This is a genomic window from Vibrio sp. TBV020, assembly GCF_046056895.1.
Classification (GTDB): Bacteria; Pseudomonadota; Gammaproteobacteria; order Enterobacterales; family Vibrionaceae; genus Vibrio.
In genome coordinates this window covers 1497062-1554732 of record NZ_JBEEAQ010000001.1, presented here as the reverse complement: position 1 = coordinate 1554732, position 57671 = coordinate 1497062, and the positions used below count along the sequence as shown (strand labels likewise).

Sequence of the window (57671 nt, the reverse complement as noted above, 5' to 3'; positions counted from 1 at the left end):
ACTGACCAACAACAAAGTTCGCTTCCCTGCAAAAGCAATGAAAGATAGCTTGCTTTACTGTATTCCAGAGGTTGTTTTCCAAGAGCTTTACGAAAACCATGAAGCTTTCGCCGACTTTGTCGAGGTAGAAGATAACGCTCGTTTGCGTCAAACCGTATCGAACAGTAATGAACAGAACGACCTAACCACATCTAAAGTTCGCACTCTGTTAACCACAGAAGCGCCGTCGATACCAAAAACAGAATCCATTCAAAATGCCGCAATCAAGATGGCGGAAGAGAACGTCTCCTCTTTGTTGATTATTGACCCTGAAGTGGCAGAAGACGATGAAGATGATAACAACCCGCTCGTAGGGATCATTACCGACCGCGATTTATGTACACGAGTTCTAGCTCAAGGGCTCGATCCTAATGATGACGTTTCAAGTGTCATGACCACTGAAGTTATCTCGCTCGATCATAACGCTTACGTTTATGAAGCAATGCTGACTATGCTGCGTTACAACGTGCATCACCTGCCTGTTTTAAAAGATAAACAGCCTATTGGAATTATCGAAGCGACAGATATCGTCCGCTACGAATCACAGAACTCTCTTCTTCTTGTGAGCAGTATATTCCAGCAGCAATCGGTTGAAGAACTCGCCGCGTTATCTGAGCAAGTAAAAGACAGCTTTGTACGCTTAGTAAACGAAGATGCCAATTCACACATGGTTGGCAGCGCGATGTCTGTAATTGGTCGCAGTTTCAAACAACGTATTATAGAACTCGCTGAAGAGGAACTCGGGGAGCCACCCGTTCCGTACTGCTTTGTAGCACTTGGTTCTATGGGACGTGACGAACAATTGCTTGTTACAGACCAGGATAATGCGATTATCTTAGACAACACTTTTGTTAAAGAGGAACACGACGCTTACTTTGTCGAGCTCTCTAAACGAGTCTGCGATGGCTTAGATAAGTGTGGTTACAGCTATTGTACCGGCGATATCATGGCAACTAACCCTGAGTGGCGAATGACACGCACCGAATGGGAAGAGTGTTTCGCCGACTGGATTGATAATCCAAATCCAAAAGCACTACTGAATGCTTCCATCTTCTTTGATTTAGATGGTGTTTTCGGCCGCTTAAAATGGGCTGAGCAACTCAACGGCTTTATTGTCCGCCGCGCACGTAAAAACAACCGTTTCTTAGCGTGTTTAGCTCGAAACGCAATGAACCGAACTCCTCCACTTGGTTTCTTTAAAGACTTTGTGATGGAAAAAGATGGCCAACATAAGAACTCCATCAACCTCAAACGACGTGGAACAGCACCTCTTGCCGACTTGATTCGTGTCCATGCACTCGCCGTCGGCTCTCGTTCGAAAAACTCATTTGAGCGACTCGACGATATTCAAGAGGCAGGTATTTTGCCTAAAGGCAAAGCGCGCGACCTTAGTGACGCTCTAGAGTTTATTTCAATGGTTCGAATTAGGCACCAAGCCCTTGATGTTGAAAATGAAATCGAGCCCGATAACAACATTGAGCCAGAAAACCTGTCAGATTTCGAAAGACGTAACCTCAAGGATGCGTTTCAGGCTTTAAGCAACGCTCAGAACTTTTTGAAATTCCGTTACCAAGCTAGCAACAACTTTAAGTGAGGCAGAGATGATTAAGAAACTTCTATCGCCTCCTTCTATCGATTGGTCGACTAAGTTCAACCGTAAACTCGAGGTTGTAAAAGATAGTAATCTTAAAAATTACTATACTGCGGGGTTGCCAGATCCAAGCACGCCACTTGAGGACGTGTTGTTTCTTGCCATGGACTTTGAAACAACAGGGCTCGATTCTGATAACGATGACATCATTACCATTGGGACTGTCCCGTTTAACCTGAATCGAATCTTTATCAACCAAGCCCGTCATTGGACAGTACGCCCTCGCAAACAACTTGCGGAAGAATCAGTAGTGATTCATGGTATTACCCACTCTGACGTATTGGATGCTCCTGATCTAGCCGGCATCTACGACCAAGTACTCGAACAGATGTCTGGTAAAGTGATGGTGGTGCACTATCAACGCATTGAACGAGAATTCTTCGACAAGGCACTGGTTGCTCGTATAAAAGAAGGTATCGAGTTCCCCGTTGTCGATACCATGCACATTGAGACTCAACTGCAACAGAAGCACAATGGCGGTTTACTCAATAAAATCTTTGGTAAAAAACCAGAGTCGGTTCGTTTAGGTGCTAGCCGTTCACGTTACAACCTTCCCCAGTACACGCCTCATCACGCATTAACAGATGCGGTGGCAACTGCGGAGTTGTTACAGGCTCAGATTGCACACAATTACAACCGTAAGATGCCAATCAGCCAACTTTGGATTTAATTTTGTACTAAATAGCACGCAATAAAAAAGGGACGATACACGTCCCTTTTTGTTTACCTATTTCTTTAAACCTATCGGCGCTCAGTACGCATACCGAGAATCAAGCTTACACACATCAACAACAAGACAATGGTGAATGGTAGCGCAGTAGAAATTGCACCAGCTTGTAGGGCTTGTACCGCTTCAGAACCACCAATCCAAAGAAGGGCAACCGCAATCGCGCCTTCCATAAATGCCCAGAACACGCGCTGAATAACTGGCGCATCCACTTTACCACCAGCCGTAATGCTGTCGATAACCAGTGAACCTGAGTCAGAAGATGTAATGAAGAATACCAATACTAAGATAACCGCAATGATTGATAGGATTGAGCCAAATGGCAATACATCAAACATTTGGAACATCGCTAGTGATACGTCCGTCAGGCCATCTGTACCTAGTTGGCCAACACCGTTGATCACTTGATCAATCGCCATACCGCCGAAGGTAGACATCCAAAGTACTGTTACTGCTGTTGGTACAAGTAGAACTGCTGTGATGAACTCACGAACCGTACGGCCTTTAGATACACGCGCAATAAACATACCTACGAATGGTGACCAAGAAATCCACCAAGCCCAATAGAATACTGTCCAACCTTGGAACCAAGCTTCATCTTCACGGCCATGTGGGTTACTTAAAGGAATCAAGTTTTCAATGTAAGCCATAAGCGTAGTACCGATGTTACCTACTACGATTGCATAGCCAATCAGCGCCACTAAGATCAATAGCAAGAACGCCACGATCATGTTGATGTTACTAATGACTTTAACACCGCCATCAATACCACGTAGTACCGACACAACCGCTAGAAGTGTCACTACTGTGATTACGATAACCTGTAAACCAAGACCTGAATCAACACCAAATACGTGGTGAATACCACTTGCAGCCTGTTGAGCACCTAAACCAAGCGATGTCGCTAGACCAAACAAAGTCGCTAGTACCGCTAAGATATCCACGATGTGACCTGCCCAACCCCAAGCGCGGTCGCCTAGTAGTGGATAGAAAATCGAACGAATAGAAAGTGGTAGGCCTTTGTTATAAGCGAAGAAAGCTAGTGATAATGCTACAACACCGTAAATTGCCCATGGGTGAAGACCCCAGTGGTACATGGTTGCACCTAGCGCTAACTTCGCTGCTTCAGGAGTATTTGCTTCAACACCTAGGGGAGTTTCATACCAACCGGTGAAATACGCTACTGGCTCTGCCACACTCCAGAACATTAGACCGATACCCATACCTGCGGCAAACAGCATTGATAGCCATGATAAGTATGAATAGTCTGCAGTGGCGTCAGTACCACCAAGGCGAATTTTGCCCAGAGGTGAAACAATCAGCGCTAAACAGAAGATAACAAAGATGTTACCTGACCAGATGAACAACCAATCGAAGCTACCAATAATTTGCCATTTGATACCATCCAGCGTTGCTTTCGCTGATTCAGCATCCATAACCAGAACGGCAATTAAGAAAACTGCTATCAGACCTGCACTCCAACCAAACACTGGGTTGTGCACGTCGAATCCCCACTTCTGTACGTTATCTTGCCCGATGGTATAATCGGTACTGTCGATACTGTACTTATCTATGCCTTTAGTCATCGTTCCTCTCTAGCATTTTTTCCGTTTGAGTATCAAAGATTGATTAATAAATCATTAGAGTTAAAAATGATTTTCAAAACGTAATAATCTGATACACCTCTCATTATTGTACTCTGATTGTGGTTATGTTCCAGTAATAAGCTGTTTTTTAGTCATATTTTAAGAATACCCCATCACGAATGATGGAATAATCATCAATTAGATATACACTAGCAAAGCAATATCATTCGTGTTCTAAGCAAGCACGCAAAACCTGAATTCGGTATGGTGTGAGCATATTAAAAATTTGTGTCAAATGAGGCTTTTTTTCATTACCCATTTGATGTATTTTCGCCTACTTCTCAACACTAAGTTCATAGGGAACCGCATTGGAAAAGCACGAAGAAGTCCTTATTTCGATTCGTCAGATCATTCGAGCAATCGACCTACACTCTAAAAAACTAAGCAAAGAGTCTGGCTTGACTGGCCCACAGCTTATATTAATGCGTTCAATCCGTGAGCTTGGAGAAGTGACGATTCGACAACTGTCGGATCACACCAACATGAGCCAAGCAACAGCCACAACTATCCTTGACCGTCTAGAGCGAAATGGGCTCGTTCAGCGTGTTCGTAGCAGCAAAGATAAACGTAAAGTTCATGCTTATCTGACTGAAAAAGGCCAAGCATTGTTGGACAACGCGCCTACCCCTCTGCAGCAAAGCTTTATTACTAAGTTTCAACGACTAGAAGAATGGGAGCAATCGCTGTTGCTTTCTTCAGTACAACGAATTTCCTCAATGATGAATGCCGAAGACATTGATGTGGCACCAGTCCTAGAACTCGGCAGCATTACCAAGCCTGAGTAGTTCTATAGTTTATTTGCTTAACTTTCTTTTTGCGCTTACGTTTATTTAGAGAGCAATAGTCGTTGTTCCGCGCAAAAAGAAAGATGTAATGAACAAGAACAGCCGATTACGACATTTAGATGACGAGGCGATCCTCGACCTAAAACAGCAAAAGCAAGTCCTCAAAGTTATCGCCACCATTACCCTTCTTGTGTTTATTCCTCTTGGTATTAAAAATATCTTGATCGGGGAAATTATGCTCGGCGTGGTTTTACTGGCATTTGAAATCTCATTGCTCCTTGAAATCACAGCTCTTATCTATAACAAACAGACACTGTTCGGTCACTACATCCCACTCGCCCTGCTTGTCATATCTGCGGTGCTTGCAATCAAAGTATTCGGAACACTCGCAACATACTGGCTCTACCCTGTTGTTATTAGCATTATTTTTCTCTTACCTAAGAACGAAGCCTTCATTACCAACTTTATAATGATTATTTGCGCTGGGTTCGCAGCATTAATGCATCAAGAATTTGCCGTCACTATTCGTTACATCATTTCGCTCATCGTCACGACCATTATTGTCCATGTTGTCGTTGCCGCGATACGAAATCTCCAACAAGATCTACGGATGTTGATATCTACAGATGCCATGACAGGTGCACTAAACCGCCATGAACTCCCTAGCGCTTTGGAGCGCACGCTGAGTGACTATCCATGTTCAAGCATCGTAATCATAGACATAGACATAGACAACTTTAAGTCCGTGAACGACCAACATGGACACGATGTTGGAGATAAAGTGATTGTGAATATAGTCAACACCATCAATACGCACACGACTGACAATGAGTTGCTTTTTAGACTTGGTGGTGATGAGTTCTTGCTCGTCATCCAAGGACAAGAAGACTCCTCAGCAGAAACGTTAATGAATCGGCTGAGTAAAAAGATTCGCCAAGGCAACTATCCCCATAATCAGCCTATGACGATCAGTTCTGGTATTGCACAATCAAAGGCATTCGAAGAGATAAAAGAATGGATGAAGCGTGCCGACCTCGCTCTATATCAATCAAAGCATCTAGGGCGGGATCGCGTGTCAGTGTATACTCCGGTACTAGAGCCCCAATTGGATTTGTGTTCAAAGTCGAATGCAAGCCACATTAGCTCGACGTAAAAATGGGCAGCTCACTTTCCCCTTTCACTTGTCTTATCGCGAGGTGGGTGTGTATATCTTTGACATTTTCTAGCCGCTGCAATTTTCGCGTAAAAGACTCATAACCTGCTAAGTCATGACTAACCACTTCCAGCAAATAGTCATAAGCACCTGACACAACATGACAGCTAATCACTTCATCCATTTCGCAAACCGCAGACTCAAAGTCTTCGATACTTGTCGCTTGGTGGTTATTTAGACTGACTTCGACAAACACCGTCATTCCAATACCAATCCGTTGTTTATTCAAGCTCGCTCGATAATGCGCAATAATGCCTGATTCTTCCAAACGCTTAATTCTTCGAGCACAAGGAGATGCAGACAAACCAACCTTATCTGCAATGTCTGCTGTCGACTGGCGAGCATCTTGCTGGAGCAGCCTTAAAATTTGCTTATCTGTTCTATCCATATCCCATTCCGCACTTTTCTATCAATTGAGATTAAGTATTTAACGTTTTCAGTCAATTTAGTCTTAATTTATAACGAATATTGCCATATTTCACCCACTACTTAGCTTCATACTATAAGAAACTCAAACACAACTCACGGACGAACATGGTTTCTGGATATTTGGCAATGATTGCCACGCTTTTACTTTGGTCTGGTTTTTTCTTATCACTTCGTAGTGGGGCTCACTCCGAGTTAATGACCTCAGATATCGCATTCACGCGATTTCTCGTTCCTTGCATTATATTGCTACCAATCGTATTGAAAGCGCGTCAGTCTATACTCGCCGTTCCAAAACGCTATCTGTTAGGTATGTTTATCGGCAGCGGGCTACCTTACTTATTTATTGCCGGCACGGGGATGAGCTTCGCTCCGGTGGCAGATGGCAGCGCATTAATTCCCGGGACATTGCCACTGTTTGTATCAGGAATTGCTATTGTACTTTTTAAGCAACCATTAAGCTCACACCGTATTTTTGGCCTTGGCTTGGTCGTTGTCGGGATCGGAGCATTTTTGTCCCATAGCATTAGTAATCCTTCCACCCAGCTTTTACAGGGTCACGTTTTATTCTTATTAGGAAGCTGCATGTGGGCAGTTTTTACAATTTGTGCCCGAGTATCAAATTTGAACCCTCTAGTGACATCAGGGCTAGTCTCACTCATGTCTTTGTGTTGCTTAATCACATTAACTGTAAGTGGCGTGTTTGAGAGTCATTTGTTGAATAATCAGATTTCTTCTTGGCCTTGGGAAGAGCTATTGGGTCATACTCTATTGCAAGGTGTAGGCGCAGGGTTGATCGCCGCATTCACTTATCTACACGCAATTTCTACGCTTGGAGCAGAACGTACCGCAGCTTTTGGCGCAGCAACTCCAGCTATTGCCACCTTACTTGCGATGCCAATTTTCTCTGAGCAACCAAATAGTACCGTATGGATTGCATTAGCCTTCATTAGCATAGGTAGCGTCATCGCAAGTAATATATTTATGAAACAAGATAGTTCCTTGCACTATCAGCCGCCAAGCTTTGAAAAATAGAATGGTCTGGTACTTTGCCGTGCTTAGTTAATACAGGTATAGTCCCCTCTCCCTAGTAGAAAGATGGATTGTGTAAAGTGAAAACACCATGTATTGCGGCCTGCAAAAACAACGATGGTATATGCAGCGGATGCCACAGAACAATGGATGAGATCGTTAACTGGCGACACCTCACTGATGACGAGCGAGACCAAATAATAGAAAAGCTCAGTGGTACACAATCCAGTCACACCTGCCCTTCTTGCCAAGAACCAGCGCACTGCGATATTAGTCAAGGCAAGAGCACATGTTGGTGTTTTGAACTCGATAAACGTGATACCTCAACGTTAGCAAGCAGCGACGTATGTTTGTGTAGAAAGTGCCTATCAAAGCTCCCTACTGAATAAATATCTTCTATTTTCACCATATAATTTTGGATTAGTTTTTCTAATCCAAAATTAAAATATTTATCCTGCGTCAGATCACACTTTTTGATTGCACCACATCTCAACTCCCTCTAATATCTCGCGCCTGAAAGTCCCCTTTAAAACTTTATTGATTAGCTTTGCTACGGCAAGGTTAGTCGTTTTTGCGCTTTGAATTTAGGTTTAGTTGGAAATGTCAGCTTCTTCTCAAGTTATCAAATTAACATTCTTGATTGCTATTTTAACGGCTGTTGGTCAAATGACTCAGACGATGTATGTCCCTTCAATTGGCTACATGGCGAGTGAGTTCTTAGTATCTCCAGCAGCACTTCAAGCGGTTATGGCTTGCTACCTAATTCCTTATGGTCTGTCACAATTCGTATATGGGCCTTTATCCGATCGTCTCGGCAGAAAACCAATCATTATTGTTGGTTTAATCATCTACATCGTAGGTACGATTGTTGCCCTATTTGCACATCAATACGAATGGTTTCTCTTAGGTAGCTTCATTCAAGGTCTTGGTATTGGTTGTGGTGGCGCAATGTCGCGCACGTTAACGCGTGATGTTTTCTCTGGCGCCGAGTTACATAAGGTGAATAGCCTAATCAGCATGTGTGTGATCTTTTCGCCTTTGATTGCACCCGTATTAGGCGGTTACTTATCTGAAGTATTTGGTTGGCGTTCTAGCTACATGTTCTTGGCACTATTTGGGATTGCCGTGGTAATCACTATGATGACAAGTTTCATTGAGACATTACCAAAAGAAAACCGCCGTTTTGAACGTGTAAGTGACAGCTACCGTTACGTGTTATCTGATAGACGCTTTCAGGGCTACTTAATTTGTTTGGTTGCGACTTTTTCTGGTGTGGCGATCTTCGAAGCTGCGGCAGGTGTTTTGCTCGGTGGTGTGTTACAACTCCCAGCGACAACCGTCAGTCTGTTATTCGTTTTACCGATCCCAGGCTATTTAGTCGGTGCGGCACTTTCTAGCTTGATAGCAGCTAAAAAGAATGAGAAAAGTGCACTTATGTTTGGTTTGTTTGCCATTATGGCAGGCTCGTTAATTGTGCTGATTCCAGGAATAATGGGACAAACCACAGCACTAACACTCATTGGCGGCGCAACGATTTACTTTTTAGGTGCGGGTATATTATTCCCTGCGGCTACGACGGGGGCATTGTCTCCATTGCCTTATCATGCGGGAACAGGTGGTGCAGTACTTGGTGGAATGCAAAACCTTGGTGCGGGTTTAGCCACACTGGTTGCATCAGCCATTCCTACCACAAACCAAATGCCTTTAGGTGCTCTTATGCTCCTGATGTCTTTGCTCGCTTTGATCGGTCTAATTCGCGTATACCGTAAACACGATCAGTCAAACGACCAAATGCCTTTGGCAGTTTAATCATACGAAAACCCACATCTACATATCGTTGATGTGGGCTTTGTCTTTTTACTTTAATCGTTTTCTTTTGTTGCAGATACAAAAAAACCAGCACTAGGCTGGTTTAATCGAAATAATGGAGGCGCCTCCCGGAATCGAACCGAGGTCCACGGATTTGCAATCCGCTGCATAGCCACTCTGCCAAGGCGCCATTATTTTGGTTGCTCTTAGAGCTAAGTTGAGATGGTGCCCCGGGCCGGACTTGAACCGGCACAACGCGAACGTCGAGGGATTTTAAATCCCTTGTGTCTACCAATTCCACCACCAGGGCACACAAATTTCTTTGTGATGCCGTTTAGAACAATAAACACCATCTAAAATTTATTAAAGAATGGAGGCGCCTCCCGGAATCGAACCGAGGTCCACGGATTTGCAATCCGCTGCATAGCCACTCTGCCAAGGCGCCCTTTTCTTTCAACGCTTTAGGTTACCCACCGTTGCGTTCGGTGCATACTTTACGGATTGAGCTTAGAGAGTCAAACAAAAAAGTCACTTTTTCTTTTGTTTGATGAGTTTTGAATCAATATGATGGTTGTTTGATCGCGTTTGTTCGTTTTTACTACAAGGAAGTAACTATGAGTAAAGTTTACTTATTCGATTGGGGAGATACCTTAATGGTCGACTACCCTGATCAAACTGGGAAGATGTACCAATGGCCGCACGTTGAAGCTGTCGAAGGAGCGGAGGTAATACTCAAACAATTGAGTCAATCTACCACTATCTATATCGCAACTAGTGCGCAAGACTCTACAGAGTCTGAAATACAACAAGCATTCCAACGAGTAGGACTCGACACTTACATTAGCGGCTATTTTTGCAAAGCGAATCTTGGACTCGAGAAACAAGACCCTGAGTTTTACAAAGCGATCATTGCTTCAATTGGTCAAACTGCAAACAACGTTACCATGGTCGGGGACAGTTTAGAAAAAGACATTTATCCGGCATTAAGTGCAGGGCTAACAGCAATTTACTTTCATAAGGAAGGGCAACCTGTACCCAAGGGAACCCAACATATCACACACCTAGAACAATTGATCGATTAATTAAAATCCGCTCTTTACCTCAACCAAGGTTAAGGTTTTATAGTCCTTTTCAATTCCCCACTCTTTGAAAAGGACTATATAGTGAAAACGTTAATTTTATTTTCCAGCGCAAACAAGCAAGGGAACACCGCAAGGGTTGTTTCTGAGGTGTCTACGCCAATTAAGACGGAAGTCATTGATATCGATTTACTACGTATCACACCTTATAACTACGACAACAACTACCCTGCCGATGATTTTTACCCGCTGGTTGAGAAAATGCTTTTAGCCGATAGCATCGTGTTTGCGTCTCCTATCTATTGGCATTCTGTTACTGCACCGATGAAGGCTTTAATAGATCGTATGACCGAATTGCTGGATGTAAAAGAGCTAAAACCTAAAGCACGTCAACTTGAAGGAAAGCGTGGCTTTGTAGTCACCAGTTCGGCTAGCCCTGAGATTTGCCCCATTTATCATGGTTTTTTTAAAAACGTGTTCAAGTACTTCAACATAGATCTGGCTGGTACGCTTCATGCGCCTTGCCGTGAGGGATATTACATCGAGGCTAACGAGCTCAAACAATTTAAATCCACCCTAAACGCAGAGTAATAAAAAAGGCTTAGTGAAATCACTAAGCCTTTAGAATACTCTTCAAGAAAACGCTATGCCGTCGTCGCCTGCGGTTGGTATCGCCCTGGCTTGTGGTTCATCGCCAGAATCAAGTTAGTCGCAATGGCACCAAGCACCGACAGAAGAATCAGTGATACATCAACGATGAACAACGACATAACAACGATGGTGCAATCCAACGCCATTTGAACCTTGCCAGCACGAATGCCGTAGCGCTCTTGCAGGAACAGAGCAAGAATGTTGAAACCGCCCAAACTCATCTTATGACGGAAAATTACCAACATACCAATACCAATCATGCCTCCACCAAGGAGCGCTGCATAAAAAGGGTCAATACGTGCTATTTCGATCACATGATGTAAATGGTCTACAGCAAAAGAGACAATTGAAACGGCGATAAAGGTATTTAGAGTAAAACGCCAGCCCATACGAGCGACTGACAAAATATAGAATGGTAGGTTTAGAGCGAAAAAGATCTGTCCAAAACTAAAGTCACTCACTTTAGTCAAAAAGATTGCTAAACCCGCAGTACCGCCAGTCAATAACCCTACTTTATTAAAAAAGATAACGCCAAGTGATACTAATGCGCTGCCTAAGAGTAACGCGAGCATATTCTCACGTAAGCTATGTTCTTTATCCATTTTAGACTTCCTATCCCTTACGATTCACAAAAATTGAGGTGAATCAAACCCGCATAAGATGTCCATAATTGATAGAAAAGTCGAGAATTGCCTTTAATTGTCAAAGCTATTATGTGTTAAACCAACTTTACACTTTGTTAAATTATCCCGTAAGTCGTAGGTACGCATACTTATAAATTTATTTGTTTCGGCATACAAGATTGACGATATTCTCGCCACTATTTGATTCCGCACCTGAACACGTTTTGCGCTGTTCTTTGCAACTCGAATCCTTAACTTTCTTCGTGTTATACATAGCTTCGTCTGCCAAACAAATTAGCGCGTCTTTGCTCTTAGTTTGATCTGGGAATTGGCTTACTCCGATACTGGCACCGACATGTAATTCACGCTCATTAAACACAATAGGTTCATTAATCGCTTGCGAAATCTGCGCTACCTTAATCGGCACTATGTCAAAGTCATTTAGAAGGTCGAGACAAACCACAAATTCATCTCCCCCTAATCGGCCGACAAAATCAGATTCCCTAATGCAGCCTGACAGACGCTCTGCAATTTGAATAAGCACGAAGTCACCTGCATCATGCCCATAAGTATCGTTAATACACTTGAAGTCGTCTAAGTCGATAAAGAGCAATGCTAATTTGCATTGGGTACGATTTGCTTTAACGATAGCGTTTTCTAGTTGTTTATCAAATGCACGTCGATTCACTAGATTGGTCAAAGGATCATGCTCTGATAAGAAAATCAGCTGTTCTTGTTTATGTTTTAATTGCTGCGTTTGACGAACGACTTCTTCTTCCAGTTCTTGTTTAGTAACGGTTGAGTGACGTAAAGAGACGGTCATTTGATTGAAGAAGCTAGCGATAACTCTAAATTCACTGTCCATTTTAACGGCTTCGACTTTGGTATCGAGTTGACCCTTTGCCAAGCCCAAGATGGCAGTTTTCATCGCCTCTGCACCCGCTTTGAACCTAAACAGAATTAACCACGCCGTCACACTCACAAGGATTGAACAGATAATTAGCCATGCAGCAGCAGTCGACATGACACTTTGCAAAATCGCGTTATTACGATTTAGAACAGTTTGATGAACATAAACAAGCTCTTCAGTCATGTTCTGTACAATCATGTTGTAACGAGAATGAAGCAGTCCCCTTGCATTAATATTCGCCTGTGAAGCATTCACCAAATCAATCTCAGGCGATGATTTTAGCTCTTTTTCTTGAATGATTAGCGTATATAAGCTGCGGTTCATTCGCTGAATATTATCTAGCTGAATATTGCTGTTTTTGTATGCCGTTAGCTTTGTATCAAGCTCCGCTTGAGCAAGTTCAACTTGGGTTAAGCTAGAGTCATCTCCAAACTGTTTGAACACCCATAGTTGGCTTCTTAACAAATCGACACATAGCTGTAAGTCGATAATTTGATCCAATTCGGACTTAGTGACGTTTTGCTGAGTATTGATTTTCGAGAAGGAGATGACAATAAACAACGTCAACATCATGGTTGTCGTTGAAAGGATAAACATCTTCTTAAACAAGGAATCCAACATGGCCTACTCTCTTTGTGCAAGTACTTGTTGATATGGATAACTGTAAAAGACTTGCCTGAAGTCCGGTGGGGAAGCCTTGACCAAATCACTCTCGATTGCCCAACGTGCTTGTAACTGAAGATTAGACAGCAATGAGTTTCCAAGAGACAAGCGGAACAAGTAATCTTCCCATGACCACTCTACTTGGTTGAGTGGAATATCAAGCCTTGCTGCTATCATAGTCAGGGCTTCTTCAGGGTTGCTGTTTATCCACTCGATCGCTAACTCAAGTGCTTGCAGTAAGCGAACTGGCTCATCTCCAACAAATTCCAAATAAGGTGAGCGCGAGATAAGATTAAACGAGAGCTGGTATATCCCCTTTACACCTAAATTCGTGACTTCTGCAACAGATAGAAGGTTTGCTTGAAATCCCATAGGCTCCCAAGCTGAGATTGCATCAACACGATAGGATAACAAAGCAGGTACAAGCTCATGAGGCTGCATATACACTTTGTCGATAAGATGCTTTTCAACGCTATTGCTGATAAGGACTGAATCTAAGTAAAACTCGCTCGCGGTTCCTTTCACTACCCCTACTTTTCTGCCTGCTAAATCTGAGACATTTGGAATCCTAAAAGGCGCAAGTGTTAAGAGTTTTAGATCGTTATCAGATTCTACAAAGCTTGCCAAAAGTGATAAGTCATCTCTTTCAAAACTTTGAAACATGACTACCGATTCCGACGCGGTCGCGTAATCTACGTTTCGCTCGATCATGAGTTCCGTGCATGCTGCCCCACTGGAGCAAGGATAGAGAGTCACATCTAGGTTGAGTTTCTTAAACAGACCCAATTGTTCCGCGACTAAAAACGGAGACGAAAGAGGCGTTAACGACACCCCTATCTTAATTTGAGAAGAAGGAGGATATTGCGTTTCTCTATTTTTATTTATTACGCTCCAAGCCACCGCGCACAACACAATCACAGATACTAAAAGCGCCAATTTTGGTTTAGTCACAACCGGCACGTTCAACACACCCCAACAATAAGAAACCTAGCACATATAAACCTAGTCGATATTTTATAAAGATGGCATCGACTACTCACATTTCGGCTTTATATGTGCATATTCAGCCTCTAAGCGTGACCTGAGTCACTTTATTCTAGGTTATGAAGTTAGTTGCCAAGGTTTCAAGTTGCGGCTCTTGTTTGGCCGTTTTCGCTATTTGAAGCGTATAAACCGCCACAACAGTTAGGTGACGAGAGGCTAAAGTGAAAATAGTTATCTTAGGCGCTAGTGGCGGAATAGGCTTAGCAATTGCTAAGGAATGTGCAACACGATTTCTACAAGCAGATATTATTGGTACATACCACAGGCATCGCCCAGAGCTCTGCCAACCTCGCCTTGAGTGGATTTCATTAGATGTTACAGATGAAAATGACTACCAGAACCTTTCCAGTAAACTGAGCTGCATCGACTGGATCATTAATTGCGTCGGCTTTTTACACGACGACAAACGAGGTCCTGAAAAGTCTATACGCTCTTTTGACCATAGTTTCTTTAGTAAAAACATTTCTCTCAATACACTACCAACTCTGCTTTCTGCACAACTGCTTGGTCCGCTTCTAAAAGACAGCGCTAATGCGAAGTTTGTTACCATTTCGGCTAAAGTTGGCAGTATAGAAGATAACAAGTTAGGCGGCTGGTATAGCTACCGAGCCTCAAAAGCTGCGCTTAATATGGTGTTAAAATGTCTTTCCATTGAATGGAAAAGAACCAACCCGCACGTTACCGTGCTAGCCCTTCACCCTGGAACAACAGATACAAACTTGTCGAAACCATTTCAAACCAATGTCCCATCAGGTCGGTTGTTTACTCCTAGCGCCGTTGCCAATGATCTTGTGGACCTCATTGAAAACAGCTCAACCGATCAAAGCGGCCACTTTCTCTCATATTCAGGAGAACAGCTTCCTTGGTGACGCTTGTTTCTACAACGCTTTGAACAGTACTTTACTTCATCCCAGCATTTAGCCCACTTTTTGCGCCACGTAAAAGGTAATAAACAGACGGCGCATTGTTTGGAAGGCAAATGCTGTTTTTTGCAGACTGTTTTAACTGCCATGACGCTGTCTACGACGCTTAATGTTGGACTCTTTGACTACAAAATCAAACAAGGGGGCAAATAGGTTCGCAAATAAGATAGCCAGCATGATGCCTTCTGGATAAGCTGGATTGAGCACTCGAATACCAATCGTCATAACCCCTATCAAAAAACCATAAGCCCACTTACCTTTGTTAGTAAACGCAGCCGACACAGGATCTGTCGCCATAAAGAAAGTACCGAAAGCGACGCCACCGAGAACAAAATGCCAATGGAAAGGCATTGAAAACATCAAGTTAGTGCTAGACCCAATCCAGTTTAACGCTGTTGATGTCACTGCAAGCCCAAGGACAACGCCAACAACGATACGCCAAGACGCAATCTTCATCGCGATCAAAACAATGCCTGCCGCTGCAATCAACAAGGTTGACACCTCTCCCATCGAACCTGGGATATTACCTAAGAATGCGTCAGACCAAGTTAACACCTCACCTGTCATGGTATTAATTAGCGTTGAGCCCGATTCATACCACTGGCTCAGAGGCGTTGCCGCCGAGTAGCCATCAGCCGCAGTCCATACACTCCCCCCAGACATGTTTGCTGGATAGGCAAAATATAAAAATGCCCTGCCTGCTAATGCAGGGTTAAGAAAGTTTCGGCCTGTTCCACCAAAGATCTCTTTTGCTACCACAATACCGAAGGTAATCCCTAGCGCAGCCTGCCAAAGAGGTATTGTTGGAGGCAAAATGAGTGAGAAAAGCACCGAGCTAACAAAAAAGCCTTCATTAACTTCATGCTTACGGATCACGGCGAACAGTACTTCCCAAAAACCACCCACAACAAACACCGTTGCGTAAACAGGAAAGAAATAGCAAGCACCGAGAACCATTTTACTTACCCAGCCAGCCTCCTCCATGCTCTGGAATGAACCAAATGCAAACAAATAACGCCAGCTTGATGCGATAACTTGTTCAAGTTCCGACGGAGTATAACTGACTGCTAAAGCCTGAACTGCTTGGTTGCCGATGTTGTACATGCCCCAAAACATTGCTGGGAATGTCGCCAACCACACCATGATCATGATGCGCTTGAGGTCAATGGCATCTTTTACATGAGTGTTACCTTTATTGACTAGGCCCGGCGTATAAAAGATGGTGGCAGCGGCTTCATACACAGGATAAAACTTTTCATACTTGCCACCAGGCTCAAATACCGGAGCTATTGATTCTAATCGACTTTTTAAACTCATAACCTGTTCCATACAACGGATACAACTGTGTCTATACGGCTCAGCTTCTGATTATGGACACAAATTGATGATAATTTCTGACCAGATAAGCTCCCTTCAACGTACAAAATTGCACTCACCACAAAGGAGTGCGTCATGGATACATTAGCCATCGACTTAGCAAGATTTCAGTTTGCTTTTACCGTCTCGTTTCACATCATCTTCCCAGCTTTCACTATCGGATTGGCGAGTTATTTAGCCGTTCTTGAAGGTCTATGGCTTAAAACTGGTCAAGAGAAATACCTTCAGTTATACAAATACTGGTTGAAAATCTTCGCCATCAGTTTCGGTATGGGCGTGGTAAGTGGCATTGTTCTTAGCTATCAATTTGGCACCAACTGGAGTGTTTTCTCGGATAAAACAGGACCCGTTCTTGGCCCACTAATGGGGTACGAGGTTTTCACTGCATTCTTCTTAGAGGCAGGCTTCCTCGGAGTAATGTTGTTTGGCATGGAAAAAGTAGGACGTAAACTCCACTTTGCGTCCACCTGTATCGTCGCCTTTGGTACCTTTTTATCCGCCTTTTGGATTTTATCGGTCAACAGTTGGATGCAAACGCCTGCAGGCTACGCCTTCAACGACGCTGGACAATTCGTCCCAGATGATTGGTTTGAAGTCGTTTTTAACCCTTCGTTCCCATATCGGCTCGTTCATATGTTGTTAGCAGCTTATCTAACCACAGCGTTCGTCGTTGCTGCAGTGGGCGCATACCATCTACTGAAAGCACCTCACAACCCGCTGGCACGTACGATGCTCTCTATGGCGCTTTGGCTCGCAGCGTTTGTTGCTCCAATTCAAATCATTGCAGGCGATTTACATGGTTTGAACACCTTAGAGCATCAGCCTGCCAAAATTGCTGCGATGGAAGGTCACTTTGAAAGTCACTCTGGGGCGCCTCTTATTCTATTTGGCCTCCCTAACGAGCAAACACAAACAGTGGACTATGCGATTGAAATTCCAAACCTAGGCAGCTTGATCTTAACTCATGACTGGAATGGTGAAGTTAAGGGATTAGACGCCTTTCCTCCTGCTCAACACCCTCCAGTTGCTATTGTGTTCTGGAGCTTTCGCATCATGGTAGCTATCGGCTTTGGCATGCTTTTTATCGCCCTAGCAAGTCTATGGTTGAGACGCAAGCGTACCCTTTACGACACAAAATGGTTTCTCCGACTTTGCGCTTGTTTTGGCCCAGCCGGATTTGTTGCAGTGTTAGCGGGTTGGATAACAACAGAGGTAGGTAGACAACCTTATACCGTCTACGGTCTTCTCACCACCGCTGACTCAGCATCTCCAATCGATGCATCCGCAATCAGTATTTCTTTAACCGCTTTTGTCGTGGTGTACTTTGTCGTCTTCGGAGCAGGTTTCTTCTATCTACTGCGACTGATGCACAAATCACCGACTAAGTATGAGCAAGCTTTGGAGAGCCGACTTCCTGATGGTCGCGACGTCCCTCCAGCATCTCACTCAAATCACATCAGTTAAGGGGCTAATATTATGGATTATGCACTTATTTGGTATGCGCTCATCGCCCTCGCCGTTTTGATTTACGTGGTGTTAGATGGCTTCGATTTAGGCATTGGGATTTTATTTCCTAGTGCTCATAGTGACAGCGAGCGAGATATGATGATGAACAGTATCGCTCCTGTATGGGATGGTAACGAAACTTGGTTAGTGTTAGGTGGCGGTGGATTGTTTGCCGTATTTCCACTCGCCTATTCCGTTGTTATGCCGGCCCTGTATGCCCCATTGATTCTGATGTTATTGGGGTTGATTTTAAGGGGCGTTTCTTTTGAGTATCGATTTAGAACCAAAAGAGGCCAGTTTCTTTGGGATAGCGCATTTTTCATCGGCTCTCTAACGGCAACATTAATGCAAGGAGTTATGCTTGGCGCACTCTTACAAGGTATCTCTGTTGAAGGCCGAAGCTATGCTGGAGGCTGGTTCGACTGGCTAACGCCTTTTAGTATCTTTTGCTCGCTCTCTTTGATGTGTGCTTACATCTTGTTAAGTGCATGTTGGTTAGCGATGAAATTGCCTGAAGAGATGGCGGATCGATATTATACGATCGCGAAGCGTTGGGGGCTTGCCTTTGTATCATGCATTGCGGTTGTTAGTGTCTGGCTACCTCTTTCGAGCGAGATGATATTTTCTCGTTGGTTTGGTTCTACCAATGCTCTGTTGTTCATTCTTATCCCAATCATAACCGCAATCATAATTTGGCAATTGTTCGCTTCACTCCTCGATCGCAAAGCGCTCAAAGCTTATCTGTTGGGTATTAGCTTATTTTCTATTTCAGCACTTGGATTTGGTGTCAGTACTTTCCCCTATCTTGTGCCTTTCGCTTTTACCTATCAACAAGTGGCAGCGCCAGATTCTAGCTTAAGTTTCTTGCTCGCTGGCGCAGTGGTGTTACTCCCTTTAATCATTGCCTATAGCGCATATTCTTATTGGGTATTTCGCGGTAAGTTAAAGCACGGAGAAGGGTACCATTAATGAATAAGTCCATGTTTCAGCTAGCTTGGTTTGTTGCACTCTGGGTGTTGAGCGTTGGCTCTCTTGGCGTGATCTCATTTGTTATTCGCTATTTTCTTATACCGAGTTAATTCGTTATCTGGTTGGAGGAGAGTAACGTTTCTTCCGTTGATGCGATCTGTTTTAATACGCCATGATTCAAACAATCTAAGAGTACAAAAGCGTTGGAAGAAATCTATATTGCAGGCGGCTGTCTGTGGGGGGTGCAAGAGTTCATCAGGCATGTTCCCGGTGTAATTGAGACCGAAGCGGGTCGAGCGAACGGACAAAGTTATACCACGTCATCGCCTTATGATGGTTACGCCGAATGCGTTCGTACTCTGTTTGATCCGAACCAAGTGTCTGTCAGTGAACTGATGAACTGTCTGTTTGAGATCATTGACCCCTACAGTGTTAACCAGCAAGGAGAGGACGTCGGTGAGAAGTACCGTACTGGTATTTACAGCCGTGTTCCTACGCATCTTGAGCAAGCTCAACACTATATCGAAAGCCGATCTGATAAAGATAAGATCGCCGTAGAAGTTAAACCGCTCACCAATTATGTAAAGAGCGATGAAGAACATCAAGATCGACTGACACGCTGCCCTGATGACTACTGTCATATCCCAATCGATTTATTACATAAGTATCGCCAACAAGACGGGCGTCAACACTTTCCATTTCAAGTCGATAGGTGATTGACCTATCGACTCTTGTCTTAACATCACTAAATGGCCGAAACAGGCATATTTTCGCTGTTTTATTGAGCAAGAATCCGTTAACGTGGAATCACCAATCTCAATAAACTCTTCCTTACGGTCAGCATGTTAGAACAAGTCGTCGGTATCCTCTTCCCTGTCTTTGCCTTAATTGCTGTCGGCTTTTCGGTCGGACGTTGGTTGAAACCTGACTTTAGGCCGATCAACCGAATCAATATGGATGCGTTTACTCCCGCATTGGTGTTCTCATCGCTCGTAGCAATGCCACTGGATACTGACCAAGTACCTTTATTAAGCGCATCGATTGTTGCAGTATTGGTTCCTGGTTTGGTGATGGTGCCTATATGTTATGCCATGAAAGTAAGATTTAAGGCCTGGGCACCTTTGCACATGTTCCGCAATAGTGGCAACTTAGCTATACCGCTATTCACCTACACATTTGGCGACACTGCCCTTGCTCCGGCTGTACTGTTGTTTGTTGTGTCGGCGTGCCTTCATATCAGTATTGGACTTGCGCTACTAAGTGAAGGTAATCCAGTAAAGCAAATCATAAAGATGCCGATTTTTCTTGCCGCTTCTGCTGCCTTACTACTCAACTTATCTGACGTCGGTGTATGGAGCCCACTTTATGAAGCAACCAGTTTGCTAGGCCAAGCTGCGGTACCTGTTATGCTGCTGTCACTCGGAGCTCAGATGTGTAACATGCGTTTAAGTGGACTAAAGGTTGGCGTCACCTCCACGCTTCTTTCACTCTTCACCGGATCGATAGCATTTAGTGTTATCTACTTCTTCATCCCTCTGCCAACCATGCAATTGCAAATGATGGTGCTGTTTACCATGCTACCACCAGCTGTGATGAACTATCTATTCGCTGAACGTTTTCAAATAGAACCCACCAAAGTCGCCTCTATGGTGCTGTTTGGTAACTTCTTTAGCATTATCACTCTGCCATTACTACTCGGATTCGCTCTCTCCTTGTGACCACTCTTCTGGGTTAGTGAGCATGGTTTTGCCTTTAAAGGTTTCCGCGCGAATATCTTGCGGGTTATAGATTGCGCAGGACTCCATCGACAAGCAACCACAACCAATACAGCCACCAAGATCTTCTTGCAATGCTTTCATCTGTTGGATCCGATGCTCAAGCAACGCCTTCCAACCTGACGCCATCTGCTCCCACTCTTTACGGTTCGGCGCATGATGCTTTGGCAGATAGTTTAATGAAGCTACAATTTCTTCAAGGGTAAGCCCTACCTCTTGTGCCGCTTTAATAACCGCAATACGCCTTAACACACTACGATCGTACCGACGCTGATTACCTTGGTTACGCCAGCTGTGGATCAATCCTTTTTGCTCATAGAAGTGCAGTGCCGAGACTTTTACTCCCGCGCGTTTTGCAACTTCACCGACGCTCATTTCCATTATTTACTCCAAAAAGTTTTAAAAAAGCTCTTTACCTAAAGTTAACTTGAGGTTTTAGAGTAGCACCAAGTTGGCAGGTTAGATAAGGAATAATAATGATGCGACTCTCAAAACATAGAACTCTTCCATACCTTTCAGGGCGTTTTTTCGATGGAATTTCCTCAGGCTTGTTCATGATGGCCTTGCCTTGGTTAATTCTGGCAGAGCCAAACATGGGCACTTTTGTTGCTATGACTGCGCTCGCCTGTACTGCGACTTCGTTTGTTTTAACCCCTTTTTTCTCAACGTTAATAGACAGACATTCGCGCAAAACTTTATTGGTCTTCGTTCAAGGCACACAAGCAACCACCGCAGCTATTGTCTTTATCGTTTATGTTTTTTCAGACGGTTCACCTTGGTTATTGGCCGCCGCTCAAATGGTCTTTTGGGTCACCAGTAATTTAGCTTGGTCGACCAATAACGCCTTTACGCAAGAGAACTATGACCAACATGAGTACGCATCAATTTCCGGTAAGCAAGAGATCGTCATGCAAGGTACGACCCTAGGCGCTGGAGCATTGGGAGTGGTGCTCCTTCAAACATGGGGGATGCTGGAATTTGCGGCTTTCGCCGCAGCGGCTTCGTTCATCGCCATGTTAAGTTACATTGTCACGCCATATAGACAGCAACTTAGAGATAGTCTGTCCACACCGTTTCTCCAGCAATTGAAAGAGAGTAAGGATATTTTCGCCGAGCAGCCAAGATTCTACGCCTTTCTGATGCTCTCTTGCCTCTCTTACCCAATTCTTACCTTTCTGGGTAAACTGGTTCCAATCTGGTTCTCAGACAATGGCATATCAGGAGATTGGTACGCTGGTTACAACATTACTTTTGGCTTAGGGTCGCTACTTACTGGGGTTTTCTTGGCTAAGTTGCTGGTATTGACCACTCACAAAGTAACCATTCAATATTCAATGGCAGTCGTCGGTTTAACCTTGATAGGCATGAGCCTGTCGACGCACCCTGGGTATATTCTTTTGTTCACTCTGTTCTTTGGATTCTTTAATGCACTCAACCGTATTGCTCGCACAAACTGGATGCACCACACCATCGATGTTCGTCAACGCGGCAGAGTCGAAGGCGGACTAGCGATGTTTTCAACGGCAGTGCAAAGCTTAAGCTACGTTGTTATCGCAATGTTGGCCCACTTTGAAGTAACTCAGTATGGCTTTGCCATTGCGGCGATCATCGTCCTAATTGCAGTGGTGATAATGGCATTGCTCGGACGTACGAGTGGGCAAAAACAGTTAGTTTATACGTGATAGGTTTGGGAGAAAGAAGCCTGAACAAACAATGTTCAGGCTTTATGGATATTTCATCGGTTAGGAAAGCTTGAAGCGACCAACAATAGAAGTAAGTTTATGATTCATATCTGATATATTTTGCGCGTCTTCTAATGCAGTTTGACCGTTACTATCCAGTTCGCCAACAATATCATTGATTGCTGTCATGTTTCGGCTTAGCTCTTGAGTCACACTACTTTGCTCTTCTGCCGCCGTCGCAATCTGAGTACTCAAGTCATTGATATCTGTGACAAACTGAGTCATCACATCAAGGCTTCCTGCAACTTGTCCTGCCCCTTCAGCGGTTTGCGCACATTTGAGCTTGGTAGAATCCATGGAGTCGACCACTGATTGACTACCTTTTAACAAGCTTGCGAGCGCAGCTTCTATCTCTTCGGTGCTATCTTTAGTGCGACTTGCCAAATTTCGAACTTCATCTGCTACGACTGCAAAACCACGACCTTGTTCACCGGCCCGCGCAGCCTCAATTGCAGCGTTCAAAGCGAGCAAGTTAGTTTGCTCTGCAATATCACCAATCACGCCAAGTATGGTGTTAATGCCATCAGTTTCTGACGCCATCTTATTTACATTATCAGAAGCTAAGCTCACGTCCTCCACCAGTTCTTGAACATTGTTCTGCGCTTGCGTTACCGTTTGTTTTGACTCTGTACTTGCTTCACTTGCTTTATGAGTGAGCTGAGCGGTATTTGCTGCATCTGTGGCCATAGATTCTGCTGTCGAGTTCATTTCTTCGATTGCGGTTACGACTTGCTCTGTCTCTTGGACATGGTTTTGTAGAATGACACTATTACGCTGGCTTTGGTCTTTCATTCGATCAACATTTTCATTGAAGTGATCCGTCACTTCACGGATTTCCAACATCATGGATTGTAGATTAGCTATAAACGCATTGACCCCTTCCGAGATTTGGCCAAGGTCATCTTGAGTTTTAACCTCAATACGTTGAGTTAGGTCGCCATTCCCTTCACTCAGCCCCATGATAGTCTCCTTGAGGACAAGAATTGGGCGGTAGAGGATGTTCATAATGACTAACGCGAGGACGATACTTACGATAGTCGCAACCACTGCCGTCGTTACTGCCGCTTGTTTCGCTGAAGACAACGCAGCAAATGTAACGGCTTTTTCTAAGCCAACCACAAAGTACCAACTCTTATCCGCCACTTTGACCTGATGCGAGAAAAACAACTTATCTTTCTCACCGAGGTAACCATCAAAAACAACGTCAGCACTGCCGATACTCTGCTTCGCAACATTGTTCAACCATTCCACACTATCCGCTTTAGTCCCTGCTTTCACATCTCCTATTGAAGAGGCTAAGACCGTTTTGTCATGGTTGAAGATGATGGCCACAGCACCAGGTATCTCATCGGCATTTTTAGCAATATCATTTAGAAAGCCAAGCTGCATATCAGCGGAAATCATGCCACTCAGAGTCTTACGAACGATCGATACCCAATAGACATCACCTTCACTCCCGAGATATGGCTCAGAAATGGTCGCAGTAGAGCTTTGTCTGCCGAGTTGGTACCAGCCTCTCGTTGTCACATCTCCTTCATATTTATGGTTTGGCCAAGTTTTAGCTGTTTGGTTCCAATAAGCATCACCATTTGTAAATGCAACTACCGAACTGTTCAGATTCATTGCTTTGGCAAAAATGTGGGTAAGTTCAATAAAGTCTTCTGAAGTCCCAGTAATGGGTTTGTTATCAAAGTGCTGGCCCAGTTTGTCGAGACCATGCACTTTTTCATTCAACTGTGTCGCGATCTGTTCTGCTTCACTTTTCACGTAATCTTGATTGGTCTTTGTAATGAGATCAACTAACGTTGCTTTTTGTTTTACGTATGCAATGTAGCTAGACACAGAAACAGAGACAACGACTAGCGCCACAATTGAGATAAGTAATAGTTTTCTAAATCCTAAATTTCGCATCGCACAATCCTTAATAGCGAGCTCCGAGCTCTGCCATTGTGGTGTAAAGCTCACTGTTAACTCTTCTATCAATAATTGTGGCTTCAATATGATAAAAATCCAGTGAAATGCGCGATTTGCTAAAAGCGCACTATTAAATAGGAAAAACAGGCAAAAAAACGCCCCTTCTCAATAAGGGGCGCTGTAGTTATGCGGCGATAAATGTTTTTGGTGGGTTATCTAAATTGAGCAAATGACGAATACGTACCACTGAATCCTGGGCTCATCCCGCCGATACGTTGCCAATCAGACCAACCTAGAGCCCCATCAGACGAGTTAATCCACTTTTTCTGATCAATATTACCCATCAGGTGGTTGCTATGACCAACCATATGCATGTGGTCAGTACGGTTAACATTTTGCACGGTTAACGGGGCATCCAACTTACCGTTTAAGTCCCCGCCTTTGCAGAAGTTGTTAATGGCTTGAATGACACTTTGTCCACGAGTTTTAGTATCCGTCGTCCCACCAACTGTCGCTAAAGATGCGCTGAAATAAGGGTTCTGAGCCCCACTTCCATCGCGTAGTATTTCCATTAATCTGCGAGTGGAGTTAATTGCATCTTTAGTGAAATCTTCGTCTAAGTGGCAAAGGAAGGCACTTTCCGTTTCATTCTCGACCACGATAAGGCAATGACATGGTCCTACACCCGTTGTAATCAAAGCAGTACTCGCTTGATTCGGAAACTTCTTTGGTTGGAAACAAAAGCCGACATAACCTTGAGGAACATATAGTATTTTACTCGCTTTACCTAGCTCAGTATCAAGTACAGCCTTCGGATTAGTTTGAAGCATATGAAATCCCTTTAATTTGATAAACTTGCCTTGTTCCCTCCAGTGTAGATTCCTATGGCTACTGTGTGGTCTGCTCTCTTTCATACATAAGTGCTATTCATTACGTATGGGACGAACGTCATAAATATCGTGCTACTTATTAGAGTAATTTAACGGCTTAAGCGTAGATTAAATTAGACCAACGAGCCAAACCAGCTGTTACCGAACCAAAATAGTTACCACTGACGATAGGCGTATTTGGTAGAAGATTTTTTACCGCCCCCGTTAAGATCGGAGAACGTGCCGAACCACCAGTCATATACACCACATCCGGCTGTATTCCACTCTGTTTTATCGCTTCTTCAACCAGAGCTTGTATTTTGCCCGTTGGGATTGAGATGGCCTCTTCCATTTGAGATTTCAGTACCGGAATCGACACTGCTTCATTGATCAGTTGGATACTAGCTTGATAACTTTCTTGTTCTCCCAACGCAATTTTGGTTTTCTCCGCCTCCCTGATAACCGCGTATCCCATCGTACCTTGGTGCAACTCCAATAAACGACGCAGCTTATCTGGCTGTTTCGCATCTTTCACCATGGTTTTGAGTTGTTTGAGGTTGTCGTGTGCGTAAAACTTGCGCTGCGCTTGAACGTCATTAATGGCAATAGGGTTCCAAAATTGCGTAGTCGGTATTTCTAGCCCCGCTAAGGTTTGAGTTCCCATCCCAAATTCGCACATAAAGCGCTTAAAAGCGGTAAAGATATCAAGATCATTTCCTCCAACCATTTGTCCAGAGTGAGCTAACAAAGAGTCGCGTCGGTCTTGTTTACCCGCCCAACTTGGACCCATACGTAAGAACGAGCAGTCAGTTGTACCGCCACCAATATCAACGACCAATACATTTTTATCTTCAGCTAGTGATGCTTCGTACTCTAGACCCGCAGCCACAGGTTCAAACTGAAATTCAACATCTTTGAAACCAGCACGATTAGCCGCTCGACGCAAAATACCTTCCGCCTGAATATTTGACTCTTCCCCGCCTCGACCTAGAAAGTTAACAGGTCGACCGATGACCGTCTGCGTTACGTCCTGACCTAGTGCGCTCTCTGTCTTGTGTTTGATGTTTGCCATCATTGCACAAACAAGATCTTCGAAAAATGAAAGTTGCATGTCTCTGAGCCCCATTGCACCCAAAAACGACTTTGGCGATTTTACGTAATACACATCTTTAGGGTCTTCCAAATATAAGCTCAGCGCCTCATGACCAAATTTTACGTCATCGCTACGAATATCTAAGCCTTCCTCATCGTTAAGCTTAATCGCACGTCTTAATACGCTTTCACCGACGCTATCTTGTGGCTTGATATTGAGAATACGGAAAAGGTATTCCGAGACTGCTTCTGATGTAGGAGCACACAAGGTTGAGGGAATATAGAAATCTTCTCCAACCAGAGGGATAGGTTGTACTTGTCCATTGACTAGTTTAGCCACCGAGCAGTTAGCTGTACCATAATCAAAACCGATAGACATGTTATTTACCTCTCTTCCGTCATTGGCCTGTTTTTCGGGGCCGGATAGTAAAGCTGACACTGATAGACGGGTCAACCGGTTTCTACATTTCTTTTTTAAATCTCTGAATTCCTTTAGAGTACATACAGAACTCAGTCGAAAATGGAACTCAGCGATGAATCTAAGGCAACTTGAAGTGTTTTACGCTGTCATGAAAACAGGGACGGTATCGGGAGCGGCAAAACAGTTGCATGTCTCTCAGCCAAATGTCACTAGAGTTTTATCTCATACAGAGTTACAGCTTGGGTTTTCTTTGTTCGAACGAGTAAAAGGTCGCTTAATTCCTACGCGTGAAGCCCAGCTACTGTTACCTGAGGCCGAAAAAGTCTATCAACAGCTAGGACAGTTTAGGAATCTGACCAACAAAATCAAAGCGGGTGAAAAACACCTTACTATTGGTGCCCCTCCCATTCTTGCTGCAGGCCTACTAGCCCCAATCATCGCCAAAATTTGTCAGGAAACGGATTACACCATAGAGGTTTCAACAGCAAATCGTGATGAACTCTGTGATGCTCTGTTAAAAAATGAACTCGACCTTGCTATCGGCTTTGGTGATGAAGCGCCAAGTACCATACTGACTAAACCAATGTTGGACACTGAGCTCGTAGTGCTCACATCTAAAACAAGCCCAGAGAAAGAAACATGGCGATTGAATGACTTACTAGAAGATGATGCAACTCTGATTGGGTTAGATACCCGTGATCCAATCGGGCTTCAGTTATATCAAACCATTCACTCTTTAAATCCTAGCTATCACTCTAGAATTATGGTGAGAAACTACAGTGCCGCCGCTGAACTCGTTGTTGCCGGAGCCGGAAATGCCATTGTCGACCCATGGACTGCCAAACAATACGAACACAAAGTTCATTGCCAAAAGCTCGACCCAAGCATTAAGGTTTCTGTTTCACTACTCCACGCTGAGCACTCCCCGTTAAGCATCGCTGCTAAATGGTTCGTCAAACAACTGATCGACTCTATAACTTAAGGTTATACCTTCAATACAGATAAGCATTCGTTACTGTCTCTTAAGACATTTAGAGTAGGTTTCACAACGACTTCTAAAACAAGGATGCTTATGTCTATCGCTCAACCTTACTTACTCTTTCTTGGTGATATTACCGACCCAATTTCAGCGAAAACTGCCCGAGGTATCGCCCTTTGGCGTCCAGATAGCTGCGTAGGTCAACTTCGATTGAATGACCAAACCGTTTCTTTAGGATTACAAGACCTCGACTTAGAAGAAGCCCAAAAGCTTGGAGCGAAGACGTTAGTGTTAGGTACTGCCAATGCTGGCGGCGTAATTCCTTCGGCTTGGAAAGAAACGTTAATTACAGCAGCAAAGATGGGGTTTGAAATTGCTTCGGGGATGCACACTCGACTTTCAGATATACCTGAACTAGCAGAGCTCGCATCACAGGGGCACACTCGCTTACACGATGTTCGTCATTACGATGACGTACTGGCCGTTGGTAACGGTAAGCAACGCGAAGGAAAACGCGTTCTAACCGTTGGCACAGACTGTTCAGTAGGCAAAATGTTTACGGCACTGGCATTGGAAAAATCTATGCGGTCACTTGGTCTTGATGCCCGTTTTAAAGCTACTGGCCAAACCGGAATTCTAATTGATGGTGCAGGTATTTCAATTGATGCAGTCGTCGCAGATTTCATTTCTGGTGCAGTAGAAACCATTAGCCCTGAGTTTTCAAATCACGATTGGGATATTATCGAGGGGCAAGGTTCGCTCTTTAATCCCTCTTTTGCAGGTGTGAGTTTGGGTCTGTTACATGGTGCGCAAGCTGACGCTCTCGTTCTTTGTCACGAAGTAAACCGCCCTCATATTCGTCATCTTCCACACTGCAGTTTACCCACTATCACAGAGACAATCGAAGCAAACCTAAGTGCAGCACGCTTAACCAATCCCAATGTCAAACTCGCGGGAATAAGTTTGAACACCTCAGCAATCAATGAAGAAGAGGCTAAAGTCCTTTGTGCAGATTGGCAGGAGAAATATCAAGTACCTGTTACCGACCCTGTCCGCTTTGGAATTGAATCTATCGCTCGTCATTTAGCATCACACTAGGGAAGGCGCATGAAGATTCTGGCAAGTTCTCATTCGATAGCACTCGCGACTCCGTTTGTTATTTCAAGAGGGGCAAGGACACACTGCCACGTTGTGCGAGTCTCAATTGAGCACCAGCAGCGGAAAGCGGTTGGTGAATGCACTCCTTACCCAAGGTATGGTGAGAGTGTTGATTCCGTTCTACAGCAAATTGAGCAATGGAGTGATGAGTTGAAAGACTTACCTCCAGTTCAAGCAAAACAACAATTGCAGCTGCTTCCCCCAGGAGCTGCGCGTAATGCCTTAGATTGCGCGCTGTGGGACCTAATTTGTCAAATAGAAGGGACTCACTTTCCCTCACCCTATTTTAAAGTACCGCGGTCAATAGAAACGGCTATGACGGTTTCTGTAGGTAGCGTAGACGCAATGGCATCTCAAGCGCGAGATTACGTCGCACAAGGGGCAACATTGCTTAAAGTTAAGCTAGATGCGGCTGAAGTTATAGAACGTGTTGCTGCAGTGCGTCAAGCAGCGCCAAACTGTAAACTGATATTAGATGCCAATGAAGCATGGACAGACTTAGATCTACCGACTTTGTTTCAGCAGCTGACTCAATATGACATTACGATGATTGAACAGCCCCTTCCCGCAGACAGTGACACTCAACTGTCTAGTATCGAACACCCTATCCCACTTTGCGCCGACGAAAGTTGTCATACTAGGCAGCAATTGCACGAGCTGATAGGTCGTTATGAAATGATCAATATAAAGCTCGACAAGACAGGCGGCCTAACAGAAGCATTAGCACTTGAAGAGTGTGCGAGGGATTTTGGCTTTACCATTATGGTCGGCTGCATGCTGGGATCTTCTATCGCAATGAAGTCTGCGCTACCAATAGCAACACGAGCAGAAGTTGTTGATTTGGATGGGCCTGTATTACTCGGCCAAGACGTTGAGAATGGCTTAAGTTACCAAAATGGAACTCTTTGTCTCTAACTATAAACAAAGAAAAGGCAGCGAAATGCTGCCTTACTAATCCATTTTAAGCCTTAACCATCAAAAGACATACCAATTTGACTGAGCCGTGATTTAAACTCATCCACACTCGCCGCTTCATAAGTTGGTGACCCATTAAAGTAACGAGGTTTTTCTGGCAACATCGCATTTTTTAGCGCTTTTTCTTGGTCTATATCATCATGATAGACAGTAACGCGATTTGGAATGTCCTGCTGGAACTTCGCCATTATGTTCTCCTTTTCATTTGACGTTGATCATAGCTAAGCTTAGAAAACCATTCGCACCTGTCAAAGTTGACTTTTGAACTAATCGACGTATCAAAATGGATGAATATGTTCTCTTTATCAGCTAGTTAATGAAAATTTCATTCCCACACGAAGACCCACCGGAATCTGAATTATGTGAACCTTTACCCAGTATCTGTTGGACCGTTACCTCAATTTGCAGCATTGTTATCTGACATTGTCTAACTCATCCTAAATTATGCTCTCAGGTTCACATTTTTTGCCACTACGCCCCGAATAATAGCTTTAGGGATGAGTTAGTCGTTCTATCCCTGATTTAGCCTAGCGACAATTAGAGCAAAACAATCAGACACCTCATGAAGAAATATAATATCTATCAAGTCTTTACACGTTTATTTGGTAACAAGATACAAACCAACAAACCTTGGGGTACCATAGAAGAAAACGGCGTCGGAAAGTTTAGCGATTTTACCGAACTCGCTTTACAAAAAATTCATGATCTCGGAATCACCCATATTTGGTATACCGGGGTTCCACACCACGCCTTAGTGAGCAACTATAAAAAATATGGCATTGAAGATGACCACCCTAGCGTCGTTAAAGGACGTGCAGGCTCGCCTTATGCGGTCAAAGATTACTATTCGGTCAATCCAGATTTAGCAGACAACCCAGCCAATCGAAATGAAGAGTTTGCTCAGTTAGTGAAACGCACCCATGACGCGGGTATGAAAGTCATTATAGATATTGTTCCCAACCACGTAGCAAGAGTCTATACAGGGTTAAACAACCCGGTCGGCATTAACGACTTTGGGGCCAATGATGACACTAGTGTCGAGTATCATCGTGACAATAATTTTTATTACATTCCTGATACTGCCTTTGAGCTGCCCGACAGTCTTACACAGTTTCCCCCACTAGGAGGGGAGCACCACCCAATGCTTAATTCTCCGTATCATGAATTTCCTGCAAAATGGACTGGTAACGGCTCTCGGCTCGCGAAACCGAATCATGATGATTGGTATGAAACGGTTAAGGTAAATTACGGTATCAGGCCTGATGGAAGTAAAGATTTCGACTCACTTCCAGAAGACTTTCGCACGCGTTCATCGCATGAACACTACCTATTCTGGCAAGAGAAGTCTGTGCCCGATTCGTGGATAAAATTCAGAGACATCGCTCTGTATTGGCTTGCACAGGGCGTTGATGGATTTCGCTATGATATGGCTGAAATGGTTCCAGTCGAGTTTTGGAGCTATCTAAATTCTGCTATCAAGAATCAAAATCCCAATGCCTTTTTAATGGCAGAAGTCTATCAACCGGATTTATACCGTGATTATATTCAACTGGGGAAAATGGATTACCTGTACGATAAAGTCGACCTATATGACACGTTAAAAGCAATCATTAAAGGCCATGATTCAACTGGCAGCATCGGACGAATTCAACATGAGCTGCGCGATATTGAACACCATATGCTGCACTTCTTAGACAATCACGATGAGCAAAGACTAGCTTCAAACGAATTTGCAGGGAGTGGCGAGAAAGGCAAGCCTGCTATGCTGATTTCGGCTTGCTTGTCTTCCGCACCAACGATGATTTACTTTGGTCAAGAAGTCGGGGAAAACGGAGCAGAACACGCAGGATTTGGCCAACCAACTCGAACATCTATTTTTGACTATGTTGGCGTTCCCGCTCACCAGCGTTGGATGAATAATGGAGAATTCGATGGTGGTCAACTAACAAGCAACGAAATGCAGCTTCGAGGTTTTTATCAAACACTGCTTAACCTGACGTTAAACCACCCTGCCCTTTCAGCTGACTACCATGACCTATATGCAGCCAACTATGAAAACTTTGAAGAAATGAGAGACCGCCTCTATGCATTTGCACGCTCAGACCAAAGTGAAATAGTCGTGATTGCGGCCAATTTCAGCGATAGCGTCGCCTGCCAACGTTCACTCGTTATCCCTTCTGAGCATATTGCTTATTGGCAACTACAAGACGGAAGTTACACCATGAGAGATAAACTTAATCATAAGGACTATCAGCTTGTAGTGCACAAAGGCGAAGGGAGCATCGACATTGATTTTATTCCGTTAGCAACCCTCTTCTTATGTTTAGAACGTTAACGACCGACTAAGAGCCTACCAATCTGCTCTAACGTCGTTTGGGCAGATTGATAATCAATGGGCAGTTCAATAACACCAGTTTGAGTTTCAAGGAACAGAGAAGGGAAACTATTGCCACCAATGCTTCGAGCAAATTGCAGTTCCTGTATGAATTCTTGATTTAGCTCCGCCGAATAATAATCTTGTTCAAACTTTTCAACATCTAACCCGATACTTTTAGCACATTGAATAAGCACGTCATCATCACTTGGATTTTGAGCCTCAAGGTAATATGCAGACTGAATCGCGGCGATCATCTTCTGTTCGGAACTCTGTTTACGCGCAGCTAGTGCAGCTCGGCAAGATGGGTAGGTTGATCGTCTTGGCGTACATCGAGTCCAAAATTCATAGTTAAACTCTGTACCCAGAAAGTTCTCGATCTTCTGCCAATATGACGCTATCTGCTGTCTCATCTCAGGTGGCATAGGTGTATCAGAATCCGGAGCCAGCCCACCAACAACATACTGAATGTCGACCTTCCCTTCTAATGATTGCACAATTTGTTGCCAAACAGGCTTGTACCCCCAGCACCACGAACACATAGGGTCATATACATAATAAAGTTTGTTCAGTTGAGTCATAGCGTACCTTCCTTAGCGGTCAGCTAGCAGCATATCGCTACCTTTACCCAACTCTCTACTGACAAATTTAAAAAGCTGAGGTTTATCACCATAAGTTTGTGAATTGGCTTTGCATTGCACGACTAACAGGAAGCTTTTCGTTTCCTACAATCACCACCATTTTGCCTGTTATGACTTTTTTGACCTTCTCGATCGCAGAAACATTTACGATCGTAGAGCGATGTATTTGCCAAAAATTGTTTGGGTCGAGTTGTTGAATAAGATCTTTCAATGAAGTCCGCAGCAAATATTCGGTCTGTCTACCATCACACTTTGCAAAGACCGAGACATATTTATCCTCTGCTTTGAAATAGAGCACTTCCGATATTGAAATGAGATGAATATCGTCTCCTTTACTTGCTCGTAACCAACTTAAATAACTTGGCGGAGTTTGATTACCAAGTTGTTGAATTTGAGCGATTAGGACTGATACGTCCGGCTGCTGTGACTCTGTTTTGCTGTCGAGTTTACGTTTGAGTTTATCGACACATTGGTCCAATCTATTGTCTGACAAAGGTTTAAGCAGATAATCGACAGCGTTAGCTTCAAATGCTTGCAGAGCAAATTCATCGTAAGCCGTGACGAAAACAACTTGTATATCACTGCCAGTTTTCGCTAACGTCTTTGCCACTGTCATACCATCCAACTGAGGCATATTAATATCGAGAAACACGATATCGGGCTGATGTTGTTCAATCAACCCGAGCGCTTCTTGTCCGCTTTTAGCTAAGCCAACAATGTCGAGCTCGGGCCAAGCATCAGCGAGCAATTTATTGAGGTGGTGACGTAGCAGAGGCTCATCATCAGCAATCACTGCTCGATAGGTTGTCTGTCCCATTATTTACCCTATGTCGTTAACTTTTCTAAAGGAATACATATCGACGATTGAACTCCCCCAAGGCTGGATTGTTTTATCGTTACTCCCGCACTCTCGCCATACAATGTTTTAATCCGCTCACGAATATTTTGTAGACCAATACCGTGACCAGTACTCTTTGATGATTGCGTAAGCCCTACACCAGAGTCGCTCACTTCAATACATATAAGCTGATCTTTCTGTGCAACTTTAATACATATATCACCACCATCAACTTTGGGCTCTATTCCATGTTTTATCGCATTTTCGACTAAAGGCTGCATTAGCAAAGGAGCAATTGGAATCGATTGTTCTAGTTGGTTATCAATACGATAGTCTAATCTTTCACCCAAACGAATTTTCTGAATCGCGAGATACGCATCAATAAGATTGAGCTCAGCATCGATAGAAGAATTACTTTCTCGGCTATTCAATAACGTCCCCCTAAGCAGCTCGGTCAGCTTGTCTAACATATGCTGAGCAGTTTTAGGATCGTGGCTGATTAACGCATTAACATTGGCAAGCGTATTAAACAAGAAATGAGGTTCAATTTGACTTTGTAGTTGTCGTAACTGACTTAACACCAATGCTTTTTCATGTTCGGATTGGATACGTTTCGCTTTTTCAAGTTCACGCTGGGCCACCAGTTTCTGTTCGTAGGTATAGAAATAAAAGAAACAAGTCACAGTGAAGATAAAACCTAGCACCACGACAGGTTTTAACTGGCTTAAGTCACTGAAATTATCGTAAGTGTGTAACCAAACATATGCGTTGGTCGTACCTAGTACCATTGCGACAACCAATGAGAACAGATTGACCGCTCTCATTGATAAATCAGGCTTAAGACGGCTAATTGTTATCGAACCTATCACCGAGCTAAACCCATAACCGAGGCTAATCATAAGGTGCTCTATATACGCACTAGGCCAAATCGTCTGTGTTACCAACGCGATAACAGCACAAAAAACAGCCGTGTAAGTGAAGCTTTTGATCACTTCGGACTTTGAGTTTCTTTGTGTAGACATTAGAACTTCCCTTTTAGATTTATAAAAATCATACGCTTATCAGGCAGATTTGCATATAGTGAGGAGTCGTCCCCCGTCATAAAACGCGCAGCAAATTCAGTAGAAAATGAAGCTGCCCCAGAATCATAGACAGCGTATTCAAGCCACTGCGTTGCAATAACACCTTTATCTTGCGGGGAATAGAGAATATCAAACGTTGGAGTGAGGTCTCCTAACCATAGTAACGAACGAGACCACTCCCACTGACTCCAACTACTCGAATCTAGTGACCAATGAAACATCACATTGTGCTCAACTAAGTTGGCATGGTTGAGACCTTGGGCATACGAGCTTGCCAGAGTATGTCCTTGTTGGTACTGAGTTAACTCTGCTACGCGGTTATACGCACCATCCCAATCCGATTTATCCCAACTTCGACTGTCATACCAATATTCTAAAATGATGTTGTTCCCTACTGCGTTAGCCCAATTCAGACCAACGAGCGCTTGGTAACCATCGTTCTCAGTAGCTAACAACACTGGTTCTTGCATCAAGGATTGCTGATACGCCAAATATTTCCTTTGATAGACAGTTGAGCCATGAACAGACCAAGCTTCGTCAAGCACCGATACGAATGAACCACCGATTAACCCTTCACGAACGTCATCAAAATACGCAAGCGCTTGCCATTCAGTATCGCCGGACAAAGCATAACGTCGAATGCCAAAACCTTGCTGCTCAGAAGCTTGTTCCAACTGACTCCCCTCTTGCTGTGTCCAACTAGAGTCGGTGTAAACCAAGCTCCATTCACCTGACATGTCAAAGTAAGATAACATTGCCGTTCCAGTGCCCTCTTCGACTTGAATGCCAACAGGGTTCCGGCGATAAGGTTTAAATACATCCAGCGGTCGATACCCATACCCTACACCCCAATCCAGTCTCACTTTACCAATCGTAAGATCCGCTGCGCTATCCAATACTGTGCCTTGCCAAAACAGTTCTTGAATGATCAGTTCGCCATCATAGGAAGGTTCGGGATCCGATTGGTAGATGTCACTTGCTTTAAACGCCACAAGCCCTGAAACACCATAACCTTCAAACTGCACATCCAACAACGCATCGACCGCTTCACTTTTATCCGTCGATGGTGCGCCTAACAACAAAGAGTCTCGATGTACCGTTGAACGAGCACTTACTATATAGTCCCAATCAAAGCTCAATGTTTGACCATAACTTGAAGTCGACCAGAGTATGCTTGCTAACCATGCCGCTTTGATCTTCATTTACAACTCCGATAAAGCATTACGTGTAAGGTAAGCTGGGTTGTAGTACTTGTCTTCTAACGTCGCTTCGGTGACTGATTGGTACTCGATCACAGTCTTTTTCGCAGGTTGAATTTGATCGAGTAGTGTCATCGCAACCACTCTCACTTTTCCATCTCGCTCACCCGGTGTGAACCACGCTTGTTTAGCTAACTTGCCCGAACGCAAGTAAAGCTCTGCTTTGACTGGAAAGTCGTTTGTTTTGTCTAGCCAAAGATCGATGCGGTGGTAACTTGCCCCCTTTGTCGTCGCTTTTAACAAAAGCTGATTAGTTTTTATCTGCTTCCCACCTGAACTCACCAAGTCTGATTGCACTAAGCTTGGTTTATAGTCCTCACTCCAGGTTAAGGTTGAAATATCTCCTACTGATGCTTCGCCAAGTAGCTTTTGCATCGGGGTAATACGGATCGGGCGGCGACTTTTCGGCATTACCAACCAGTAATTGTCGCCTAGCATAAGCATCTTCTGCCCTGCTTCCACCTGAGACTTAAACAGTACTAGTGACTCTCGATTCGGACGCGTATACACACTGTATTTTCTTGTCTTATCGAGCTGCTCATTCTCATAAAGGCTGACCAGAGATACGACTTTGGCCGATGTAGACTCTAATCGGTACTGGTCCGCGTTTTTCACCATTTGTTCAACGCTATCTGCGTATACAAGCGATGCAAACAATGTACTCATCAACGCAAGAAATTTAATTCGATTAAACATAGATTAGTGCCTCTGTTATTGGTTTTTTGACGCCCTTCGATGCTGACAACCAAGCAGCAACAACACATATGAGCAATACACCTACAGCGGTTGCTGAGAATAACTCTGGAGAGAAGTAAATATTAAGCGGGTAGCCTTCAGTTCGCCCCGGAGGTGGTGGCATTTGCACATCTACGACCATCAATAGAGCACTGGTAAGCAAACTCAATAGCCCACCAATCACTGCGCCAATCATTGCCAGTAGTGCTGATTCTTTAATAAATCCAATCACAATTTCATTCGGGTAAGTACCCAAAGCAGAGAGTGTTCCTATCTCACGGGTGCGCTCTGTAACTGACATAGTCATAGTGTTAAAGAGTGCTACAAAGACCACCATAGCCATAACTGCCCCCATAATGCCAAAGATACGGTCATAGAGATCTTTCACTTTCGTATAGAAAAATGCCCGTTCTTGCCAAGGAGTCACTTCCACCGCTTGAGGAAACTTCATTGTGCTCAACTGAGTTTCTACCCATGCCTGCATCGCAGCAGTTGATTCCGTATCAAACAGAAAGACCGACAAGGTACTGACTTTGTTAGTGGCAAGTAATTCTTGGGCGGAGTTTATGTGGACGTATAGCTGACGCTTATCGAGCTCAGGAACACCGGTTGAGTAAAGGCCCCGTACTTTATAGTCGTACGCGTTTAGTGCTCCGTCACTGGTGGTCGCTAACAACGTTACCCAGTCACCCGGTACAACGTTTAGGTTTCGTGCTAAATCCACCCCTAACATAACTTCAGGTTCACTTGGGTCATAACGTGACGATTGAGGGCTCGATAGCGTTTTGCCATCCCTTACATCCAGAAACGGCCCTTTCATGTCGAACTCACGCTCGTTAGCGCCAATACCGACAAAGATGGTCGATTTACTGCCATTAGATACTAAGCCCGTAAAATCAACCCTTGGTTGAACCCCACGTACTTGTTCGTTCCCTATCAATCGTTTAGTGATCTGCTCAGAACCCGACAACCCGTTAGCCAATGGCATTTCTTCATCTTTTTCGAAATAGTCAGGTTGGCTAATAGTTAAGTGCCCAGTATCGCGTGCTGTCGACTCTTTCAATGAATCGTAGGTGTATAAACCAAAGCCACCCGCTGATGTCAGGGCAAATATAGCGATGGCGACGATCAACACAGACAGTGTGCTTCGACGGCCATTCCTTTGCAGGTTTAGGAACGCAATACGAAGTGAATTTGGAATTAACTTGCCCATTTGACCGCCTCCTCTTTTATGCTCCCATCGGCTAACTCAATCGTTCTGTCACATTGAAGCGCCATCCGAGGATCATGAGTTGCGATGACAAACGTTGTTCCCATTTGGTGACCCAAGTTTTTCATCAAGTCGATGACAACGCCCGCGGTATGGCTATCTAAGCTAGCAGTAGGTTCATCTGCAATAACAAGCTGAGGCTTATGCACCAATGCCCTCGCGATTGCGACTCTTTGCTGTTGCCCTCCTGACAAGTTATCAGGCCTATGTTCACCAAACTCTAGCAAGCCCACTTTTTCTAATGATTCCAACGCTAGGGCCTTTTGCTCTTTAGGTGAATAACCATTGAGCATCAGCGGATACGCCACGTTTTCCCACGCTTTCATTACCGGCACTAGATTGAACTTTTGGAACACAAACCCTAACTGAGTTCTTCGCAATAATGCCGCTTGTTTTGAATCCCTTGGATAAGCTCGACCAGACAGTTCAATCTCACCTTGATAATCCATATCCAGCAACCCTAAGATATTCAGAAGTGTACTTTTGCCTGAACCTGATGGACCACATAAGGCGACCATTTCACCTTGCTTGATCTCACCATTTACGCCATTTAGAGCCACAACATGTTGCTGCCCCATCACATATTGTTTGCTTACATGTCGAAAATTTATCATAACGCCACCCTAAGCCGCTTTATTTACAATCGCTTGCGCTTGAAGTGTCATAGGGTGATCTGGATTATGCGTCTTCATTTCCGATAGCCATTTCTGTGCTTGAAGCTTGTCTTCTGCACGCAATGCCGCTTGTATCGCATAGATGTACACCCACGAGATAGCGTCATAGTTTTGCTTGGAAAAAGACTCATCCGATAGCAGATCAATAAAGATGTCGTAGCCGCGATCAAAGTGATTGAACATATCCGGTAGGGACGTAAATGTAGCGCCTGCAATAGATTTTGCCAGTAACGCCTCAGGCAAACCTTGTCGGATTTTCTGGTTTTCTAAGGGCATCGATTCGGCGTTAAGCAGGTCTAAACCTTTACTAATGGTTGCTAATCCCTGCTCGGTGTACTTCATTTTGTTCCAAGGCATAAATGCGTCTCGGCCCATTAAAGTCTGTGTGCTACCCAGATAAACTAAGCTCAGAGGATCTGCCCCTTCACTTTGTATTTGTTTATCCAACTGCTGGTAGACGAGTTCAACCTTGTCTTCATCTCCTTCTGCGGCCATGTTGTATTGAGCAATGATTTCTTCCGAAGGTGCAGCCATCACCTGAGTTGTCATCAATAAACTGAGAGTGAATAGAGTAGCCAAATTGTTCTTTTTCATTCGAATCTTTCCTTGTCCGTTTTGATGCTGTAACCATACGATCGATAAAAACAAGGTGCTGATGATTGCGACAAACGGGCATTTATCGGTGTGAATGGAAGAAATCAGGATTGAATGGCGAGCAATTGTTCAATTCTCCACAGTGCAGTGGTGGCAATTCCTCACTATGATCGTTAAAGTAGCCGGATAATTTCAGGTTAGCTCCCTTGTACATTCGGAGCATAAAGATGAGACATCAATATGATTAGTGATGACAAAATTATTTCAGATCTCGCAGAACTAGAAGCATTTCTAATGGCGATTGACAGTGGCGTTCTTGGTCTAAACAATGCAGCTGGTGTGGCATTGGCAACCAACAATGCAGACGGTCGACGTTTTGTGGCGGTTCTTGACGATAACCACCAATTGATCCTTGGTCGCTGGGTAACAGAAGAAGTATTCCAAACAGGCCAAGATTTAGTTAAGAGCGGTCCAAAACGTACACACTAAATAGTAAAGCCGGCTCCTGAGTCGGCTTTATAGTTCTTCAGGTATCACTACTTGGTTCCGACCTTGAGCCTTAGCTTGATAGAGACATTGGTCAGCCACCTGAAACTCATCTTGATTATCTTTGAGTGACGCGACTGTAGAAGCATTGCTCGCCCCTAGTGAAATCGACACATTCAACTCAAGCCCGTTTATGCGATATGGTTTGTTATTGATTAAATCAACTAGGCTTTGCGCTCGAACCTGATAGTCACTATTCGTTTCCAATAGTAATAGAAACTCTTCACCGCCCCAGCGAACAATCAATTCCTTGTTGTTTAGCTTTGATTTCAATCTTGATGCCGTTTCAGTTAAAACTGCGTCGCCTACTTCATGTCCATAGTTATCGTTGACTGCCTTGAACCAATCTAAGTCAATCAGCGTTACTCGGTACAATGCACCGCTGTCTAGCAAAGTAGGTTTCTTCAGCTCGCTATGGTACAAACGGCGATTTCCGACGCGAGTTAAAGGGTCTTTATAGGAGAGGTCATGTAAATATTGGCTGCGCTTTTTCTCTTTTTTCCAGCGCATAACCAGCCATATAGCGAAGGCTACAATTGCCCCAAACCATACATATAAAACTCGAAGACGTTGATCACTTAAGCCCTTTTCTAGCTCTTTAAGCTCATTTTGCACATCAAGTAAGTCCCTTTCTCGTTCAAGTTCTTCCACTTCAAACGCGGTTTCTAGCAAATGAATTTCAGCAAGGATCTGTACTCGCTCCTGATCGTGGTACTTTTTGTATACCTTTAATGCCTGTTCATGCTGTCCTTTCTTTTCCAATATCTCTGCCAGCACTAGGTGACTTTTGATCAGCCATCTTTGGTGCTCTATCGCAACAAATGTACCAATACTCTCAACAATGGCGTCATGTGCATTTTGGATTTCACCACGATCGACCATAGCGAGTGCATACTCTAACTGACAAATACCCTTCTGCTTAGGGTAACGGTCAATGGCATTCGAATTAATACATGTCATCGCAGTTTCGCTAGCTTCTTGCGCACTTCCTTCAAGTAGTTGCAATCTAGCAAGGGATTTAATTTGTACAATCCTGTAGTAATCTGGCGTATCACTTCGCACATATTGCAATGCTTTTTCGTATGCAGAGCGTGATAAGTCTACTTGGTTGAGTTGGTTGTAAACGTATGACTGATTCATCAAAATGATCAGTAAGCTTTCTGGTTCAGCATACTTCGAAGTGGCGTAGATGTTTTCTGCTTGCTTGAGATATTCGATCGCACGTTGCCACTGCTCCGAGTGAACATATAGCAGCCCTAGATTATTGCTGAAACGGGCATTAAATTCACTGTTTGGGTACTTTTCACCTAGCTCAACACCTTTCTGAAAATATTTCTGGGACTGCTTAAGTTGATTGTTGGCGTTATATAAGATGCCCGCAGTGTTGTACGCTTCTAACAGTAAAAAGTCTGCTCTTATCGACTCCGCATAATCTATCGCAATAGCCACTGTCTCTATGCCTTGAGCATAAGTTCCTTGCTTAATATCTCGATATGCTTGCTCAATATTGAGTTTTGCCTCTAACCAACCAAGCTGATTAACTTGAGCTATCGAACGTAACTCACGGTCAATCTTCTCAATTGTGTTACGATCATTTTTAGCAGCAACTCGACGAATCCATAATGTAAACACCTGCTCAATCGTATTTGGCGCTTGCTTTTGCTGGCTTTGCCACGTTTCCAATTGTTCTAATGCTTGAGCCGGGTGTTTAAATGACATCTCAAAAATCGTTAACAACGGATGATTTTTATCAGAAAGCTGTAACTGTTGTTGTGGCGTTAGTATTGGCGGGGTGTCATTCATCGAAGAGAGGGTTTTCTGCTCAAATAGAAATGCCTCTAACGTCACTACAAGTAATAATGAAAGTGACATAAATAGAAACGCAGTCGTCGCTTTATTTGACATTAGATCGGTGAGAGCCCCAAGTTATAAACACTTCATATAAATTATACAGCGTTTTGATAAAACTTAGTGATAAATTCAGTGTTGCAAATCATTACTTATTCATAGCTTTCGGCACAAGGTTACTCTCTCAACAGATCAAAAAAGGTACAAGTCGAAGTAACTTGCACCTTTATTGATATGATCAGGACATTATTATTGCTTTGGTGGTGTACCTTCAGCATTTGAAATAATAACATCCATCTGTACAGCTGCACCCATTGGAATATCACTTACTCCGATGACCGTTCTCGCTGGAAGCTCTTTTTCAAAGAATGAAGTATATACATCATTCACTTCATCAAGATCAGCGATATCTCGAAGTTGAAGGTTAACTTTCACCACATCATCCATTACATGGCCAATGCTCTCAACAATTGAACGGACGTGAGTTAAGCACTGCTCAGCCTGCTGTTTGACACCACCTTCAACCAGAGTACCTGTCGCCATTTCTATCGGTAACTGTGCTGCAATGTGGTTGTAGTGAGAAAACGCGACTGTTTGAGTGTAGTAAGGGCTAACCGGCGCTTTATCTGTATTGTTCGCTCTAATTACAATGCCGTGGCGGTCTTCTACTTCTTGTGGTGGAGTCCCGTCACCGTGAGAAATCACCACATCAATTTGTACTGCAGCGTCCATTGGCAATGCTTCAACCGCAACAATTGAACGTGCAGGAACATACGCTACCGAACGAGCGATGGCTGAATCAGGGAAGAATGTCGTATATACCTCGTTCACTGCGTCAACATCTGCAAGATCTTTCAGATAAATAGTTGCTTTTACAATGTCATCAAATGGTACATCAATGCTTTCCAAAATAGTTTTTACGTTGCGAAGACATTGTGCAGTTTGCTCTTTCACGTCACCTTCTACGAGAGTGCCTGTCTCTGGAACGATTGGTAACTGAGCTGAAATGTTGTTGTAGTGAGAAAATGCCACGGTGTGAGTAGACAGTTCACTGCGTGGAGCTTTGTCAGCGTTTCTAGCAAGCTTAACAAGTTCACATGCGTCTTGAGGGTAAGTCCCTTCACCGTTTGAGATAAGCGCATCAATTTGCACTAATGCATCACTGTTTGGTAGAGCCGCAACCGCTAGCACAGTTCGTGTAGGAAGGTACTCTGAGAAAAACGCGCGATAAGCTTCATCTACCGCTTCTACATCCGCCATGTTCTTCACGAAGATGTTGAGCTTTACTACGTCATCCATAACATGATCAATGCTTTCAACTATCGCTTTAATGTTCAGTAAACACTGGTGAGCCTGCTCTTTAACGCCCCCAACTACCACCTCACCCGTTGTCGCATCGATCGGCAACTGAGCAGAGATATTGTTGTAATGAGAAAATGCCACTGACTGTGTAGAGTACTCACAGATCGGTGCGCTTTCAGTGTTTCTTGATGCTTTAATGATCACGTCAGTCATTTTTGTCTTTATCCTTATTTTCTTGGGACCGAAAATATTTCGGCAAGCGTTATTGGTATTAAATAATCAACAACGAGATAGTAAGTAAAATAAATAAGGTTGAATGTGACGCTATTCAAAGAGAATTTTAACTAATATCAACCTAAGCTCTGGATAATTAACCAGACAAAATTTTTTTATTCACAATCTATCTTTAAACGTACTTCCACCTCTCTAGTTTGTCTGTACTCAAAATAATTGGAGGGGCAGCTAGGCGGCACACCATTTAAGCTCTATGAGCATAGGTGTTCTAGATGATTGCAGTAAATTGATGTAGTCAACAACAGTTCAACTTCAAGTTTGAAGAGTATTGTTTAATTCGAAAACATTGATTAAATAACCGAGTAAGTTTGGTTTCGGATCTCAAGGTTTTATTCAGATATGCTAGTTCGTTCACAGTAAAGATGTGCCCTATGCTACAGCTCGTGCATAATATGCAAGGAAATAGCCAGCATTTCGCATAATATTTCTCATAATAATAAAAAAGAGCCAACGAGCTTGGTTGACTCTTTTTTTTCACTTGGACTCTATATTTACTTCTCTATATATTATTTAAGATTTCTTTTACAAAAGGCGATTTTTCTTTACCATAAGCCTCTTGTTCAATTACACCGTTTTTAATTATCTTTTTCTTAGATTCTTCATATTTCAGCCTAGCTTTTTTATGTTCTAGCATATATTCCTTATATGCCATCTGTTTAATGTGCTCTTCGCTTCCCTTTTTAATCACATGAACGTGGATATAGTACTTTTTACCCGCGAACCATATTGCACCATCTTTTCTAGGTCGATGGGGTGGAAATGGCGTATCACTCACCTGATCCTGAAAACCTAACTTATGTAAGTGGTCCACTGCCATTTGTAAATCACTACCATCATACAAAACAGAAAGATCGATAATACCTTTCCCACCTACTTGAAAGGATGTCGATCCAATATGGATGACACTCAATCGTTCTGTACCAATGTTGCTGACTAGAAAGTCTGCGACATTGGCATAGTCTGTTGACCAAGGATTAAATTGGGCGGGGATTTTTTCATATTTGATTATGTTCATTTTCTATGTACCACTTCGGGGATGACTTAACTTGAATGTAGATCTTATGGGTACCGAACGGTAAAATTGGCACTTTGAGGTCAAAGATTGGTAGTTATAGATGAGTGCGACAAAACTGATTAAATTTGATAGTGACACTTCTATTAAAGTCCACCATATGAAAAAGTCTCACACCATCTTTGATTGGCATAAGCACCAATGCTACGAATTAATCATGGTCATTGGCGGAGAGCAAACACGGTTCATCGCTCAAACGGTGCATAAAGCAAACTCCAATGAAATTATTTTGATTCCCCCATTTACTTCCCATACGTGGGAGAGCTTCACCGAAGCTCAAGAAATTGTTGTTGTGCTTTTTGAGCCTGACCTACTGACGACTAACATTCCAGAACTCTCACAGATGTCGCAGTTGTTGAATGATACGAAAGCAGTGTTGAGGCTCGATATAGATCCCCTACGTGACTCGAATACCTTAGTTAACCCGTTATTGAACTTAAAAGAGTGTACAAGGTTCGACAGGCTAATATCTCTGCTTCAAATCTTAAAGCAGTTCTCCAACCAGTGTTCTATAGATTCGTTGCACCATACTGAGCAAACAGACTCTAAACCTGCAAAGCTACTGCATAAAATTAGAACAGGAAGAGAAGATATGAGGCTTAATGATTGTGCTGAAATGCTCAATATGAGCGAAAGCACTTTTAAAAGGTGGGTTAACGACGAGTTTGAATGTAGTTTCACTGCGCTTGTCCAAAGCATCAAGACCGACCAAGCTAAACAGCTTCTCGCATGCACGTCTAAACCAATATCTTTAGTTTCAGAAGAGATTGGCTACTCTATCAGAGCCTTTAACTCGCTATTTAAAAAGCAGACAGGAATGACCCCAAGTCAGTTTCGAAAAAATAACCAGTGGAAGCTAAAGCACAACTTACTAAGATTTAATGATGAGTTTTGAATGATCCCACGCGTAGTATCAATACGATCTCTCGTCGTAAGCCAGCGTTTTTTCAATCACCTTTGCACCATCAGGTTTTCGATAGCCACGCATAACCCTTGCGGCTGAACATTCTTTATTGAGAGCTTTGCTCCATGAATCTCCACTATCTTATTTACAATGGAGAGTCCCAAGCCAGAGCCCTGCTGGGTTTGATCGATTCTTACATGACGATCTAATAGTTGTTCGATATGTGACTCGTCAATCCCCGGCCCTTCATCGATGATAGAAATCGTCAAACTTTGCTCGATTTTTTCAACACGTAAAATGATCTCTGGTTCCGCTTTATTGGAGTGAGCATATTTGAGTGCATTTTCTATTAGGTTTAATAACGCACTTTCCAACATTACATCGTCTACATAACAGTAAGCCTGTTCTAAATCACTTTCGAAAGCTAAGCTTTGTCCTCGTTGAAACACCAACGGAGCACGCTTAATACAGAATTCTCGACAGAGAGCTACAACATCAGTGAATTGCCAGTGTTCATTGCCCATAGAGCTATTTTGCACATTGGCGTAATGAAGCATTTGCTGGGTTATGCGGCTCATCTTATCAATATTGTCTTCAATACCGTCCAATTGGTCAGTTTGATGGTCGTGACGAAACATATTTAGCTGCATTTTCATCTCAGCTAATGGTGTTTTAAGCTGATGTGAAAGGTCGGCATTAAAGTTTCGGCTCGCTTCAATACTCAAACTTAGTCGTTTCATCAACGAGTTAAGAGATTGAACGAGGTCATTCACTTCCGGGGGTGTCGCTAGTTCCAGTGGTTCAAGGTTTGTCCCGGAACGTGAGCGTATTTCTGAGCGTAGCTGCTTAAGTGGTTTTAGGCTTTTATCAATGATAAGCATAATTGCAATCATCGCAATAAAGCCAAAAATCAGTGCAGCAACACCTATCTGCTTTTGGGATTCACTTATTGTCGCGTCTCGGCCTTGCGTTGACTCAGCAACGACGATAAAGACCGTTTCAAGTTTCGTGTTCACGCGATATTGCACTGCTCTTAAATCAGTACCTGCGTAAGTAACATTATAAAAGGTAATACGTTCATCTTGGTTATCGGCAAGCACAATCCCTTCGAATCCGGCTAATTGCTTGCCTGACTCTGTGACCACTCGGTAGAACACCTTCTCGTCTCTAACATCACTTAGACTATCAATTGAGAAATAGAACATGTCGATGTGTAGTTTGCCATCTTTGATGTAGAGCTTTTCTTCGATGTTTTGGCTAACCGCCACCAGCATCTTGTCGTAAAGCGCTTCTGTTTTTCCTTTTAAGGTAAGGTTAGCGATAGCAAATATGGTAAGCGATAGAATCACTAACGCTGCAGCTAACGCGATAAAAAGGCGGTGATAAATAGATTGAAGATTAAACAACGTCTGCACGACCTACCATGTAGCCCAATCCGCGAACAGTACGAATGTTTAGGTGGGGGGAAAACTTCTTACGCAAACGAGATATGTAAGTCTCAATGGCACTTTCACTCAAATCTTCCTCGAAAGTGGAAATATGTTGCACGATTTGAGCTTTGCTCACCACCCGTTCGACATTTGACAACAAGCATTCTAGAACTGAAATTTCTCGCTTATGAAGGACAATCTCTTCATCGTTGATTCGAACAATTTTAGATGTCATGTCTAATGAGATGACGCCATGTTTCAATTCATTGGTGATTCGCTCCGATGAACGGCGAAGCAGCGCGTGGACCCTTGCAACCACTTCTTCTATTTCAAATGGCTTACATAAGTAGTCATCTGCACCTTCGTTCAAGCCAAGAATTCGGTCATCAAGCTGATCACGAGCAGAAACAATCAAGACCGGAAAACGATGCTTTTGTTGACGAACCTGACGTAAAAATTGAAGTCCATCACGATCTGGCAAGCCAAGATCAAGCAGTAAAAGGTTAATAGGTTGAATTTCAAGAATATGCGTAGCATCTATACACGAGTGGCATACATCTACCACAAACCCTTGTTTAGAAAGAGTTTGTTCTAAACCTTTTGCAATAGTTTGGTTGTCTTCAAGGATTAATACGCGCATGACCAACTTCAAAAATCTGATTATTGTTGTTTTTCCTGTCATCTATGCAAGGTTGGTGACAGACTTGGTAGTTATTGTTGGTTGTGTAAACAAAAGGTTAATACAAATAAAACAATAACCAAGGAAGAGTAAAATGAACAAGTTCAACAAGGCAATCCTAAAGCTTTCAGCTGTGACAGGGCTAACACTCTCTATTTTATTGCCACATGCTGCCATGGCAGATAACTACCCTAAAAAGCCAATCAACTTCGTTGTGGGCTTTGGTGTGGGTGGTAGCGCTGATCGCATGACTCGAGCGATGTCTAGCTTCGTATCTGAAGAACTGGGCCAGCCAGTAAAAGTCATCAACAAGAAAGGCGCTGGAACGCAAATCGCTGCAAACTACGTTCTAAACCGTCCTGACGATGGCTATACAGTATTCGCTTCAACCTTTGCCCCATATCTCCCAAACACTATTTTAAAAGGTAATGCGAGCTACACCGTTAATGATTTCTCGTACATGAACTTTCAATGGTTTGACTATGAGTTGATTGCTGTAAACAAGGATACTGAATACAAAGACTTAAAAAGTCTAATTTCAGCGATAAAGGAAAAACCAAAAGCGGTTAAAGCCGCTGTCGTTCAAGGTTCTGGTGGCCACTTAATGGCAAAACTACTACTTGAAAACAACGGCATTCCTCAAGAGAACTTAAACCTAGTTACTTTCAATAGTGGTGGTAAAGCTCGCTCAGCGGTTGCTGGTGGTCAAGTGGACTTCATCATAATCAGTGCGCAAGGCAGTGAAAGTATCCGTGAGTTCCTACGCCCTGTTGCCGTAGTACGTGACAATGAAAGTGATCGTTGGGACGCACCAACCGTCAATGAAGCACTAAAGCCACTGGGCACATCTGTACCTGTTTTGACTGGCTCTATGCGCGGTTTTGCGGTAACCAACGAGTTTAAAAACAAGTACCCAGAGCGTTACAAAAAACTGGCTCAAGCATTTGAAAGTGCACTTGCTCGTAAGGACGTTCAAAAGTTCCTTAAATCTAGCGAAATTGGTGGTGCTTGGGTAGGCCCGAACCGCTCAACAGAACTGATGGTTCAAAACTACGAAACCTTCAAGAAGTACAAACACCTACTCAACTAATTTCTCCAATCTTTCATATCTATCTCCCCCACAGGCTAGCGTCTCGGCGCTAGCCAATTTCTCATACACGGAGGCTTTATGGGAATGTTAAATCAACGAGCTGCTGATTTTGCCGTCGTACTCATACTGGCATCATTTGTAGGCTGGTACACATGGGACGCCTATAAAGCATCATCCCAAGCTGAAAACCTAATTCTAATTGTGCCAATTGCTGCTATTGCGCTGGTACTTTGTCTTCTGGAACTTATTCGCCAAAAGTCAGTTAAAACAGAGCAACAGAGTGATTCGCAGGAATCAGTAAAAGATGTATTGCCGGTTATGGGTCTATTTACTGCTTATGTTCTTTCGCTTGAAACTATTGGTTTTGATGTAGCGACAACGCTATTTGTCGGCGCATTTTTATGGATCCAAAAAGAACGCAGATTAGTTTGGGTCATAGGTTACAGCCTTGCTTTTGGATTGTTGATGTCGACATTCTTTGCCGAAATGCTGCCATACCCAATGCCAATGACCTTTCTACCAACGGATTACTAGGAGTTCCATATGATTGATTTAGCTGCAATTGCTGCGGGTAGCGAGCTACTGTTCTCCTCGATTGGCCCTTGGTTATACGTGTTTCCCGGCATTGTGATTGGTTTGGTGTTTGGCGCTATTCCTGGGTTGCAAATCTCCATGGCAATGGCGATATTCTTGCCTGCAACTCTGTACATGAGCTTTCTTGAAGCGATGCTGTTCTTAACGGCCATTTTCACAGGAGGTTCATTTGGTAGCGGTATCCCTGCTATTTTGATGAACATTCCTGGCACATCATCAGCTATCGCTACCGCATTTGATGGTTATCCTATGGCAAGGAAAGGCGAGCATAACAAAGCACTCGGTGTCGCATTAGGCGCTTCTTGTTTTGGCGTTCTGTTTGGTTACTTAATCTTGTTTATGTTGATTCAGCCAATCTCAGGCATGGTGCTTAAACTTGGCCCATCAGAAATGTTTTTTGTAATCCTCTGGGGTATGACTCTAATTGCCAGCCTTAAAGGAGATTCAATGCTCAAAGGCCTATTGTCCGGTATGGTTGGCCTACTGATTGGTACTATTGGCTTTAGTGAAGTCGGTGTGGCTCGCGGCACACTGGGTAATGAATACCTTCTTGATGGTGTTCCGGTCATTCCTGCAATGATGGGAATGTTTGCAGCGTCTGAGTTGTTCAAGTTGGTAAATACAAATTACCTTGTTTCTGATGAATCAGCTCGCCGCGTAAGTATTAAAGAGATCCTTAGTGGTGTAGCTCATGCCTTTAAACATCCAAAAGTCATGCTTCGAGGAAGCATTATCGGTGTTTTTGTTGGTGCGGTTCCCGGCGTAGGCTCTTCTGTCTCTAACCTACTTTCTTATGTTGAAACTAAACGTCGCGATAAGAACCCTGACAGCTACGGTCAAGGCAATCCGAAAGGCGTCGTCGCTGCCGAGTCTGCTAACTCAACATCAGAAGCTGGCTCTATGGCAACCTTGCTTGCTTTAGGTATCCCAGGTGGTGGGGCAACGGCGGTGATGCTAGCTGCGTTTGCAATGCACAACATCACAGGTGGTCCACAGTTCATCCGAGAACAAACGGACATCGTTTATGCCATCATCATTGCCAACTTTGGACAAGTGCTATTGCTAGTTGCTCTTGGCTTGATGTTTATTCCACTGCTTGCGAACGTGGTTAAAGTTCCAATGACCATTTTAATCCCTTCGGTACTATCAATGGCGACCTTTGGCTCATTCGGTCTAACAGGCAATATTTCTGGACCAATGACAGTACTTGTTTTCTCTGTGATTGGCTGGGTGTTCAGTCGACTTAATTATTCGGTGCCTGCTGCGGTGATAGGCATTCTGCTCGGCGGCATGGCTGAAAGTAATTTGCTTCACACCTATCAAATAAGTGGTGGAGAATTGAGTTACGTATTTGAACGACCAATTACGCTAGTGATTATAGGCTTGTTAATGATTTCTCTGTTCGGTTCTAAAATTACCGGAATGCTAACTAAACGAGCAGAAAATAAACCCTCAGAAGAAGCAAAAGTTTAACGCCCTCCCCTAGAATAAGTACGCACTAAATAGCCCCTACGATCCGAATTTCGTAGGGGCTAGATCTAGCCTAATTATAGAACGCGCTTCATTTCCGCATAATCACCATTCGTTTTCAAAATGACCATTACAGTTTCATCGTTACGGTTGCGGAAGAACCAACCATGACTCCCCGTAAAAGCAGCCTCAATTTCACCCTGTTTGTTTGGTACGCCACGCCCTTTTTCGTAGCTAATCGAGTTTCCATTGCCATCACCATGAGTGTCGTAATTGACAGGACCACCTTTCGATGTCCAATCAAATTGAGCAATTTGGCCTTTTTCCATAACCAATTTAACTTCCGCACCTTGGCCTGGTTTAAGTGAAAGCATGATTTTGTCTTTCCAAGCAGGCTCAATTTCGGCAGCAACTTCAGTTTCTGGATAAGTTCCCTCCTGTTGCGCTAGCACGACTTCAGGTTCATCTTTAATTGACTCGTTTGGTAGTGCTTTCGGAGCAATGACGACTACGCTGTTAGCTTGGTCTGCCTCTGCTTCTTGAGCTAATTGAGCCTTAATCTCCCCCATCTCGGTTAGCCCTAACGCTCTGCCCACACTGGTTGGATCAATTGCATATTCGGCAGGTAGAACAACCGTTATAAGCAATAGAGTTGCTGTTCCCAGCGCAATAAAGGTTGAGCGAACAAGCTGTTTAGTTGTCGGCAGTTCGGCACGATTTGGCATATCTGTGTTGTACATAATTAATTCCTTTTTCTTTTTACTGAGCGACAACGTAGCCCGTTAGCTGATAACCGATAAGCATGAAACCCAAGCTCATCATAACGACATTGACTGAATAGGCTTGACGATAGAAGCTGGTATGTCGCCGCCAAAAGCCCATGACAATCAAAATGGTGCCTAGGGCTATCAGTTGCCCAATTTCTACACCAATGTTGAACGCTAAAAGATTAGGAATTAGTCCGTCAGGGGAAATATCATATTCAATGATTTTCGATGACAATCCAAAGCCGTGACAGAAACCAAATAACAAGGTTGCCATCTTCGTATTAGGTTGCGCACCAAACCAACGTTTAAACGCACCTAAGTTATCCATTGCCTTATAGACCACAGATAACCCGATGATGGCATCGATAATGTAACTGTTAATGCCAATGTTGAAGTACACACCAAGCAGCATGGTAGACGAGTGCCCCAGTGCGAAAAGGCTTACATACAATGCGATGTGTTTCATTTTGTAGAGGAAGAAGATCACGCCAAATAGGAACAGGATGTGATCGTATCCCGTCACCATATGCTTCGCACCTAAATACATAAACGAAATGATATTAGTGCCCGTAATTTCTTGTATATAACCTTTATCACCTTGTGCCACAGCATGAGCAAAAACGTCTGTGCTCATTACCATAGTTAAAGCAAAAATGAGATAAAGCATCCCCTTACGAAGCGACGTCGCCGAACCAATAGGCAACGTACTTACTTCGCGTAAAGAGAGTAAGTTCATAATAACTCCATTAATTGTTGAATCTTTTGTAGCCGCAGGCTGCGGCGGTTATCAAGTAAACAACAAGGTTCTTGGAGGGCGCTCTATTTTGAAGGGATTATATATAGGATTTCCAATAACTTGAGTGTCATTGGTTGAGACCATCACTCTTGTAAAAACAGAGTGATTAAGAGCCTTTAATGATGCGCTGTCAAAGGTGTGATTATGATTACTCGCATCATGGTGAGGTGAATACTGATCATCGACATTATGAGAGTGACTGAAAGAATGTGAGTGCGAGTGGTCACTATCGACAATCGATATCGGCGCCAAGCTATGTGAGCGAAACTCCCCAATCGCAGACGCAGTCGTACCAAATGCGACAACAAATAGCAGTAGCAAGCTAATACATTGTGTTAGTGTTTTATGAACCATACACCATCGCCGACATTGGGAAATTTCATTGAGAATGACCAAGATACGAGTTGTTATATTATAACAAAAACTAGATATCAACCGTCATTTGTTTATTTATGTCAGTTCTATGCCAAATTCTTTAACCAGCATAGCTACAATGAAAAAGCAGACGATTGAAACAATGGCACAAATACCCAACGAGAACCAAAACGAATAGCGACTCAATAGAAACGGAAAGATAAGAAACATTGGTAATGTCGGCAATACATACCAAAAGGTATAGTAAGCATGATTGGCAAGCTTTTCCTGACCTTGTCCCTCAATATACATCCAAATCAATGCCAAAATAGTCACTGTAGGCAGCGCGGCTATTAGAGAACCCACTTTATCACTCCTTTTCGCCACTTCAGATATCAAAACCACTATCCCAGCGGTTAATGCGTACTTTGTAATGATCCACAACATAAAATCGTTACCTTATAAACCTGAAAGCCATATCCACTGGATAGCTTTTCTCACCGGTGGTGCATACCTATGTAGAAGCCGACATTAGTTATCAAAACGCCTGACATGTGTACCATTAAGGGTGAAGAACCGGCCATTCCCCCGTTGCAACAGTGCGACAAAACCCATTGCAGTCCTCTAATGCGACTTCGAATTTGATTCAAACTATACTCCCCCCTAGTATCAAATACTACCCCCCAGTATAAATTAAGTGCTACATTATCAGTTAGAATCGCTCCGTTTGAAATTTAAAGAAGATCGCCATGTCGCATACAACCAGAGATCAGAAGAAGCTCAACACACGTGTCAGTAAAATACAGGGGCAAGTGAATGGTCTTAAAAAAATGCTCGAAGCAGAGCACGAATGCCAAGATGTACTGCAGCAGATTGCCGCTATTCGCGGTGCAGTAAATGGTTTAATGCGTGAGGTGATCAAAGGTCACTTGCTCGAGCACGTCGTGCTTGAAGACGAGAAAGAACAACGTGAAGCAGATATGGAAGTTGTATTGAAGGTTCTAGATTCTTACATCAAATAATAGTGACCAAGGCTTGGAAGTTATGCCTAGCTGCTTATGCTCGGCGCTTCTTGAAAGCGCGCCAGCCGATGCTTAAAAAGGTTTTAGCAACCACACCTAAAGCACTGAGCTTAGGATCACTATCTTTTCCCGCTGCGATACGCCACATCTGGTGTTCATACCAAATTAGACCTACCATAGAAGACTTGTCCAACTTGGGTTTACCCGTTGTTGGAGTCGTTAAAGGCATGCCATAACTGGGGTCAGCCATCAGCTTATTAGGGAATTCTGGGTCAACCGCCATTGTTCTCGCAATGCCAATAAAATCTGTAGCAGAAGTTGTAAGCGCCTCGTTCATTGCTGGACCGCTACGAAAGCCGCCTGTGACAACCAAAGGCGTGCTAACCAGTTCCCTCACTTTAACCATATAATCAATGAAGTAAGCTTCTCGCTTTAGGGTACTTTCTTTGATCTTCTTACCATCGGATCCCATCATTGATGGATTTTCATAAGTACCACCGGAGATTTCCACGAGATCGATACCCTGATTACTCAACGCCTGAACGACCTGCATCGACTCTTCTTCGGTAAAGCCTCCCTTCATGAAATCAGCGCTATTAAGTTTTATCCCGATAGGAAAATCCAGTCCAACTTGATTACGAATCGCTTGATAGAGCTCGAGAACAAATCTGAGTCTATTTTCTAGCGAACCTCCCCACATATCTTCTCGCTGATTATGTCGTGAAGATAAGAATTGGCTTACAAGGTAACCATGAGCCCCATGGATTTGTACACCAGTGAACCCAACTTGTTTAGCTAATTTAGCACTGAGTGCAAACTTATTGATAATGCCATAAATCTCGTTTTCAGTAAGCTCACGTGGGGTATTGAAGCTTTTCTTTAATCCACCTTCCAGCGAAATTGCAGAAGGTGCTACAGGTTCAGCACATAAAAATTTAGGTATTTGTTTACCAGGATGATTAAGTTGCGCCCAAATCTGTGCGTCGTTTTGTTTTCCAGCTTTCGCCCACTGTTTGAAGATTGCTAAATCGCTCTGCTCATCCAAAACAACATTATTCGGTTCACCCAAAGCCGTTCGGTCAACCATGATGTTCCCCGTCATAGATAGCCCAACACCACCTTGCGCCCAACGCTGGTAAAGAGTGACTAAGCCAGAAGTCGGGTTATGGTGTTTGTCGCCAAGTTGTTCACTCATTGCTGATTTAAACAGACGATTCTTGATCACTTGACCATTAGCGAGTGCGAAGGATTCACTGAGAGGGTTATTGTTCATGGGGACTCTTCTTAAATGAGGACTTGAACAGTATGCCCTGTTTTCTCTTTTGCTCCGAGTGTTTAATGCTCAGAGCGCCCACTTTAGCCAAAGTGCTCTAAGATTAATTTTTGAAGAAGGAGTACATGACACACGGATAATAACAGAATTTTATTATTTTTATAATTACTAATAATTTTTTAAAATCGAATGTTACTCCTATACTTCTCTACATCGAAACGAACACGAAACAAATAATCAATACAGTTTTTGGAGAAAGTTATGAAAATGAATCACGTTGGTATCATGGTTGGCGATATGGACAAAGCGGTAGAGTTCTACACTAAAGCGCTGGGTCTTCGCGTTGTAATGAACAACACTAAAGTTATCGAAGAACGTGAATCTGCAATCGGTCGTATGTGTATTGCAGTATTTGGTGAAGGCTTTAAAGGTTTCAACATCGCTCACCTAGTGACTACTGATGGCATCGGTGTCGAGCTATTCGAAATGGTTGATCGTGAAGAACGCCATAACGTTGATTTCTCTCGTCTTGGCATCTTCCATTTCTGTCTTCAATTACCAAAAGAACAGTTTGATTCAGCAATCAAACGTGTAGAAGAGTTTGGCGGTAAAGTACGCATGGACATTCACCGTTACCACCCAGAAGACGAACTAAAACAAGCACAAATGGTTTACCTTGAAGACCCGTTTGGTAACTTATTTGAGTTTTACTCGCACTCTTACGAAGATACTTACGCTTCTGATTACGAGTAAATAGTCCTACTCAATGAATAACATTTGAATGCCTACTAGTTGACCCTAGTAGGCATTTATTTAGTCACTTGTTGAAAAAGTCAGCTACGGCATCCGCTGAAAGTGTTACGGCTTCTGGTTTATAGTAAAAATCAACATGGCTAAATTCAGCCAAGGCCAACACTTCATGTTCATTGGTTAGCTTTTCAATAAACGCGGTAGAACAAATAGCTGTTGGCGCATCTTGCCCATATACCACTATGGTTGGCTGAACGATTTTATCTGCGTAGTGCTCACACAGAGAGAACAGCGACTGCATTGATTGATCAGCAATGTGCATGTTAGTGAAGTTCTCTATCGCTACTGGTCCACGATAACCATCACGACCGTAATAGTCGTAACTTTCCCCAGCCATGTCTGGATAAGCCGCTGTACCAACAAATTCTTCTTTCGACTGTTCATCATTCAAGCCGAACGATGCAACATAATCTGGTTGGCCCGTTTCAAACATTTGCTGCTTTGACGCATTCGCTGCAGCGATCATTTGATGCGCCATTGCTTTATCAGTCCACTGGAAGGCATCTGCTGCCATCATGCCGGATACTAGCGCGAGCTTTTTGATTCGGTGGTCGGTCACAGAGGCAGAAGCCATAATTGAGCCACCCTGACAAATACCCAGACCGTAAACTTCTTCCACATACGGCAGTGTGCCTAAGAAAGAAACTGCATCCCAAGTGTTCTCGATCAAACGAAACATGTAGCGAGACTGCATATGTTCGCCTGCCAATGCTGGTGAATCTCCCATGCCTAGGTAATCAAACGCTAAGAAAACAAACCCGCGTTCAGCCATTTCAGGGCCATATGTCGCTAGAACCTGCTCTTTTACCTGTGGAAATGGGCTCGCGCCAAGAACAGCTTTGTATTTCTTGTTCTCATCAAACCCTTCCGGAAGGTATAGATTACCGACTAAATCGACACCAAATGATTTAAATGTTATTTGTTTGATTTTCATATGTATTACCTTTCACTTCTGTCTTGGTCTTGTAGGGATCAAATACTGGGATTAACTCGAGCGTTGTCGTGTCATGCCTTTGTAATCGATGAAGATATGTTAGGTCGTATGAAGAGATTTAGCAGTGCACAAAACTGCGTGAGTTGTATACGAATCTGCGAGAACGAAAAAAGTGCAACATAGGGTGTCAAAACTAAAAAAGGCAGCTAAATTTAGCTGCCTCGATAAAGGTAATGGAGTTATTGGGTCCTAGTCACATCACGCATGGTTTTTTCTAGATCTTGATAGTATGGGTTCCAAGTTAATCTAGCATGCACCTTCCCTTCTTCTTCGTATCCCCAAGCTGACCACCACACGTCGCCGCCCTGCTCGCAGTATGCGACCGCGTCATCATCCATGCTATTCATACACATGGTATAAATCGCATCTTGCCCATAGTAAGGATTTGTCGGTGCAAACAGAGGGCTCATATGCGATGCCGTACTAATTTTAAGAGCCTCTAACTTCATGCTCGATACAGTAACCGAGTCTTGTTCTATTTTTGATTCACCATACCAAAGCAACTGATTGTTGGGATTAGTAAAGCGTTGCTGATAAAAGTCGTTAACCGCTTTAGGGTCGATAATGCTGTCAGCTTCACTCAGCACAATCAGAGTCGGAACCTCGACTTTATGACCTTTCAAGAGCTTTCTTAATTCTACAGCACTGTCTGTATATGCTATCGCACCATTAAGTGGAGCAGAGTTATAACGAGCTAAGTTATCTTCTTCGGTGCTATATCCGTCAAAGAAGAGTGAAGCAAGTGGCGCTAACTTTTCAAGATAAGGCGCTTGAGATTGAAAGCCGGGAGAAAATAGTAGCAATCCATCAACGTTGCCCTCTTCAATAGCATGAATCGTCACAAGGTTTCCACCAGTCGAGAAACCACCTAACCACACTTCATCATAATCTTGCTTCAATAAATCAGCATAGTGGTCAACAATCGTTTGCCAATCATTGTAGCTTGGCAGCATTAAGTCAC

57 protein-coding genes and 3 tRNA genes (2 of these 60 running past the window's edge) are annotated in these 57671 nt (G+C 43.5%); 26 read left to right on the top strand and 34 right to left on the bottom strand.

Translation table 11 applies throughout. From position 1 onward, the window contains the following. Both AAFX28_RS06795 and AAFX28_RS06790 read left to right on the top strand, forming a co-directional pair. Positions 1–1633: the 3' portion of a DUF294 nucleotidyltransferase-like domain-containing protein gene (locus AAFX28_RS06795; RefSeq protein WP_408686704.1), read on the top strand. Its footprint begins 257 nt before the window's first position; only the last 1633 of its 1890 coding nucleotides appear in the window; the start codon falls outside the window, past its left edge; it ends in the stop codon at positions 1631–1633. 7 nt (positions 1634–1640) lie between these two features. After that, positions 1641–2360: a 3'-5' exonuclease gene (locus tag AAFX28_RS06790; protein ID WP_408686703.1), complete on the top strand. Its 720-nt coding sequence runs from the start codon at positions 1641–1643 to the stop codon at positions 2358–2360. 71 nt (positions 2361–2431) lie between these two features. Here AAFX28_RS06790 and AAFX28_RS06785 read toward each other — a convergent pair whose 3' ends face one another. Beyond that, positions 2432–4003: a BCCT family transporter gene (locus AAFX28_RS06785; protein ID WP_408686702.1), complete on the bottom strand. Its 1572-nt coding sequence runs from the start codon at positions 4001–4003 to the stop codon at positions 2432–2434. A 368-nt stretch (positions 4004–4371) separates the two neighbouring features. On the opposite strand from AAFX28_RS06785, the gene AAFX28_RS06780 reads away from it, so the two are divergent. Beyond that, entirely contained in the window at positions 4372–4848 is a 477-nt protein-coding gene (locus AAFX28_RS06780; RefSeq protein ID WP_408686701.1) for a MarR family winged helix-turn-helix transcriptional regulator, read from the top strand. An 88-nt stretch (positions 4849–4936) separates the two neighbouring features. Further along, complete coding sequence (locus tag AAFX28_RS06775; protein ID WP_408686700.1) at positions 4937–6001, top strand: GGDEF domain-containing protein; 1065 nt, start codon at positions 4937–4939, stop codon at positions 5999–6001. Here AAFX28_RS06775 and AAFX28_RS06770 read toward each other — a convergent pair. Further along, positions 5988–6449, bottom strand: coding sequence for an Lrp/AsnC family transcriptional regulator (locus AAFX28_RS06770; protein ID WP_408686699.1), 462 nt, complete (start codon positions 6447–6449; stop codon positions 5988–5990). The genes AAFX28_RS06775 and AAFX28_RS06770 overlap by 14 nt on opposite strands. A gap of 146 nt (positions 6450–6595) precedes the next feature. On the opposite strand from AAFX28_RS06770, the gene AAFX28_RS06765 reads away from it, so the two are divergent. The 3 genes from AAFX28_RS06765 (at position 6596) to emrD (ending at position 9328) form a co-directional block, all read left to right on the top strand. Next, positions 6596–7522, top strand: a complete 927-nt coding sequence (locus tag AAFX28_RS06765) for a DMT family transporter (RefSeq protein WP_408686698.1) — start codon at positions 6596–6598, stop codon at positions 7520–7522. Between the two features lie 77 nt (positions 7523–7599). Beyond that, entirely contained in the window at positions 7600–7908 is a 309-nt protein-coding gene (locus tag AAFX28_RS06760; RefSeq protein ID WP_408686697.1) for a cysteine-rich CWC family protein, read from the top strand. Between the two features lie 211 nt (positions 7909–8119). Then, positions 8120–9328, top strand: coding sequence for a multidrug efflux MFS transporter EmrD (gene emrD / locus AAFX28_RS06755; RefSeq protein WP_408686696.1), 1209 nt, complete (start codon positions 8120–8122; stop codon positions 9326–9328). A 116-nt stretch (positions 9329–9444) separates the two neighbouring features. Here emrD and AAFX28_RS06750 read toward each other — a convergent pair. From AAFX28_RS06750 to AAFX28_RS06740, 3 genes are all read right to left on the bottom strand, one after another. After that, a tRNA-Cys gene (locus AAFX28_RS06750) sits at positions 9445–9518 on the bottom strand. Between the two features lie 33 nt (positions 9519–9551). Further along, a tRNA-Leu gene (locus AAFX28_RS06745) sits at positions 9552–9638 on the bottom strand. Between the two features lie 61 nt (positions 9639–9699). Continuing rightward, positions 9700–9773, bottom strand: a tRNA-Cys gene (locus tag AAFX28_RS06740). Between the two features lie 169 nt (positions 9774–9942). Here AAFX28_RS06740 and AAFX28_RS06735 point away from each other — a divergent pair. Together AAFX28_RS06735 and AAFX28_RS06730 are read left to right on the top strand one after the other, a co-directional pair. Then, positions 9943–10410 (top strand): HAD family hydrolase, encoded by a 468-nt coding sequence (locus AAFX28_RS06735; protein WP_408686695.1) that lies wholly within the window; start codon positions 9943–9945, stop codon positions 10408–10410. An 81-nt stretch (positions 10411–10491) separates the two neighbouring features. Beyond that, positions 10492–10998 carry a flavodoxin family protein gene (locus tag AAFX28_RS06730; RefSeq protein WP_408686694.1) on the top strand — a complete coding sequence of 169 codons (507 nt, stop codon included), beginning with the start codon at positions 10492–10494 and terminating at the stop codon, positions 10996–10998. 53 nt (positions 10999–11051) lie between these two features. Here AAFX28_RS06730 and AAFX28_RS06725 read toward each other — a convergent pair whose 3' ends face one another. From AAFX28_RS06725 to AAFX28_RS06715, 3 genes are all read right to left on the bottom strand, one after another. Continuing rightward, entirely contained in the window at positions 11052–11660 is a 609-nt protein-coding gene (locus tag AAFX28_RS06725; protein WP_408686693.1) for a YitT family protein, read from the bottom strand. Between the two features lie 178 nt (positions 11661–11838). Beyond that, positions 11839–13212: a diguanylate cyclase domain-containing protein gene (locus AAFX28_RS06720; protein WP_408686692.1), complete on the bottom strand. Its 1374-nt coding sequence runs from the start codon at positions 13210–13212 to the stop codon at positions 11839–11841. A gap of 3 nt (positions 13213–13215) precedes the next feature. Continuing rightward, positions 13216–14214, bottom strand: coding sequence for an ABC transporter substrate-binding protein (locus AAFX28_RS06715; RefSeq protein ID WP_408686691.1), 999 nt, complete (start codon positions 14212–14214; stop codon positions 13216–13218). 245 nt (positions 14215–14459) lie between these two features. Here AAFX28_RS06715 and AAFX28_RS06710 point away from each other — a divergent pair, with 245 nt between their 5' ends. Beyond that, on the top strand, positions 14460–15167 hold the full coding sequence (locus tag AAFX28_RS06710) for an SDR family oxidoreductase (protein WP_408686690.1): 708 nt from the start codon (positions 14460–14462) through the stop codon (positions 15165–15167). Here AAFX28_RS06710 and AAFX28_RS06705 read toward each other — a convergent pair. Then, positions 15119–15310, bottom strand: coding sequence for a DUF2256 domain-containing protein (locus AAFX28_RS06705; RefSeq protein WP_408686689.1), 192 nt, complete (start codon positions 15308–15310; stop codon positions 15119–15121). The genes AAFX28_RS06710 and AAFX28_RS06705 overlap by 49 nt on opposite strands. Beyond that, entirely contained in the window at positions 15300–16538 is a 1239-nt protein-coding gene (locus tag AAFX28_RS06700) for an NADH:ubiquinone reductase (Na(+)-transporting) subunit B (protein ID WP_408686688.1), read from the bottom strand. The genes AAFX28_RS06705 and AAFX28_RS06700 overlap by 11 nt, the downstream gene beginning before the upstream one ends. A gap of 135 nt (positions 16539–16673) precedes the next feature. On the opposite strand from AAFX28_RS06700, the gene AAFX28_RS06695 reads away from it, so the two are divergent. From AAFX28_RS06695 to AAFX28_RS06680, 4 genes are all read left to right on the top strand, one after another. Further along, positions 16674–18062, top strand: coding sequence for a cytochrome ubiquinol oxidase subunit I (locus AAFX28_RS06695; protein WP_408686687.1), 1389 nt, complete (start codon positions 16674–16676; stop codon positions 18060–18062). A gap of 12 nt (positions 18063–18074) precedes the next feature. Beyond that, positions 18075–19073 carry a cytochrome d ubiquinol oxidase subunit II gene (cydB, locus tag AAFX28_RS06690; RefSeq protein ID WP_408686686.1) on the top strand — a complete coding sequence of 333 codons (999 nt, stop codon included), beginning with the start codon at positions 18075–18077 and terminating at the stop codon, positions 19071–19073. 203 nt (positions 19074–19276) lie between these two features. Next, positions 19277–19789 (top strand): peptide-methionine (S)-S-oxide reductase, encoded by a 513-nt coding sequence (locus AAFX28_RS06685; protein WP_408686685.1) that lies wholly within the window; start codon positions 19277–19279, stop codon positions 19787–19789. Between the two features lie 126 nt (positions 19790–19915). Next, entirely contained in the window at positions 19916–20791 is an 876-nt protein-coding gene (locus tag AAFX28_RS06680) for an AEC family transporter (protein WP_408686684.1), read from the top strand. Here the strand turns inward: AAFX28_RS06680 and soxR are convergent. Next, complete coding sequence (gene soxR, locus AAFX28_RS06675; protein WP_408686683.1) at positions 20765–21229, bottom strand: redox-sensitive transcriptional activator SoxR; 465 nt, start codon at positions 21227–21229, stop codon at positions 20765–20767. The two genes, AAFX28_RS06680 and soxR, sit on opposite strands and share 27 nt — an antisense overlap. A gap of 95 nt (positions 21230–21324) precedes the next feature. On the opposite strand from soxR, the gene AAFX28_RS06670 reads away from it, so the two are divergent. Continuing rightward, on the top strand, positions 21325–22530 hold the full coding sequence (locus AAFX28_RS06670) for an MFS transporter (RefSeq protein WP_408686682.1): 1206 nt from the start codon (positions 21325–21327) through the stop codon (positions 22528–22530). 60 nt (positions 22531–22590) lie between these two features. On the opposite strand, the gene AAFX28_RS06665 is transcribed toward AAFX28_RS06670, so the two are convergent. From AAFX28_RS06665 to yegD, 3 genes are all read right to left on the bottom strand, one after another. Further along, a complete protein-coding gene (locus AAFX28_RS06665; RefSeq protein WP_408686681.1) occupies positions 22591–24501 on the bottom strand; it encodes a methyl-accepting chemotaxis protein in 1911 nt (636 codons plus the stop codon). Between the two features lie 215 nt (positions 24502–24716). Beyond that, the gene (locus AAFX28_RS06660; protein ID WP_408686680.1) at positions 24717–25334 is read right to left on the bottom strand and encodes a hypothetical protein; all 618 of its coding nucleotides are present in this window, start codon (positions 25332–25334) and stop codon (positions 24717–24719) included. A gap of 157 nt (positions 25335–25491) precedes the next feature. Next, a complete protein-coding gene (gene yegD / locus AAFX28_RS06655) occupies positions 25492–26844 on the bottom strand; it encodes a molecular chaperone (RefSeq protein ID WP_408686679.1) in 1353 nt (450 codons plus the stop codon). Between the two features lie 154 nt (positions 26845–26998). Here yegD and AAFX28_RS06650 point away from each other — a divergent pair, with 154 nt between their 5' ends. The 3 genes from AAFX28_RS06650 to dgcA all read left to right on the top strand — a co-directional run bounded on the left by AAFX28_RS06650 (position 26999) and on the right by dgcA (position 29938). Continuing rightward, positions 26999–27868 (top strand): LysR family transcriptional regulator, encoded by an 870-nt coding sequence (locus AAFX28_RS06650; protein WP_408686678.1) that lies wholly within the window; start codon positions 26999–27001, stop codon positions 27866–27868. 90 nt (positions 27869–27958) lie between these two features. Continuing rightward, entirely contained in the window at positions 27959–28963 is a 1005-nt protein-coding gene (gene dgcN / locus AAFX28_RS06645) for an N-acetyltransferase DgcN (RefSeq protein ID WP_408686677.1), read from the top strand. 9 nt (positions 28964–28972) lie between these two features. Beyond that, positions 28973–29938 (top strand): N-acetyl-D-Glu racemase DgcA, encoded by a 966-nt coding sequence (dgcA, locus tag AAFX28_RS06640; RefSeq protein ID WP_408686676.1) that lies wholly within the window; start codon positions 28973–28975, stop codon positions 29936–29938. A 53-nt stretch (positions 29939–29991) separates the two neighbouring features. Here the strand turns inward: dgcA and AAFX28_RS06635 are convergent, their stop codons facing one another. Next, the gene (locus tag AAFX28_RS06635) at positions 29992–30186 is read right to left on the bottom strand and encodes a hypothetical protein (RefSeq protein WP_408686675.1); all 195 of its coding nucleotides are present in this window, start codon (positions 30184–30186) and stop codon (positions 29992–29994) included. Positions 30187–30560: 374 nt separating this feature from the next. Here AAFX28_RS06635 and AAFX28_RS06630 point away from each other — a divergent pair, with 374 nt between their 5' ends. Then, a complete protein-coding gene (locus tag AAFX28_RS06630) occupies positions 30561–32333 on the top strand; it encodes an alpha-amylase family protein (protein ID WP_408686674.1) in 1773 nt (590 codons plus the stop codon). On the opposite strand, the gene AAFX28_RS06625 is transcribed toward AAFX28_RS06630, so the two are convergent. The 8 genes from AAFX28_RS06625 to AAFX28_RS06590 form a co-directional block, all read right to left on the bottom strand. Next, positions 32330–32953 (bottom strand): DsbA family protein, encoded by a 624-nt coding sequence (locus tag AAFX28_RS06625; RefSeq protein WP_408686673.1) that lies wholly within the window; start codon positions 32951–32953, stop codon positions 32330–32332. The two genes, AAFX28_RS06630 and AAFX28_RS06625, sit on opposite strands and share 4 nt — an antisense overlap. Positions 32954–33038: 85 nt before the next feature. Next, positions 33039–33830, bottom strand: a complete 792-nt coding sequence (locus AAFX28_RS06620; protein ID WP_408686672.1) for a LytR/AlgR family response regulator transcription factor — start codon at positions 33828–33830, stop codon at positions 33039–33041. Between the two features lie 8 nt (positions 33831–33838). Next, a complete protein-coding gene (locus AAFX28_RS06615; RefSeq protein WP_408686671.1) occupies positions 33839–34873 on the bottom strand; it encodes a sensor histidine kinase in 1035 nt (344 codons plus the stop codon). Further along, entirely contained in the window at positions 34873–36135 is a 1263-nt protein-coding gene (locus tag AAFX28_RS06610) for a hypothetical protein (RefSeq protein ID WP_408686670.1), read from the bottom strand. Before AAFX28_RS06610 ends, AAFX28_RS06615 begins: the two co-directional genes overlap by 1 nt. Next, entirely contained in the window at positions 36136–36888 is a 753-nt protein-coding gene (locus AAFX28_RS06605) for an outer membrane lipoprotein-sorting protein (RefSeq protein WP_408686669.1), read from the bottom strand. It abuts the gene before it with no gap. Then, a complete protein-coding gene (locus tag AAFX28_RS06600; RefSeq protein ID WP_408686668.1) occupies positions 36881–38140 on the bottom strand; it encodes an ABC transporter permease in 1260 nt (419 codons plus the stop codon). Before AAFX28_RS06600 ends, AAFX28_RS06605 begins: the two co-directional genes overlap by 8 nt. After that, complete coding sequence (locus tag AAFX28_RS06595) at positions 38128–38811, bottom strand: ABC transporter ATP-binding protein (RefSeq protein WP_408686667.1); 684 nt, start codon at positions 38809–38811, stop codon at positions 38128–38130. The genes AAFX28_RS06600 and AAFX28_RS06595 overlap by 13 nt, the downstream gene beginning before the upstream one ends. A gap of 9 nt (positions 38812–38820) precedes the next feature. Further along, positions 38821–39465, bottom strand: a complete 645-nt coding sequence (locus tag AAFX28_RS06590) for a hypothetical protein (protein ID WP_408686666.1) — start codon at positions 39463–39465, stop codon at positions 38821–38823. Between the two features lie 240 nt (positions 39466–39705). Between AAFX28_RS06590 and AAFX28_RS06585 the strand changes: the two genes are divergently transcribed. After that, positions 39706–39954, top strand: coding sequence for a hypothetical protein (locus AAFX28_RS06585; RefSeq protein ID WP_408686665.1), 249 nt, complete (start codon positions 39706–39708; stop codon positions 39952–39954). A 27-nt stretch (positions 39955–39981) separates the two neighbouring features. Here the strand turns inward: AAFX28_RS06585 and AAFX28_RS06580 are convergent, their stop codons facing one another. The 3 genes from AAFX28_RS06580 to AAFX28_RS06570 all read right to left on the bottom strand — a co-directional run bounded on the left by AAFX28_RS06580 (position 39982) and on the right by AAFX28_RS06570 (position 44470). Further along, complete coding sequence (locus tag AAFX28_RS06580) at positions 39982–41916, bottom strand: diguanylate cyclase (RefSeq protein ID WP_408686664.1); 1935 nt, start codon at positions 41914–41916, stop codon at positions 39982–39984. 192 nt (positions 41917–42108) lie between these two features. Next, positions 42109–43374 (bottom strand): RidA family protein, encoded by a 1266-nt coding sequence (locus AAFX28_RS06575; RefSeq protein ID WP_408686663.1) that lies wholly within the window; start codon positions 43372–43374, stop codon positions 42109–42111. A 580-nt stretch (positions 43375–43954) separates the two neighbouring features. Beyond that, complete coding sequence (locus tag AAFX28_RS06570) at positions 43955–44470, bottom strand: GrpB family protein (protein WP_408686662.1); 516 nt, start codon at positions 44468–44470, stop codon at positions 43955–43957. A gap of 100 nt (positions 44471–44570) precedes the next feature. Here AAFX28_RS06570 and AAFX28_RS06565 point away from each other — a divergent pair, with 100 nt between their 5' ends. Continuing rightward, positions 44571–45422, top strand: coding sequence for a helix-turn-helix domain-containing protein (locus AAFX28_RS06565; protein ID WP_408686661.1), 852 nt, complete (start codon positions 44571–44573; stop codon positions 45420–45422). A gap of 56 nt (positions 45423–45478) precedes the next feature. Here the strand turns inward: AAFX28_RS06565 and AAFX28_RS06560 are convergent, their stop codons facing one another. Both AAFX28_RS06560 and AAFX28_RS06555 read right to left on the bottom strand, forming a co-directional pair. Further along, a complete protein-coding gene (locus AAFX28_RS06560; RefSeq protein WP_408686660.1) occupies positions 45479–46846 on the bottom strand; it encodes a sensor histidine kinase in 1368 nt (455 codons plus the stop codon). Next, positions 46830–47501, bottom strand: coding sequence for a response regulator (locus AAFX28_RS06555; RefSeq protein ID WP_408686659.1), 672 nt, complete (start codon positions 47499–47501; stop codon positions 46830–46832). The genes AAFX28_RS06560 and AAFX28_RS06555 overlap by 17 nt, the downstream gene beginning before the upstream one ends. Positions 47502–47634: 133 nt before the next feature. On the opposite strand from AAFX28_RS06555, the gene AAFX28_RS06550 reads away from it, so the two are divergent. The 3 genes from AAFX28_RS06550 (at position 47635) to AAFX28_RS06540 (ending at position 50697) form a co-directional block, all read left to right on the top strand. Continuing rightward, complete coding sequence (locus tag AAFX28_RS06550) at positions 47635–48630, top strand: Bug family tripartite tricarboxylate transporter substrate binding protein (RefSeq protein ID WP_408686658.1); 996 nt, start codon at positions 47635–47637, stop codon at positions 48628–48630. Between the two features lie 78 nt (positions 48631–48708). Next, entirely contained in the window at positions 48709–49164 is a 456-nt protein-coding gene (locus AAFX28_RS06545) for a tripartite tricarboxylate transporter TctB family protein (RefSeq protein WP_408686657.1), read from the top strand. Between the two features lie 9 nt (positions 49165–49173). Then, positions 49174–50697: a tripartite tricarboxylate transporter permease gene (locus AAFX28_RS06540; RefSeq protein WP_408686656.1), complete on the top strand. Its 1524-nt coding sequence runs from the start codon at positions 49174–49176 to the stop codon at positions 50695–50697. Between the two features lie 74 nt (positions 50698–50771). Here AAFX28_RS06540 and AAFX28_RS06535 read toward each other — a convergent pair whose 3' ends face one another. From AAFX28_RS06535 to AAFX28_RS06525, 3 genes are all read right to left on the bottom strand, one after another. Further along, positions 50772–51434: a transmembrane anchor protein gene (locus tag AAFX28_RS06535; RefSeq protein ID WP_408686655.1), complete on the bottom strand. Its 663-nt coding sequence runs from the start codon at positions 51432–51434 to the stop codon at positions 50772–50774. 19 nt (positions 51435–51453) lie between these two features. After that, complete coding sequence (locus AAFX28_RS06530) at positions 51454–52128, bottom strand: HupE/UreJ family protein (RefSeq protein ID WP_408686831.1); 675 nt, start codon at positions 52126–52128, stop codon at positions 51454–51456. Positions 52129–52707: 579 nt separating this feature from the next. After that, entirely contained in the window at positions 52708–53058 is a 351-nt protein-coding gene (locus tag AAFX28_RS06525) for a DUF3147 family protein (protein ID WP_408686654.1), read from the bottom strand. Between the two features lie 302 nt (positions 53059–53360). Between AAFX28_RS06525 and rcnR the strand changes: the two genes are divergently transcribed. After that, positions 53361–53633 (top strand): Ni(II)/Co(II)-binding transcriptional repressor RcnR, encoded by a 273-nt coding sequence (rcnR, locus tag AAFX28_RS06520; RefSeq protein ID WP_408686653.1) that lies wholly within the window; start codon positions 53361–53363, stop codon positions 53631–53633. 34 nt (positions 53634–53667) lie between these two features. Here rcnR and AAFX28_RS06515 read toward each other — a convergent pair whose 3' ends face one another. Beyond that, positions 53668–54906, bottom strand: a complete 1239-nt coding sequence (locus AAFX28_RS06515) for an NADH:flavin oxidoreductase/NADH oxidase family protein (protein ID WP_408686652.1) — start codon at positions 54904–54906, stop codon at positions 53668–53670. A gap of 261 nt (positions 54907–55167) precedes the next feature. Here AAFX28_RS06515 and AAFX28_RS06510 point away from each other — a divergent pair, with 261 nt between their 5' ends. Further along, positions 55168–55659, top strand: coding sequence for a VOC family protein (locus AAFX28_RS06510; protein WP_408686651.1), 492 nt, complete (start codon positions 55168–55170; stop codon positions 55657–55659). Between the two features lie 64 nt (positions 55660–55723). On the opposite strand, the gene AAFX28_RS06505 is transcribed toward AAFX28_RS06510, so the two are convergent. Both AAFX28_RS06505 and AAFX28_RS06500 read right to left on the bottom strand, forming a co-directional pair. Continuing rightward, a complete protein-coding gene (locus AAFX28_RS06505) occupies positions 55724–56650 on the bottom strand; it encodes an alpha/beta hydrolase (protein ID WP_408686650.1) in 927 nt (308 codons plus the stop codon). 239 nt (positions 56651–56889) lie between these two features. Next, on the bottom strand, positions 56890–57671 hold the 3' portion of the coding sequence (locus AAFX28_RS06500; protein ID WP_408686649.1) for an alpha/beta hydrolase. It continues 376 nt past the right edge of the window; the window shows 782 of its 1158 coding nt (coding positions 377–1158); the start codon falls outside the window, past its right edge — the gene reads right to left on this strand; the stop codon is at positions 56890–56892.

Excerpts from the sequence above, each read along its gene's own strand:
- AAFX28_RS06790 (WP_408686703.1), top strand. The coding sequence starts at position 1,641 with ATGATTAAGAAACTTCTATCGCCTCCTTCTATCGATTGGTCGACTAAG.
- AAFX28_RS06785 (WP_408686702.1), bottom strand. The coding sequence starts at position 4,003 with ATGACTAAAGGCATAGATAAGTACAGTATCGACAGTACCGATTATACC.
- AAFX28_RS06775 (WP_408686700.1), top strand. The coding sequence starts at position 4,937 with ATGAACAAGAACAGCCGATTACGACATTTAGATGACGAGGCGATCCTC.
- AAFX28_RS06770 (WP_408686699.1), bottom strand. The coding sequence starts at position 6,449 with ATGGATAGAACAGATAAGCAAATTTTAAGGCTGCTCCAGCAAGATGCT.
- AAFX28_RS06765 (WP_408686698.1), top strand. The coding sequence starts at position 6,596 with ATGGTTTCTGGATATTTGGCAATGATTGCCACGCTTTTACTTTGGTCT.
- emrD (WP_408686696.1), top strand. The coding sequence starts at position 8,120 with ATGTCAGCTTCTTCTCAAGTTATCAAATTAACATTCTTGATTGCTATT.
- AAFX28_RS06735 (WP_408686695.1), top strand. The coding sequence starts at position 9,943 with ATGAGTAAAGTTTACTTATTCGATTGGGGAGATACCTTAATGGTCGAC.
- AAFX28_RS06725 (WP_408686693.1), bottom strand. The coding sequence starts at position 11,660 with ATGGATAAAGAACATAGCTTACGTGAGAATATGCTCGCGTTACTCTTA.
- AAFX28_RS06720 (WP_408686692.1), bottom strand. The coding sequence starts at position 13,212 with ATGTTGGATTCCTTGTTTAAGAAGATGTTTATCCTTTCAACGACAACC.
- AAFX28_RS06705 (WP_408686689.1), bottom strand. The coding sequence starts at position 15,310 with ATGGCAGTTAAAACAGTCTGCAAAAAACAGCATTTGCCTTCCAAACAA.
- AAFX28_RS06700 (WP_408686688.1), bottom strand. The coding sequence starts at position 16,538 with ATGAGTTTAAAAAGTCGATTAGAATCAATAGCTCCGGTATTTGAGCCT.
- AAFX28_RS06695 (WP_408686687.1), top strand. The coding sequence starts at position 16,674 with ATGGATACATTAGCCATCGACTTAGCAAGATTTCAGTTTGCTTTTACC.
- cydB (WP_408686686.1), top strand. The coding sequence starts at position 18,075 with ATGGATTATGCACTTATTTGGTATGCGCTCATCGCCCTCGCCGTTTTG.
- AAFX28_RS06680 (WP_408686684.1), top strand. The coding sequence starts at position 19,916 with ATGTTAGAACAAGTCGTCGGTATCCTCTTCCCTGTCTTTGCCTTAATT.
- soxR (WP_408686683.1), bottom strand. The coding sequence starts at position 21,229 with ATGGAAATGAGCGTCGGTGAAGTTGCAAAACGCGCGGGAGTAAAAGTC.
- AAFX28_RS06670 (WP_408686682.1), top strand. The coding sequence starts at position 21,325 with ATGATGCGACTCTCAAAACATAGAACTCTTCCATACCTTTCAGGGCGT.
- AAFX28_RS06665 (WP_408686681.1), bottom strand. The coding sequence starts at position 24,501 with ATGCGAAATTTAGGATTTAGAAAACTATTACTTATCTCAATTGTGGCG.
- AAFX28_RS06660 (WP_408686680.1), bottom strand. The coding sequence starts at position 25,334 with ATGCTTCAAACTAATCCGAAGGCTGTACTTGATACTGAGCTAGGTAAA.
- yegD (WP_408686679.1), bottom strand. The coding sequence starts at position 26,844 with ATGTCTATCGGTTTTGATTATGGTACAGCTAACTGCTCGGTGGCTAAA.
- AAFX28_RS06650 (WP_408686678.1), top strand. The coding sequence starts at position 26,999 with ATGAATCTAAGGCAACTTGAAGTGTTTTACGCTGTCATGAAAACAGGG.
- dgcN (WP_408686677.1), top strand. The coding sequence starts at position 27,959 with ATGTCTATCGCTCAACCTTACTTACTCTTTCTTGGTGATATTACCGAC.
- dgcA (WP_408686676.1), top strand. The coding sequence starts at position 28,973 with ATGAAGATTCTGGCAAGTTCTCATTCGATAGCACTCGCGACTCCGTTT.
- AAFX28_RS06635 (WP_408686675.1), bottom strand. The coding sequence starts at position 30,186 with ATGGCGAAGTTCCAGCAGGACATTCCAAATCGCGTTACTGTCTATCAT.
- AAFX28_RS06630 (WP_408686674.1), top strand. The coding sequence starts at position 30,561 with ATGAAGAAATATAATATCTATCAAGTCTTTACACGTTTATTTGGTAAC.
- AAFX28_RS06625 (WP_408686673.1), bottom strand. The coding sequence starts at position 32,953 with ATGACTCAACTGAACAAACTTTATTATGTATATGACCCTATGTGTTCG.
- AAFX28_RS06620 (WP_408686672.1), bottom strand. The coding sequence starts at position 33,830 with ATGGGACAGACAACCTATCGAGCAGTGATTGCTGATGATGAGCCTCTG.
- AAFX28_RS06615 (WP_408686671.1), bottom strand. The coding sequence starts at position 34,873 with ATGTCTACACAAAGAAACTCAAAGTCCGAAGTGATCAAAAGCTTCACT.
- AAFX28_RS06610 (WP_408686670.1), bottom strand. The coding sequence starts at position 36,135 with ATGAAGATCAAAGCGGCATGGTTAGCAAGCATACTCTGGTCGACTTCA.
- AAFX28_RS06605 (WP_408686669.1), bottom strand. The coding sequence starts at position 36,888 with ATGTTTAATCGAATTAAATTTCTTGCGTTGATGAGTACATTGTTTGCA.
- AAFX28_RS06600 (WP_408686668.1), bottom strand. The coding sequence starts at position 38,140 with ATGGGCAAGTTAATTCCAAATTCACTTCGTATTGCGTTCCTAAACCTG.
- AAFX28_RS06595 (WP_408686667.1), bottom strand. The coding sequence starts at position 38,811 with ATGATAAATTTTCGACATGTAAGCAAACAATATGTGATGGGGCAGCAA.
- AAFX28_RS06590 (WP_408686666.1), bottom strand. The coding sequence starts at position 39,465 with ATGAAAAAGAACAATTTGGCTACTCTATTCACTCTCAGTTTATTGATG.
- AAFX28_RS06585 (WP_408686665.1), top strand. The coding sequence starts at position 39,706 with ATGATTAGTGATGACAAAATTATTTCAGATCTCGCAGAACTAGAAGCA.
- AAFX28_RS06580 (WP_408686664.1), bottom strand. The coding sequence starts at position 41,916 with ATGTCAAATAAAGCGACGACTGCGTTTCTATTTATGTCACTTTCATTA.
- AAFX28_RS06575 (WP_408686663.1), bottom strand. The coding sequence starts at position 43,374 with ATGACTGACGTGATCATTAAAGCATCAAGAAACACTGAAAGCGCACCG.
- AAFX28_RS06570 (WP_408686662.1), bottom strand. The coding sequence starts at position 44,470 with ATGAACATAATCAAATATGAAAAAATCCCCGCCCAATTTAATCCTTGG.
- AAFX28_RS06565 (WP_408686661.1), top strand. The coding sequence starts at position 44,571 with ATGAGTGCGACAAAACTGATTAAATTTGATAGTGACACTTCTATTAAA.
- AAFX28_RS06555 (WP_408686659.1), bottom strand. The coding sequence starts at position 47,501 with ATGCGCGTATTAATCCTTGAAGACAACCAAACTATTGCAAAAGGTTTA.
- AAFX28_RS06550 (WP_408686658.1), top strand. The coding sequence starts at position 47,635 with ATGAACAAGTTCAACAAGGCAATCCTAAAGCTTTCAGCTGTGACAGGG.
- AAFX28_RS06545 (WP_408686657.1), top strand. The coding sequence starts at position 48,709 with ATGGGAATGTTAAATCAACGAGCTGCTGATTTTGCCGTCGTACTCATA.
- AAFX28_RS06540 (WP_408686656.1), top strand. The coding sequence starts at position 49,174 with ATGATTGATTTAGCTGCAATTGCTGCGGGTAGCGAGCTACTGTTCTCC.
- AAFX28_RS06535 (WP_408686655.1), bottom strand. The coding sequence starts at position 51,434 with ATGTACAACACAGATATGCCAAATCGTGCCGAACTGCCGACAACTAAA.
- AAFX28_RS06530 (WP_408686831.1), bottom strand. The coding sequence starts at position 52,128 with ATGCTTTATCTCATTTTTGCTTTAACTATGGTAATGAGCACAGACGTT.
- AAFX28_RS06525 (WP_408686654.1), bottom strand. The coding sequence starts at position 53,058 with ATGTTGTGGATCATTACAAAGTACGCATTAACCGCTGGGATAGTGGTT.
- rcnR (WP_408686653.1), top strand. The coding sequence starts at position 53,361 with ATGTCGCATACAACCAGAGATCAGAAGAAGCTCAACACACGTGTCAGT.
- AAFX28_RS06515 (WP_408686652.1), bottom strand. The coding sequence starts at position 54,906 with ATGAACAATAACCCTCTCAGTGAATCCTTCGCACTCGCTAATGGTCAA.
- AAFX28_RS06510 (WP_408686651.1), top strand. The coding sequence starts at position 55,168 with ATGAAAATGAATCACGTTGGTATCATGGTTGGCGATATGGACAAAGCG.
- AAFX28_RS06505 (WP_408686650.1), bottom strand. The coding sequence starts at position 56,650 with ATGAAAATCAAACAAATAACATTTAAATCATTTGGTGTCGATTTAGTC.